This window comes from Parapedobacter sp. (assembly GCF_053550995.1).
The window spans coordinates 1-57,671 of the sequence record NZ_JBMQOC010000124.1 but is presented as its reverse complement, the minus strand read 5'-3'; the positions used below and the strand labels follow the sequence as shown (position 1 = coordinate 57,671).

Below are 57,671 nucleotides of genomic sequence, written 5' to 3'. Positions count from 1 at the left end.
GTTGAAGTCAATCTTATCGCTGATATTACTGCTCAGCGAGAGACCAGCGCTATACCGGGTGGAATTAACGACGCTTGTTTCACTGTTGACCATGCCCGGGCTGTGACTATGGCGGATGCTGCCATGCACATTGAAATTGGAGGGCAGGAAGCGGACAGGGAGGCCATAATGGAAATATGAGGCAATGTCCCAATAGCCGTTGAGGTTTACCGGTCGCGTAAGTTGTGCGCCCCGTTCGAGCATGATGCCGTTGGCCAGTTCGGTTGGTTCATCAGCAATGATGGTGTTGCTAACCACGCGGTTTGATGTCGTTGATGAATGGAGCATGGCAAAGAAACTCCGTTCCGTGTCGGGGTTATAACTGCGGTAACGTAGGCGGAAACGGTTACTGTAGGACTGGTCGAGGTCGGGATTCCCCGTCCGTAAATGCAACGGATTTGAATTGTCGATAACGCCTTGCAAATCACCGATTGAAGGTGCGTTGGTACGCGCATCATAATCGAATTCCAGATTTTTTGATTCGGTGAATTCGTAATCTAGCCTTACGGAAGGTAAAACGCTCCTGAACGTGCGCCGTAAGGCGAATGGCGTTGGGAATTCCTGGTCATTTTTCAATTGTGCATGCTGGAATTCGGTTTCCACCTGTACCCGGAGCTTCTCAAGGGCATATTGGTAGCCGATTTCAGCCTCTTGCCTAAGGTAATGGCTGTTGAACGTGTTGCTGAGCGTCGTATCGATACGTAGACGGCTGCCCATATCGTCTAAGTCGTATGTCAATTGATCGGAATCGTCGCGGCGGTTACTCACTTCATATTCAAGCTCTACCATGCCGTGTTTGCCTACTGGCTCCGTGTAAGCGGTGCTGGCTTCCCAGGAAAACCCTTTCCGCGAGCGGACGATATTCTGCCGGATGATTTCCGCGCGCTCATCGGGATCATAGAATATATTTTCCGCTTCGCGATTGGCGTCATCCTCATTTTTGTGATTGCCCGTTTCCAAACCCAGCCGAAGGCTGCGCCCCGCTTTCGCAAACCGCCTGCTATAATACAGCCGGCTGTTGAAATCAATATCGGAATTATCAGCTTGCCGGCGATTTTCGGTCTGGTTTATCGGGCCGGAATCGGCAAGGGTCTTTCCCGAAAAGAAACTGTGGGTTTCATCCATTTGGGCAGAGAAATCCGGTCGGAACAGGATGCGGTTATTGCTATCGATATTATATTCAAGCCGCATGTTGAAATGATGGTCCATATTGCGACGTGTATTTTCGCTCGTTTCGGTATAGTGTTGGCCGTCATCATCGGGAAGGACATATTCCCGGAACAAGGACGATTCTCCAAAATTCTTGTGGTGGTTGAATAGGTAACTGGCGTTGAGTTCCACTTTTTCGTCCCAGCTATCCGTATAATTCAAACCGATCCTATTGGTGTTGATGATCCCGTTTTGGGGGAGAATCGCACCTTGGTTATTGGGGTCGGCTGAGTAATCGACGGCATTGATGTTATTGGTCAGTCCGGTAACGGTCAGCCGCTGTTGTTCGTTAAATGCATTCACGCTTGCACCCACAATATATCGATCATTATCGCCGTAACCTGCCGATGTTTTGCCAAATAGCCCTTTTCGGCTGTTGGGCTTGGTAATGATGTTGATGGTTTTCAACCGCTCACCGTCGTCGAATCCGCTCAATTCGGCTTTATCACTCATTTTATCGAATACCTGCACATTTTGGATAATCTCTGCGGGCAGGTTTTGCAGGGCCGCTTTAACGTCCGTACCGAAAAATGGCTTGCCGTCTACAAGGATCTGTGCAACCGCTTCGCCCTGGGCTTGGAGGGTGCCGTCTTCGCCGTTCATTCCGGGCATTTTCTCGATGAGGTCTTGGGCCGTTGCATCTTTCATGGTCTGGAAAGCCGCGGCGTTGAATTGCGTGGTGTCGCCAAGCTGTTTGCCCACGGGGGGGCGCATGTTGATGGTTACCTCATCAAGAAGCCGCGCATCTTCCTTCAAATAAAGCGCACCGAGGTTGATGTTTTTAGTCATCGCCACCGATTCGTCGGTCGATGTATAGCCGAGGTACTGTAAGCGGAGCACATAATCGCCGGCTCCCACCTCTTTCAGGTCAAATGACCCGTCTGGGTGGGTCAATGTTTCGTGGACAACGATGGAGTCAGTGGCATTGATGAGTAAAACGGTTACATTTGGAAATGGTGTGTTGTCGCTGGTACTCCGTACGGTGCCTTTAAGGGTGTATTGTTGGGCAAAGATGGGTTGTGAGCAAAGAAATAGCAGCACTGCGTAGAGTAAGTGTTTCATTGAAGAATTCATGTTTTAGTATCTGTTTTTAAGTGCACAAATATCAGACCGTCCGCTGATTTATTGGCCCATGTCACGGGTTCGTTATAGTAGACGGTGGAGATACCCGCCGGTGTCACTAATCTGTCAGTATTTGGTGGCGGGTCGGAGGCACGTTCCCTGTCGTTACGGATAACGAAACCGTCAAGACAGCTTCATCGACGATAAAGAGCGGATTTAAGTAGATGAAACCTACCATGGCAGCGGCTTTCGCAAGGCGATGTGAATGGAGGTTCCATGAAGCCCTTAAAAGACATATTACTCACGAATGAAAAATACTCGTACATTTGTCATATGGAACAGCCAGTCGTTTTACAGCGTATAGATGTCGACCATATCAGGCAAGATTTCCCGATTCTTACCCGTACGGTAAATAATAAACCGTTGGTGTACTTGGATAACGGTGCTACCACGCAAAAGCCAAAGCAAGTCATCGATGCTATCATCGAATATTATACGCAGTTGAATAGCAATGTGCATCGGGGGGTACATCACCTCAGCCAATTGGCTACAGATGCGTTTGAAGTGACCAGAAGGAAACTTAAACCATTCATCGGGGCGGCGCGCGAACATGAGATCATCCTCACCAAAGGTACCACAGAGAGCATCAATTTGGTGGCGGCATGTTATGGTCGGGCATTTGTAGGGCCGGGCGACGAGATCGTCATCTCGGCAATGGAGCACCATTCCAATATTGTGCCCTGGCAGATGTGCTGCGAAGAACGGGGCGCTACGCTGAAGGTCATTCCGATCAATGATGCAGGTGAGTTGGATATGGATGCTTATCGGTCCCTATTGGGCAATCGGACCAAGATGGTTGCCGTTACCTATGTGTCAAATGCACTGGGTACCGTAAATCCGGTGAAGGAAATCATTGATTTGGCCCATGGGGTGGGAGCCCCGGTTTTGCTGGATGCTGCGCAGGCCATCCAACACCTTCCGATAGACGTGCAGGCATTGGACGTGGACTTCCTCGCATTTTCCGGCCATAAAATGTATGGCCCTACCGGCGTAGGTGTACTATACGGGAAGGAAAAATGGCTCGAAGCGATGCCACCTCATCAAGGTGGGGGCGAGATGATCAAAGAAGTAACCTTCGAAAAGACCACCTATAACGAGCTTCCGTTTAAGTATGAAGCAGGAACACCTAATATCGAGGCAGCTATTTGTTTGGCGCCCGCTATTGAGTATATCAATGCGGTCGGATTGGACCAGATTGCGCGGCATGAGCAGGAGTTACTGGAATACGCAACCCTGCGGCTGCTGGAAGTGCCTGGCCTGCGTATGATCGGTACAGCGCGGGAGAAGTCTAGCGTGCTTTCATTTCTATTGGATGGTACCCACCCCTACGACGTGGGTGTTATTTTGGATAAGCTTGGAATTGCCGTGCGCACTGGGCATCACTGTACGCAACCGCTGATGGATCGTTTTGGCATTCCCGGTACCGTTCGTGCATCGATAGCGATGTATAATACGAAGGCCGATATCGACGCCTTGGTAGCCGGCGTTGAACGAGCAGCGGCGATGTTGTTATAAATCGCAAGTCGTTAGTCCTATATCTCGAATCTCATATCTCAAATCTCAAAAAGTGACCATAGACGAAATACAAGATGAGCTGATTGCCGATTTTTCTTTTTTTGATGACTGGATGGCTAAATATGAATACATCATCCAATTGGGTAGGGAGCTTCCACTCATCGACGATCAATTTAAGCAGGATGCGTACCTCATCAAGGGGTGCCAATCAAAGGTATGGCTGCATGCCGATCACCAGGCGGGACAGGTCGTGTTTACGGCAGATAGCGACGCCATTATCACCAAGGGCCTGGTGGCGTTGATGGTGAAAGTGTTGTCGGGTCACACCGCGCGAGAGATTGTGGAAAGCGACCTTTATTTCATTGACCAAATCGGGTTGCAGGAGCACCTTTCGCCCACGCGTGCCAATGGATTGCTATCCATGGTGAAGCAAATGAAATTGTATGCAGCGGCCTTGAATGCTAACGTATGATTACGGTTAAAGATCAAGGATCAAAGAGTTAAGACTAGGCCTTCCTTGATCCTTATCCCATTTATCTTTGTTCAAATCAATCAAACTACTCAAACCATTTCAATACTTCATCTTTGGTAGGCATGGGTATTTCAAGCTTCATTTTCTTGCGCAATCCGCCCAAGTCATTGAATACTTTGTTGGGATTCGCCGATTGAAGTGCTTCGATCGTGGTCAGGCCCATTTTTTGAAGCACGGGAATCCACCCATCGGGTATTCCTTGCGCACGGTAATCCGCGTTGCTTGCTTGCTTAATGACTTTTTCAGGGCGCATCTGGGGAAAGAACAAAACGTCTTGGATACTTTGTTGGTTGGTTATCAGCATGGCCAAGCGGTCTATGCCGATACCGATCCCTGAGGTAGGAGGCATCCCATACTCTAATGCCCGGAGGAAATCATAGTCGATGAACATGGCTTCATCATCGCCACGTTCCATCAACTTGAGCTGTTCTTCAAACCGTGCCCGTTGATCGATGGGGTCATTCAGCTCGGTATAGGCATTGGCGAGCTCTTTGCCGTTGATCATCAATTCGAAACGCTCCACGAGTCCCGCTTTGCTGCGGTGCTTCTTGGTAAGCGGACTCATTTCTACGGGATAGTCGATGATGAAAGTAGGCTGAATATAGTGATGCTCGCACTTTTCACCGAAAATTTCGTCGATGAGCTTTCCTTTACCCATACTGGCGTCGGTTGGGATTCCTAATTGGGTGCATACATCGCGCAGGCCCACTTCATCCATTCCGTTGACGTCGAAACCAGTGTGTTCTTTGATGGCATCATAAATACTTACACGCGGATAAGGCGCAGTGAACGATATTTCTTTGTCGCCCACGGTCAGGGTGGCTGTTCCATTGGTAGCGATGGCGACCTGTTCAAACAGTTGTTCGGTAATTTCCATCATCCACAGGTAATCCTTGTAGGCTACATAAAATTCCAAGACGGTGAACTCGGGGTTGTGGGTGCGGTCCATTCCTTCGTTCCGGAAATTGCGGCTGAATTCATATACCCATTCGTAGCCACCCACGATAAGCCGCTTGAGGTAAAGTTCATTCGCGATACGTAAATACAAAGGGATATCCAACGCATTGTGATGGGTTACGAACGGCCTTGCTGCGGCCCCACCGGGAATGCTTTGCAGTACGGGCGTGTCGACTTCCAACGCTCCTCGCTCGTTGAGGAAGTCGCGGATGGCGGTTTTGATTTTAGACACCTTGACAAACGTCTCACGCACCTGCGGGTTCACCACCAGGTCGACATACCGTTGTCGATACCGGAACTCGGGATCGGTGACGGCATCGAAGGTCTTACCATCGGCAGATTTTACCACCGGCAGGGGTTTCAATGATTTTGCTAACAAGGTCAATTCATTCACATGGATGGAGATTTCACCCGAATTGGTGGTAAAGACAAAACCCTTGATTCCGATATAGTCGCCGATATCGAGTAACTTTTTGAAAACGGTGTTATACAGCGTTTTATCTTCACCCGGACATAGGTCATCGCGTTTCAGGTACGCTTGAACCCGCCCAGAAGCATCCTGCAACTCGATAAACGAAGCATTGCCCATCACGCGTCGGCCCATCATCCTGCCGGCGATGCTTACGTTTTTGTAATTGAGTTTATCACGCTCGTAATTCGTTAAGATGTCTTTGGCTGTGGCATTGATGTCAAAGGCTTCGGCAGGGTAGGGGTTTATCCCCAGTGCTTCCAATTTGGCGAGCGCATCCCGGCGCTGTATTTCCTGTTCAGATAGTACGGTGTTCATCCAATATGAATTATGCGGCAAACTTAGATAAATTGTTTTTATGTGCAAAATAGTAGGAGTCAGTCGTGGTCTTTTGGCTTAAGCATCCAAATAGGAAACAAGGAATAAAAACTGGTAATTGATGTAGCGTTTGTCGAAGGCGTTTCGTTTAGCGGGTAGACAACGTGATATGAGTGTATTATATGGTTAGATTTTCATAAAACGGGCTGCATTCCGACGTAATTGGATGTATATTTGCAATATAAATTCAAAGAACTGATCAATAGAAGTGTAGCCGCGTAGTGAGTTTTAAGATCCGATACTTAAAGGGGGAGCATGCGTTGTCGTTGGAAAGCGCGGTGCGACGCTGTGCCCAAAAGGGAGACGAGCGAAGCAAGGAATATATATATAAGCAGTGCTATGGTTATGTACGGGCCATTACGATGCGATATGTAAAGAACGAATATGACGCTGAGGAGCTGACGAACGAGAGCTTCATGCGGGCATTCGGGAAGATGGTTACGTTTAGCAATAACGATACGGGTGAGCGCTTTGAGAAATCATTCCGTGCCTGGCTGGCTCGGATAGCAGTAAATATATCCATTGATTTTTTACGGGCACAGAAGCAATTCGTCGCGTTAGACCATATCAGTGAGGGGGAGTTTGAGCAACAACGTGTTGAGGTAACGGGAGATTTGCATGTACAGGATATCATGAAACTTCTTCTCCAGCTACCGGAGATACAGCGGACGATATTTAACTTATACGAGGTTGAAGGATATTCGCATGAAGAGGTAGCCACATTGTTGGGGATACCGGAAAGTACATCACGGACTTACCTCACCCGTGCAAAGAAGAAGCTTAGGGAATTGTATTTGGCATCAATAGATATTACGGCGCGATATTAACAATATGGAAGATGAGTGAGCGTGAAGAGCATAACGAATTAATCCACCGGCTAGCGGAACGTCTCCGTAACCACTCCGAACCGTACAGGCAGGGTGCTTGGGAGCGGTTTGCGGCGGCCTATGTTAAGCGTCGGCGGAGACTATGGCCCTATACAAGTGCGGCGGCCGTATTACTAGCTGCAGTTGGATGGTATTGGTCTACACGTTACGTGGGCGAAAGGCCCCGGTCGCTTCAACTTTCAAATCAAGAAGTCGTTACCCAGCCAAGTGATTCTGTTTTGCAGGAGGGACCACTATTGGGACGCGTGCGTGCGGAAGTAACAAAGGATGGTCCGGTAGTGTCGCCAGTGCGTACTGCTGCTACCGAAAGCCATCCTCGCCGTGATGCCGTACAATTGGCTGACCTTCCGGTTGCCGTAAGGAAGGAAGCGGCGGTGAGTGGGTCGGGGGTCGATCATCGTGAGGGCGGTCATACGGAAGCAGATGGGCCAGCGGTCTTGGTCGCCACGACAGTAGATACCGCAACGGTGGCCGAGTCGGAACCACATCGGTTGGCGGCAGCGATTGAGGAGAAAGTTTCAGATGCTCGTGCCGAGCCGAACCGCGGGGCGTTTCCGGAATCGGGTAATGAGATGGAGAAATGGGATTTCGGCCTGATGGTATCACCATCACTCACCAGTGAGGCCGTTAATATCGGTGGCGGTTTTGCAATCGCTTATCGGATTTCTGATAAGTTTTCAATCGGTTCAGGGATATCGGTCGCCCAATTGGGGATTGGTGAAAATCCCGACCGTCCATCGCACCCCGAAGTTGCGTTCGATAGTCCGTCGCCGAACGACTATTTCAACGGGCAGTCCGGTTTGGCCGTTAATTACAAGAAGGAGGTGTCGATAACGAGCAGTGTGGTAACGTTGGATATACCGCTGGATTTGCGGTATGAGGTGGCGCATGGTTTCTACACGTCGGTTGGCGTGTCGTACGTGGCGGTTCTCGACGAGCGACGTACGGGGCATTATATCGATCGCCTTAACAAAAATACGTTCGCCAATGGCCGCCTATCAACGGCGGATCGGTTGGCTTCGACCGAGTTTGTCTATTCTTCCGAAGAAATTGCCGATAAGCCCCTGCAAGGAAACGGCTATGCCGGTTTCATGAATTTTTCCATTGGCAAGAAACTGCCCATTTCGAGTAAACTCTTCCTGTCTGTAGAGCCTTATTTTAAACTTCCCATCGGGCGGCTGTCTAACGAGGAAATGAACTTTACCAACGGCGGGATACGTATCGTGACAGGCTTTTGATCCGCTTTGCAGCCGATGTGTTTCTTCTTGTGTTTTTTGCTTTGTTGACGGGCGCTCGATGTAAATCGTAGTTGCCCTATGTGGCCGTATTATTTACATATCGGTTTCATTTTGTTTAGTTAATCGAATCGCCTATATTTGATTTGGTCGCCTCGGTTAGTGCAATTATACGACCGAGCCGGATGCCTAATTGTCTACCTTTATATTTATTGGATTGGTAAGGCACGCTTTGGAAGGCGGGTCGGTGTTTTAGTATAGGATTCATGCTCCTACAATGATGTAAGGGCCTGGAATTGCAAAAGCAAAAGATGGCGAAGCGCAACGATTTGTTTGTTATCCTTGGGGTTTTTTTGTTGATCATTCAACATGTTTCTACTTCCGCAGCCCAAGCTCAAGGCATTGAATCGACCCATGGGGTGGATACAGCCGTTATCAATGGTCTTTATAAGGACGCGTTTTCGTCTATCGAGGAAAACTTGAAAAAATCGGACGACCTTATTAATAAAGCGTGGAAAATGTCTATTGACATTGGTTATGATAAAGGTATTGCTGACGGATACTATTACACGGGCACGGTGTATATGCGAAAAGGGGTGTGGGACGTTGCTGGGCGGTATTTTGAAAAGGCGGTTTCCCTTTACACACAGGGGCAGTTTCTGGACAATCTCCCCGATTGCCATCTGCGACTGGGACGGATCTACGTGCATGATGGCAGGTATTACATGGGCTTGCAGAATTTCCTTAGCGGCCTACGTGTGGCAACCGATAAAGGCCACGATATCGACCGGATCAAATTGAGCGTGGAGCTGGCCAACTACCATAACACGGTATCGAAAGACTACGGGGAAGCCATCATCGTTCTCGACGATGCAGTGAAATTGGTGAGTGAATCGGGCTACCGGGACGCGCTGGGATCAATCTATCTGCAGTATGGTATCAGTTATTTGGAACAACGGGATTATAACGAGGCATTGCGCTATATTGCGTTGGCCCGGCAGGAGTTTGACCTGGGGGTATCCGCGGAGCCGTTGCTACGTGTGCTGCTGATCGAAGGCGATGTGTACGCTGCCCAGCATGATGAACGACGTTTGGCGACGGTGCTGGATGAAGCTGCTTCGCTTGCTGATACCGTAAGCCACGGGGGATTATCGATTCATTACGAGCTCCTGTATGCCACGGAGCTTTATTTTTTAGCGGATTATGAGGCGGCGTTGGCGATATGTGAAAAATTATTGTCGTCGCTAAACCAAGCAGATAGGCAAGCGGCGCGGCATCGTGTCCAGGCACTTCACGTGAAGTTAATTTACGCTATGGGCGATAGTAGACTTGCGGATAGCTTGTTTGATGCGTATGAATATGAGAAAGATAGCCTCTATACCGCCCATTATATCAGGCAGGGTAGGGAGATGAGTGAAAATTACAAACTGGATAAATTTGAACGGCAGATAAAAGAACAAGAGTTGCTATTGTCCAACACACGCTACCAACGGTACGGATTGATTATTGGTATTGCCGTGTTACTGACGATACTGGTTATCCTTTATTTCCATTTCCGGGAAAAAGATAAACAGGCCCATCGCGTGGCGATAAAGAATACGGAAATATCCGTCCAGAATGAGGTGCTGAAACAGGCCAACAAACAGAATGAGTTGCTCCTACGCGAGATACATCACCGCGTGAAAAACAATCTCCAAATCATCAATAGCCTCCTCAGCCTACAGTCGCGGAAAACGGCCAACCCCGACGTGATTTCGATGATGCGCGAAAGCAGCAGCCGGATCCATTCCATCGCGCTGATTCATAATAAACTATATGAGCAGCAAAGCATCAACCGACTGGATATACAAGATTATATCGAGCAATTGGGAGCACACTTGCTAAGCATTTACAACGATCACCAAAGGGCCGTCCGATTTGAAGTGAGCGCCCATGATGTGTTGTTGGATATTGACACCGCAATCCCTGTTGGGTTGATCTTGACGGAGTTGATAACCAACTCGTTAAAGTATGCGTTTACAGGGAGGAAGCATGGTCTTATCCATGTGGAGATACGATCGGAAGGGCAGTGGGAATATGAACTTCTTTTTAAAGATGATGGAATCGGCATTCCGGAGACAAAGCGTCAAAGGACAAATGAGACGCTGGGGTTCCGATTGATCCATTCTTTAACGAGCCAACTTGCGGGTGTCATCGACTATACGTTTGACGAATGCTCGACGTACCGCATCCGCTTTAAGGGGCAAGCTTGACCATTTAATGATTATATCGATAAATTCATCCTCATTTTATCTCCGATTAACCTAATATTCTTATTTTTAAGGAATTTAAATTTTTATCGTCAATTTCTTTCCATGAAGCGTAGAGATTTTTTCAAGAACACCGCTATTGCCGCTGCCGGTGCAACGGTATTGTCACCTTTTCAGGCTGTTGCAACACGGTTCCGTGAAGGAACGGCGGATGGTTTGTTAACAGCGGGTAGGGCCAAGAACATCATTTTTATGGTTAGCGATGGCATGAGTGTAGGTACATTGAGTATGGCTAATATGCTAAGTGAGCGGCGTGACGGCAAATTGTGTGCCTGGATGTCGTTGTATCGGCAAGGGCTGGTAAACCGGGCGTTGATGGATACGGCTTCTGCGAATAGCCTGGTTACGGACTCATCTGCGGCAAGTTCTTCTTGGGGTGGTGGTGTACGGGTAAATAACGGCTCGCTAAATGTAGCCCCGGATGGAAGTAAACCGGTTCCGATTCTCCAAAAATTTAAAGCCGCAGGCAAAGCCGTGGGGTGTGTGACCACCGTACCCATTACACACGCGACACCTGCTGGCTTCTGCGTGAATAGTGACAGCCGTTCCGACCAACCCGGCATCGCCGAACAGTACCTGAAGTTGGGTTTTGACGTGATGATGGGTGCGGGTACGGAATTTTTCAGTGCTGACAAGCGGAAGGACAAGCAAGATTTGTTTGCGAAGTTTGCAGCCAATGGCTATCAGGTTGCCCAGACACGCGATGAAATGCTGGCCATCGACGCTGCAGCGGTGTCGACACCTGTCTTAGGGGTGTTTCATCAAGATGGTCTACCTTATGCATTGGACCGGGAACACGATACCACGCTTAAGCAAACGACACCTTCCCTGGCGGAGATGGTAGGGACAGCTATTCGGCGGTTAAACAAGGGCAAAAGAGGTTTCGTTTTACAGGTTGAAGGCGGAAAGGTAGACTGGGCGGCTCATGCCAACGATGTGGGTGGCTTGCTTTATGACCAATTGGCATTCGATGAAGCGTTGGCCACCGCACTCGCTTTCGCGGAAGCAGATGGCGATACCCTGGTTATTGTAACAACCGACCACGGGAATGCTAATCCGGGGTTATTCGGTTCCACGAAAAATTTTGAACGGGTGATTGATTTCAAGCATACCAACGATTGGGTATTGCAGGGGATTGACAGGGACTTTACAGCGAATCAGGTCCGCGAACGCATTGAACATGCACAGGGTTACGCCATCAATGCGGATGAAGCCATTCGGTTACTGTCCCATTACGTTACCGACCGGAATGAAGAGGGGTTGTACAATCCATATAAATTGCCATTTGCCGAGTTTGCCGATATCCAACGAAGGTATACTTCGGTAGGGTGGGGCAGCACCGGCCATTCGGGCGACCATGTAGAGGTAGCTGCTTATGGCCCCGGGAGCGACCTGCTCAAGCCGTTCGTACGGAATACCGATATGCATTACCTAATGCTCGAAGCGGCAGGGGTGCCGGCTATATGATTTCGTCGATACGTACCCAATCCATGCCGGCGGCGATGGCGCCTTGGACTCCTGGGTTTCCATCTTCGAAAACGAGGCATTCTTGCGGGGCCACCCCCAGTTGTTTTGCAGCACTTAAGAACGGGTCCGCGTAGGGTTTGCCCCGATCGGTGTCATCGGCACAGACGAGTACCTCGATGTCATTAATCAGGCCAATAACCGTTAATGTACGGGTCACGGTTTTTCGGCTACCGCCGGAAACCACGCCGATATGTACCTTACCGATGTGGTTTTTCAGGTGCCGGACAACAAAGTCCACCGGAAGTGTCTGTTCGATGAAGTCTTCGAAAAAGATGGTCGATTTCATCGTGGCGAACTCATTAGGCGGTACATTTGTTTTGTATCGTCTGTTTATCTCCTGTGCAATCAACGGTGTGGGCCAGCCGGCTAGCTCATCAATGATGGCGGTATCGAGTGCGATGCCAAATTTCGCGGCCGCCTTATGGTATGCCGCGCGATGTGCGTGCATATTGTCTGCAAGCGTGCCATCGCAATCGTATAAGAATGCTTTGTAATTTTTTTTCCGCCCGATTTGGGTAAGCCGGTCCAGTTTTTCGTGTATAGGGGTTGCTGTTGTCATTGCTCGGTCTTCCTCCTCCTTTTTTTCTCCCTGTTAATAAGCGACAGTTCGCGGCCCGTTTGCCCCGCTACCGAAGTATTTTCCTGTGCCCGCCGAAAGAGGTAGGGCATTACGGCTTTTACCGGTCCATAAGGCATGTACTTCGCCACGTGATAACCCGCAGTTGCGAGATTGAAGCTCAGGTTGTCGCTCATACCCAACAGTTGGGCAAAGTGGACATGGGGATGGTCATGCGGGAGTTGCCGACGGTTCATTTCGTCGACCAGTAGTTTGCTGCTGATTTCGTTGTGCGTGCCTGCCATAAACCCTATTCGGTCAATGTGGTCGAGACAAAATTGGATGGCGCGGTTGTAGTCGCGGTCCGTTGCTTCCTTGTTGGGCTGGATAGGGGAAGGGTATCCATTTTCCCGGGCACGTCCGCGTTCAATCTCCATATACGCGCCGCGTACTAGCTTGGCCCCGAGGAAAAATCCGTCGGTCTCCGCTAGGTAATAGTCAGCCTGTAAGGAGGCCAGCTTGTCATGGCGATAAAGCTGGTACGTGTTGTAAACAATAGGGGTTTCACGGTTAAACCGTTGCATCATCTCGCGGGCGAGGTCATCGATGACATCCTGAATCCATGAATGTTCGGCATCGACCAACACTTTGACGCCCTTGTCGTAACACGTTTGGCAAATCCGTTCGAACCGTTGCCGGATACGTTCATATTCCAGCTTTTCGTTGGCACTGAGCGGCTCTTTGGCATTGATTTTCTCAAACAATTCAAAGCGACCAAGCCCGGTGGGTTTGAAAACCGAAAATGATATGTGCGGATTGGTGGTCGCGTAGGCGACAGTATGCAGGATCTCCTTACAGGTCTCATCAAATGCTTTTTCGGTATCTTCACCCTCGACGGAGTAATCGAGGATTGTTTCAACCTGTTGGTCAGCCAATCGATCAATGGCGGGTATACACCCATTGATGGTCTCGCCACCGCAGAAATGGCTGAAAATGGTTGAGCGTATCATGCCTTGAATGGGCAGACCCACGTTCAGTGCGAAATTGGTAATGGGGCGGCCCACTCGCGTCAGGAAATTGCTGCTCAACAGTTTGAATAGCCAGTACGCTTTGTTTAGGTCACCATCGCTTTTACCCCGAAAAGCGATTTCTGTGTTTTCGAACGAAAGTTCGCACAGTTGTTGCGTTTTGTGAGACATTATGTGTGCAAATAATGGTGCGAAAATACATATAGTTGTTGTGCTTTACAAACTTGTTTGGTGGGAGAATGCGCATGGCGCCTTGATATTTATTGTATAGCAAATAATTTTTTTTGTGTACCTTTGCCCATTCAACGCATACAATGAGTGACGCTATTAAACACGAGTGTGGTATCGCACTAGTTCGCCTGCTAAAGCCCCTTTCATATTATCAGGAAAAATACGGTACGGCCTTATATGGTATCAATAAGTTGTACCTTTTGATGGAGAAACAGCACAACCGCGGGCAGGATGGCGCGGGGATTGCCACCATTAAACTCGATGTAAAGCCCGGTAGCCGTTACATTAGCCGTTATCGCTCGATGGCGTCCAATGCCGTGGCCGATATTTTCGAGTATGTACAACGGAAGTTCGCTGCTGTGCAACGTGCATACCCCGATCGATATGTCGATAGTCAATGGTTGAAGGAAAACGTAAGTTTTACCGGTGAGGTGCTGATGGGGCATCTACGATATGGTACCCACGGCAAGAATAGCATCGAAAGCTGCCATCCCTTTTTACGTCAGAATAACTGGATGACGCGGAACCTCGTCCTCGCTGGTAATTTCAATATGACCAACGTGGACGAATTGCTCGAGCAACTGTATGAATTGGGACAACATCCCAAGGAAAAAGCGGATACCGTGACGGTGCTTGAAAAAATCGGCCATTTTCTGGATTCCGAAAACCAAGAGCAATTCGATAAGTTTAAAAAACAAGGGTATAGCAATATTGAGATCAGCAACCTGATTGCAGAACACCTCGATATTGCCCGTATTTTACGAAAGTCTGCAAAAACTTGGGATGGTGGTTACACCATTGCAGGAATCGTAGGACACGGTGACGCCTTCGTGATGCGTGACCCTGCCGGGATTCGGCCCGCGTACTACTATGTCAATGATGAAGTGCTGGTGGTAACTTCTGAAAGGCCGGCCATACAGACCGCTTTCAATGTAAAGTTCGAGGAGATCAACGAGGTGAAACCAGGGTATGCCCTCATCGTTAAAAAAGATGGCTCCATAACGGAAGAGATGTTCCGGGAACCAGTGGAAAAGAAATCCTGCTCATTTGAACGGATTTATTTCTCGCGGGGCAGCGACGCGGCGATTTACCAGGAGCGCAAACACCTCGGCCGGCTGCTCTGCCCTCAAATATTGACGGCGATCAACTTAGACATCAAGAATACCGTATTCTCCTATATCCCAAATACGGCTGAAGTGTCTTTTTATGGCATGGAGGAAGGCATAAACGAATATGTACGCACCTTGCAGAAAGAAACCCTGCTCAATCGCGCTGATAAAATTTCGGATGCCGAATTGGATGAAATGTTGAGTATTTCACCGCGGTTTGAAAAACTCAATATCAAGGATGCGAAGCTCCGTACATTCATTACGCAAGATGCGGATCGGCAAGATATGGTACAGCATGTGTACGATACAACCTATGGCATCGTGAAGGACGGTGAAGACACCATTGTTGCCATGGATGATTCCATTGTACGGGGGACGACGCTTAAGCAGAGTATTTTGACCATCCTCGATCGCTTGAATCCGAAGAAGATCATCATTGTTTCATCGGCACCGCAAATCCGGTACCCCGATTGTTACGGTATCGATATGTCTAGGATGGGTGAATTCGTGGCTTTTGAGGCCGCGGTCTCACTATTGTACAAACGTGGCATAGGACATATTGTTGAGGAGGTGTACCAGCAATGCTTGGCGTCGTTGGAATTGCCGAAGGAAGATGTACAGAATTATGTTAAGGCCATTTATGCGCCATTTACGGATCAAGAAATTTCTGCTGAAATCGCCGGTATTATCCGGGGTACCCATATCAATGCCGAGGTAGAGGTTATTTACCAAACGCTGGAAAACTTGCACATTGCTTGCCCCGATCACAAAGGCGACTGGTATTTTTCGGGTAATTACCCCACTCCTGGTGGGAACCGCGTGGTCAATCGCGCTTACATGAATTGGGTGGAAGGGAAAAACGTGCGGGCTTATTTCAGTGCGTAAGGCCCAATAGGTCTCTCACCTGCCGTTCGTCAGTTTTCATTTGCCGGATCATGTCTTCCATGTTTTCGAACCATTGGTCGTGGCGTACGAAATGGAGGAACTTAACCCGCAAGATTTCGCCATAGATATCTTCATGGAAATCAAGTAGGTGCACTTCGATACTCCTGCTTACACCGTCTACCGTAGGGCGCGTACCGATGTAACCCATGCCATACGTGATACGTTCGGGCAGGTGGGGAACATAAGGGCCCGTCTTGATTTCTATGGGCTCGATAATAGAGGTTTCCACGGCATATATGCCATAGGCTGGGATAAGTTTATGGCTTTCCCGTACCTGTAAATTGGCTGTGGGGTAGCCGATACGGCGACCTAACTGATCGCCACGGATGACCTTACCGGTAAGTTGAAACGGATATCCTAAGTAAATATTTGCCGTATCTATATCGCCTTTGATGAGCGCTTCACGAATTTTCGTCGACGACACAGCCACATCATTGATGTCTTGTTCGGGGATTTGTTCCACGGCATATCCATAGATGTCGGCATACGCTACCAGGTCTTTGAGGGAGCCTTTGCGGTCTTTTCCGAAACGGTGGTCGTAACCGATAATGATTTTTTTTGTGCCTATTTTGCCCACAAGCACCTCACGGATATATTCTTCGGGGGAAAGGTTGGAAAAATCACGTGTAAAGGGCGTGATAATGAGATGGTCTATTCCCGCATCGGCCAACCGCTTTACCTTTTCATCGATATCGCTGATGATCCGTAAGCTGTCATCTTCGGGATGCAGGATAAGGCGGGGATGGGGGAAGAAGGTGAGTAACACCGTTTCGCCCTTGCTCACCCTGGCCGATTCCCTCAGGGTGCTTAAGATCTTCTGATGGCCCACATGTACCCCGTCAAAGGTGCCGATGGTTACCACCGCATTGTCTAGCGGAATGAAGTCCTCAAGGTTTCTGTATATTTTCATTCGAAAATAATTTGCTTGTTATGGCCTCGTGGAACCTGCATTTCCATCACCTTTTGCCTAAGGCGACGGCATGGGAGGTTTCATCTGACGCTGCAAAATTAACGCCCTTTATACGTTTAACCAAATCGGGTAGCTGCCACGCATCAGTTACTTGGAAATCACCGATTTTAGTCCGTCGCAGTTGGCTTAGGTAAGCACCGTTGTTCAATGCCATGCCAAAATCGTGTGCTAATGAACGGATATAAGTGCCCTTGCTGCATACGACACGAAATTCGACGTGTGGCATATCAATGTTTGTGATTTCAAATTCACTGATCTGTACCTTACGCGGTTTCACCGCAACAGTCTCTCCCCGGCGGGCTTTTTCATAAACGCGTTCACCGCCGATTTTTATGGCCGAGTGGGCTGGCGGTACCTGTTCGATTTCACCGAGAAACAATTTGGCGGTGTCGACAATGCGTTCCTCGGTAATTCCTGCCAGATCGAACCGTTGGTCTATTTCCCGCTCCAAATCGTAAGAAGGAGTGGTTGCCCCCAACGTAAGGGTTCCGATATAGGTTTTTTCTTGCGCCTGGAATTCATCGATTCGTTTCGTGAACTTGCCCGTGCAGATTACCAGTAATCCTGTAGCCAACGGGTCCAGTGTCCCTGCATGCCCAACTTTGACCTTGAGCGGCTTGATGGCATTCCGGATTTTGTGCACCACGTCGAAGCTGGTCCACCGCAGTGGCTTGTCTACCAATAGCACTTCGCCCTCGGTAAAATTGAACGGTTGTTTTGGAGTGTGCGTCATTATAAGATTTGTAGGCTTTGCCCACTGAGCAGCATCGCCAAGATAATTCCACCCACGATAATTCGGTACCACCCGAATGCTTTAAAGCCATATTTGGATACGACACCGATGAACGATTTGATAGCAATGATGGCGACGATAAAACCAATGACGTTGCCCAGGATGAGTTGGTTGATTTCTGCACCGCTCAACCCATTCCCCTCGCGGAAGTGGTCGATCAGCTTGAGTACGGTAGCTCCGAACATCATGGGGACAGCCAAGAAGAAGGAGAATTCGGCAGCTGCTTTACGGGTGAGGCTCTGCGTCATGCCACCGACGATGGTGCTGGCCGAACGCGATGTGCCCGGTATGAGCGCCAAGCATTGGAAAAAACCAATCTTCACTGCTTGGGCGTAACTGATTTCGTCTGAATCGTCTATATGGGGTTTGTTGAACCATTTGTCTACAAATAGTAAGACGACGCCACCAACGACAAGCATGATACCTACAACCATTGGGCTTTCCAGTAATCCATCGATGGTATCGCTGAACAGGTAGCCTAAAATCGAGGCGGGAATGGCTGCCACAACCAACTTGTAGTAAAAATCCAACGAGCGGAAAAAGCGACGGTAATACAATACCAACACCGACAGGATGGTGCCCAATTGGACCGCGATCGTAAACAGTTTTACAAACGGGGTAGGGGATACACCCATCAACGCAGTTGCAATAATCATGTGGCCGGTCGATGATACCGGCAGGAATTCCGTGAGGCCCTCAATGATGGCCAACACAATCACTTCAAACAAGGTCATTGACTGTCCCGGTGGTTTTTAGGTTTTATTAAAATGGCTACCACACCCAAAGCAAAACCAATGACAACCACCAGCGGTGCCAATGTGATTTTGGTGAAACTATAGATGTTTTCCGTTCCGGTCATCAGGATAAAGCCAAAAGCGACAACCGCAATGCTAGCCAAAAATAGCTGGTAATTCCGTTTGCCGAATACAAAGGATGCTTTTTGGGGTTGTGTGGATTTTTTAAAAGACGACATACGCTGTGATTATCTGTATAATTCGTTGGATTTCAACCGTAGGTATTTGCTGACAGCAAAATAGGTGCTCAGCCCCGATATAAGGATGCCGAGGGCGGCCACGACCACAAATATGATGATAAATTCAAACCAGTTACGGAGGAATACCAATTCGGGGATTTCCCGTTGCCCGAGATGAAGGGCAAGGAGCAGCAACAGAATGGCTATCAGTGCCCCCAACAGGCCATGCAGGATGCCATATCCTAAAAACGGCCGCCTGATGAAGCCTTTGGTGGCCCCTACCATCTGCATGCTTTTGATCAGGAAACGCTGTGAATAAATCGCTAGGCGAATGGTGTTATTTATCAGGGCCACAGCAATCACCAAGAGCAATGCGGTAAATGCCAGGATGACGATGCCAATAGTGCGGATATTCTTATTGACCATGTCGATCAGTGATTCCTGATAAACCACTTCCTTGACCATTTCTTTGGCCGATACTTTTTTAATGAATGTCTCAATACTGTCCGTATTCGCATATTCGGCCTTTAGATAGACGTCAATGGATGACAATAATGGGTTGTGGCCCAGGAATTCGACAAAATCTTCACCCAATTCCTTTGAGAGGTTTTCTGCCGCCAGTTCTTTACTGATATATTCCGAACGTAAAACGTATTTGTCGGACTCGAGCTCTTTTTGGTAAGCAAGTACATTTCCCTCGCTCACCCCCTCGTTCATAATGATGTTGAGTACGATATTTTCCTTAACGTAGTTGGAAAGGTTTTTTGCATGCACGAGCAATAAACCCAACATACCTGTCATCAACAATACCAATGCGATACTGATTACCGTGGATATGTAAACGGATTTTGTTTTTTTTGAGGATGTACTTACTTCATACGCTTCCATCTTCACTTCTATTTGGAGGCGAAAATACTGATAAGATATGAGATATTGGCCATGGGATTGAGATTTTTTGTATTTTCGCGGTTCTTATTTAAATTCCGAAATCAATGGATTATCATCATCGTGCGATTGAGAAAAAATGGCAGCGGTTCTGGGCGGACAACCACACATTCCGTGTAGATAATACGTCTGAAAAGCCGAAATATTATGTGTTGGACATGTTTCCTTATCCTTCTGGTGCCGGCTTGCATGTAGGCCATCCATTGGGATATATCGCCTCAGATATCTTTGCACGTTATAAGCGGTTGAAGGGATATAACGTATTGCATCCGATGGGGTACGATTCGTTCGGACTTCCTGCAGAACAATATGCCATCCAGACCGGCCAACACCCTGCCGTCACGACGGCGGCCAACATAAAACGCTATCGGGAGCAGCTAGATAACATTGGGTTTTCGTTTGATTGGAGCCGGGAGGTACGCACCAGTGATCCGTCTTATTACCGATGGACCCAGTGGATATTCACCCAACTTTTCAATGCATGGTATAATAAGTTGGCCGATCGAGCCGAGCCGATCGACCGATTGATCGCCCAATTCGAAAAACATGGGTCTGAAGGGGTGAATGCGGTTTGCGATGGAGATGCCCGCTCGTTTGCCGCCGACGAGTGGAAGGCCTACACACCGGAAGAGCGGCAGCGCGAACTGCTGAAATACCGATTGGCTTACCTGCGCGAGAGTACCGTGAATTGGTGCGCGGCATTGGGTACCGTGTTGGCCAACGATGAGGTCGTCAACGGTGTTTCCGAACGGGGTGGCTATCCGGTGGAACAGAAGAAAATGATGCAGTGGAGTATGCGGATTACGGCCTATGCCGATCGTCTGCTGGCGGGATTGGAAACCATCGACTGGCCCGAGCCCTTGGTAGAGATGCAGCGCAACTGGATAGGCAAAAGCGTGGGCGCGAATGTGCGGTTTGCTGTTCCCGCATTAGGTGGAAATCGAGCCATCGAAGTGTTTACCACCCGGGTAGACACTATTTATGGGGTGAATGCATTGGTACTTGCCCCCGAGCATGAATGGGTCGGCCAACTGACCACGGAGGAGTACCGCACTGACGTCAGTAATTATGTCGCACAGACGAAAAAGAAATCTGAGCTTGATCGGATGGCCGACGCCCGTTCGGTATCGGGCGCATTCACAGGTAGCCATGCCGTGCACCCACTTACCGGTGAGGAAGTGCCGATATGGATTGCCGATTATGTATTGGCGGGCTATGGTACCGGGGCCGTGATGGCGGTGCCATCGGGCGATCAGCGTGATTATTTGTTTTCCACCCATTTCGGTTTGCCCATCATTCCGATTTCAGACGCACAGCAGCTGGATGGCCAGGCAGACCCTACGAGGGAGGGCCGGTACATCAATTCGGGCATGATCAATGGCATGACTTACCGCGAGGCCGTGGATGTACTGATTGCGGAACTCGCATCCACTGGTGCGGGTGAGGCTACGGTGACCTATAGGATGCGCGATGCGGTGTTCGGCAGGCAGCGATATTGGGGTGAACCGGTTCCTATTTATTTTAAGGACGGACTTCCGCAACTGATGGGTGTGGATGAATTACCGTTATTATTGCCCGAAGTGGATAAGTACTTACCTACGGAAACAGGTGAGCCGCCTTTGGGCCGTGCAAAAGATTGGAAATACCGCGGCGAGTATGCGTATGAGCTCAGTACAATGCCCGGTTGGGCGGGTTCCAGCTGGTATTGGTACCGCTATATGGATGCGGCAAACGACCAAACGTTTGCATCGAAAGCCGCAGTGGATTATTGGCGGGACGTGGATTTGTACATCGGTGGCTCAGAACATGCCACGGGGCACCTGCTATACAGCCGTTTCTGGAATAAATTTCTCAAAGATATGGGACATGTGCCTGAAGAGGAGCCATTCAAGAAGCTCATCAATCAGGGGATGATCCAGGGACGGAGTAGCTTTGTATACCGTCTGCTCGGTAAAGATGGTAAGGGTACGAATACATTTGTATCCCATGGGCTTAAGGACGGTTACCGAACGATAGCCCTGCATGTCGATGTGAATATCGTAAGCAATGATGTGCTTGATTTGGAGAAATTCAGGCAGTTTCGCCCCGATTTCGCTGACGCTGAGTTTATTCTCGAGGATGGGAAATACGTTTGCGGCCATGAAGTGGAAAAGATGTCGAAATCCAAGTATAACGTGGTAAACCCGGATGACATCATCGAGCAGTACGGGGCAGATACCTTGCGGATGTATGAGATGTTCCTTGGCCCGTTGGAGCAAAGCAAGCCGTGGAATACCAACGGGATCGAAGGCGTTTATAAGTTCCTTCGTAAGTTTTGGAAGCTATTTCATGATACGGATGGCGGATTTGCTGTCAGTGATGGAGAGCCGGATAAGGCTGAATGGAAAGCCCTGCATAAGATCATCAAAAAGGTAGAAGATGATATCGAGCGCTTTTCTTTTAACACATCGGTTTCGTCTTTTATGATTTGCGTGAATGAGCTCACTGATCTGAAATGCAACAAGCGGGCTATCTTGCAGGAGCTATGCGTGGTATTGCACCCGTACGCACCACATATTACCGAAGAGTTATGGGCGTTGCTGGGCCATGCACCGGGTACGCTTTCGTTCGCCCAATATCCGGCTTTCAATCCCGAATACTTGGTCGAGAACGAATTTTCCTATCCCATCTCGGTCAATGGAAAAACGCGGTTGAACTTGACGTTGCCGCTTGATCTTGAACAGGCTGATGTAGAGCGGGCGGTACTTGCCAACGAAGACGTACTGCGTTATTTGGATGGTAAACCGGTAAGGAAAGTGATTTATGTAAGGGGTAGGATTGTGAACGTGGTGGTTTGATGAAGAGAATAACCAAATTTTACACATATGAATAGGACATCCATTATTGCAGGGGCTTTCCTGCTGTTTATTTACAGCGTGCAGGCCCAAACCAAACGCTTAGACCTGCAACAGTCGTTGGGGCAGGAACCCTCGCTGACCAAACCCATCAACACTGTCCAGGGATGGGCAGATAGCCAGCACTATATCGAATACGATGTGCAAACCAAGCAACGCTACCAAGTTGACATTAAAACCGGTGAGCGCAGCCCATATACGCCTCCGCCGACCAGCAATGTGGCCGTTTACATGGAAAATAACGATGTTTTCATCCGCCAGGGCAATGGACCCGCCCGGCAACTGACGCAGTCGCCCGACGTGGAAGAAAAGAACCCCACATTGTCGCCGGATAATCAATACGTTGCTTTCACACGCAACAACGATTTATATGCGGTGAATGTATCCGATGGCCGGGAAATACGGTATACGACAGATGCCACCGACGTAATTTACAACGGGTGGGCATCATGGGTGTATTTCGAAGAAATTTTAGGGCGCGCTTCCCATTACCGCGCCTTTTGGTGGGCCCCGGATAGTAAAACGTTGGCGTTTATGCGGTTTGACGATACGCAAGTGCCGATGTTTCCGATATACGGGTCTACGGGCCAACACGGCTACGTTGAACAAACCCGTTATCCGAAAGCTGGGGATCCGAACCCAGAAGTGAAAGTGGGCTTTGTACCTGTTGAGGGCGGTTCGGTGGTTTGGGCCGATTTCAATGCGGAAGACGACCAGTATTTCGGGCAGCCTTACTGGAGCTTCGATAGCAGCAACCTGATGGTGCAGTGGATGAACCGAGACCAGACAAACCTCAAATTCTACCAAGTGAATCCCGAAACGGGGGCAAAGAAAGCGATTTATGAGGAGCACCAGGAGGCGTGGATCGATCTCAGCCACGAGGAGCGTATTACCTACCTGAAGGATAATAAGCATTACATCTTGAAGAGTGATAAGACGGGATGGGCACATTATTATCTGTATACGCTGGATGGCACGTTGGTGAATCCTCTTACCCAAGGTAAATGGCAAGTTTCTTCCTTGGAACTGGTCGACGAGAAAAAAAAGGTTGTTTATTTTACCGCCCGAAAGGAACACTCAACCACGCAGGACCTTTACCGTGTTGATTATAACGGAAAGAATCTTAAGCGGCTTACCTTTGGCAACTATACTCACCAAGTGAGCGTGTCACCCGACGGGAAGTATTTCGTCACCACGTATTCGAACGTAAGTACGCCGCCCAAGGTGGTGTTGATGGACAATAAAGGAAAGCTGATTAAGGAGATAGCGGATAGCAAGGCTGCCGATTTTGATGATTATATCTACGCCAAAACCGAACTGATTACCATCCCCACGCCGGATGGCTACGCATTGCCCGCTACAATAACATGGCCGACGGACTTTGATGAAACCAAACCACATCCCGTCATTTTCAGTATCTATGGAGGTCCTGATGCGGGTTCCGTCCGGAACACCTGGAAAGGTACGTCCAATCAGCATTGGGCCAATGAAGGCATCATCCAAATCAGCATGGACCACCGGGCATCGGGCCATTTTGGTAAGGAAGGGGTTGCACTGATGCACCGGAAGCTCGGCCATTGGGAAATGGTGGATTATATTACCGCTGCGAAGTGGCTGAAGAGTAAGCCTTGGGTAGCGAAAGATAAGCTCCTTATCACCGGGCATAGCTATGGCGGGTATATGACCTGCTTGGCGATGACCAAAGGTGCAGATTATTTCGATTATGGGATCGCCGGTGCACCGGTAACGAGTTGGGAACTCTACGATACGCATTATACCGAACGGTATATGGATACGCCACAGGATAATCCCGAAGGTTATGAGAATGGCTCGGTGTTGACATACGCCGACCGATATAAAGGTGTATTGCGCATTTTGCATGGCGACATGGACGATAACGTGCATATGCAGAATACTATCCAACTGGTCGATGCCCTTACGGATCGGGATCAACATTTCGAATTGATGATTTACCCCGGTAGCCGGCACGGTTTTTCGCGTGAGAAAGCGGCTTATGACCGGAAAGAACGGTATCGGTTTTATTACCAATATTTGTTGGAAAAACCGGTGCCTGAAGCATTGAGGTAGTACCGGTCAGATCCACCCCTTTTCCACCGCGATCGATACCAGCTCGATTAGGCTGCGCGCTTGGGTTTTTCGGAGAATGTTTTTGCGGTGCGTTGCCACCGTCAGCGGACTGATGAATAAGGCAGCGGAAATCTCGTCGGTAGTTTTGCTTTGGGCCAATAGCTTCAGTATCTCAAGCTCTCTACCGGTCAGCTCAATTTCATCTGTGAAGCGGACCCGGTGGTTGGTATGGAGGAACTTCTTCCGGGCGTGCACGAGTGATAAATTCAGGGTAACCAGCAATTGGTCTTTGTTGAATGGTTTGATTAAATAAGCATAGGGACAGGTCAGTTCGGCCCTTTTTAGTGTGCCGAGGTCGCTATATGCCGTTAAAAAGACAACAGGAGCAGTGTTTTGCACTACGTTTTCGACAAAACTGATGCCGTCTGTTTCATGATTCAGGTTGATGTCGCACAAGACGATGTCGAATGCATATTCCAAGAATAACGTTTGCGCTGTTTCTGGGTCGGTGGCAATTTCGACATCGTATCCGTTGCCTTCAAGGTGAAGTTGGATGCCATTTGCAATGATGATTTCATCTTCCAGGATTAGGACTTTTTTCTTCATACAGCGATTGTTTTTGGGAGGACGCATATAAATACGGCGCCGGACTCGTTTCGGAGTTCAATGGTGCCTTTTAATTCGCGCGCGAGGTTTTTAACAAGGTCGACCCCCTTTTTCTTGCCCTTGTTTGTGTCAGCGGTTTTGAACCCCTTTCCATTGTCACGGTAGGTGAATGTCAAACACTCGCTCTTTTTATGGAGGGAAATATGGATTCGCTTGGTGGCTTCATGACCTTCAAATGCGTGTTTTATCGAGTTGGTGATTAGCTCGTTAATAATCAGTCCGAGATGGGTCAATTTGTTGACGGGGAAGTAAATCGGTTCGACGTCGATATCCAAATGGATGTCGAGCCCGGAGAATATAATGAGGTCTTTCGCCAAGTTTCTGATAAACTGATCGGTACGGATGTTGTTTCCTGCGTCTTTTTGGTTAAGGATGTCGTGGATCTTCGATACTGTGAATACCCTCGACTGCAACAACCTCAACTTATCTTGGATATCCGTATCTTCAATTTCAAAACCTTGGATGTCAATCAAACTAGTAATCAACTGCAGATTGTTTTTTACGCGGTGATTAAGTTCCTGCATCAGGAAACCGATGTTTTCCTTTTGCTGTTGCGTCGTTCTGAGGGAGGCATTGAGGGCGCTATTGGTTTGGCGGAGTTCTTCGGTACGTACATTCACCATGTTGGATAGCCATTGGTTGGTTTTCTCCTGCTGATAGTTTTTGTAAACGAAGGTGCCCGTAATCACCAAGGTGAGTACGAGGCCAGCGGTAATCCGGAACCAAAGGGAAGCATACCATGGTGATTGAATGATAACGGTTATCGTATCAGGAGTGCCCCAGATCAGCTCGTTATTGCTTCCCATCACCGTGAACGTGTAGGTCCCGGGATCGAGGTTGGTGTAGGTGGTCGAGCGGTTTAGGGTAACCGGCCGCCAAGTCTTATCAAACCCCTTGAGCATAAACTGGTAACGGTTCTTCTTAACCCAGAGGTAGTTGAGGCTAACGAAATCAAAGGAGATTACATTCTCGTTGTGCGAGAAGACCAATGTATCGGTATACGGTATGTTTTTATACAGGGACCTGCCGAATAGCTGGACATCTTCGATGAGTGTTTTCCCCACCTGTTGGTTTACGTATACGCTATCGGGGTGAAAAATGTTGAAGCCGTTCATCCCGCCAAAATAGAAGTAGCCCAACGAATCGGTGTATCCGGCCTTGCCGTTGAATTCGTTGTTCTGGAGGCCATCGTCTTCGGTGTAGTTTTTGAATGTTCGATGTTCATGATCCAACACGGCGATGCCAAAATTTGTTGAGACCCAAATATTGCCCTGTTGATCGGATTCCACGCCGTAGATAAAGTCATTGGGCAATCCCGCCTGTTGGGTATACGCCGTGACTTGGCCCGTTTCGGTGTCGATACAATTCAACCCCTTGGCCGTACCCACCCAAATGCGATGATCAGGATCCTCAGTGATGGCAAATACGCGCTCGTTGGACAACGAATCATAATAGTCGGAATGGTTGCCTCGAATGCGGTAAAGGCCTTCGTCACTCCCAATCCAGATCGCTCCCGACGAATCGATAAAACTGGTTCGGGAACGGACAAGTTGATGGCCGTGTATCTTACGGGGAGTGACACCATAGTCATGTACATTGAGCGCATAAATGCCGTTCGACCACGTATGCACCCAGAGGGTATCGGACGAAATAGGGGTTAATTGGATGATGTCTCTGTCGGTAAAAGGGAGGGGGACCGAGTCAAATCGATCCGTTTCGCGATCGTACTTCAGAAGGCCCTGTCCGAAGCCACCTGCCCAAATGGTTTGGTTCGCATCTTTTGTCAATGCATATTCGAGTAAGTCGGTCCGGTATAATTTGTAGTTGCCCTTGCGCAAGTCGTGGCGGACGAATCCGAGATCTGTGGCCATCCACAGATCATCTCCGTCCCGGAGAAAGTGGAAGATACTGATAAAATCCTTCTTGGGTGAGTTGGCAACCGTAATGCGCGAGGGTGTAAATTTATGCTGATGCGGATGATAATAGAAGACCCCCCGACCTGCCGTGCCGAGCCATATCCCGCCCAGTAAGTCTTTTTTCACATGAATGACGGTGGCTTGTAACTCCATTCCGGCATCATTAAAAAAGCGGACTTTCTGCCAAGTTCCATCATGGTGCAAGAAATGGGTTTCGTTAAATCCACCGACAATAAGGGCGCGATCATTCCATCGATGCAGGCTCTTGACCGCACGTCCATCTATTTTCCGACAACGTTCACTTTTTACGTCGTATTCATATAGACCGGCATCCGTTCCGATGAGTATCACGTTGGACGTCAACTTCTGAAAGGTATTGATGAGGGTATTTTTTAATGAGGCTAATTCATCTACCGGTTCAATCAAATGGTTGGCGGCATCAAGCCGATACACACCGCTGGCATTTGTGCCTATCAGATATTGCTCACCGTTTAATTCCGTGACGGAGGTTACGTAATCGTTGTGGGCAGCATTAGGGATGGGTAGTGTGTGGAATGTCAGTTTGCTGCGATCGATTAATACGCAGTTTCCAATCGTTCCTGCAATTAATAAATTCCCGCGGGCGGGATATAATGCGTAGCTGAATTTAACAAAAGGATACTGGGCGATGTTAAGCTGTTCCCGGAATTCGATGAATCGATCTTCCGCCATCAAATAAGCGACAACGGAATGCGTGTTGGTAGCCAACCATAAGGTGTCATTGGCATAGTACATGGCGCGGATGTGGTCGTCGGGCAGTTCGCCTTTCTGTTCGCCCGCTTTATGGACTTGCATGTGGTATCCATTGAATCGGTTCAAACCATTTTCAGTGCCAACCCACAGATAACCATTGTCATCGAAATCCATCGCCAATGCGCCTAGTTGTGATAGTCCTTCTTCTTGCGCGATGTGTACTACCGTGATTGAATCTGCGCGGTCTGTACGTTTGGCAGCCAATACGTGTCCCGAAATCAACGATAGGAACACAGTGAAAACGCCGATTTTATTGAAATGCATTTATGTAGAGATCATATGGATTTCATGATAGGCAAATATATCAAACGAGCATTCGCCGGGAAATACCTAGTAGAGGGTATTTCGTAGCGATAGGGAATCCATTTATTCAAATCAGTTTATCCATCGATAGTTTGTGGCTTATATGAACGTGTGTAAGATATAAAAAATGCCCTATATGTGGCCCTTTCAAATAACTTTGATGAAAATTACCTGACATTCGGTATTTAATCTGTTCCTTAGCAATCGTAATTTTGGTGTCGTTGAATGGGAAGTATTATTTTAGCTCACTGATGCGCAAAAGGCTATTTCGTTGTTTCCTCCTATTGATAGGCTTTGCTGGTTGGGCATGGGGTGTGCACGCAGAGGAGGTCAAGCCTGTGCTTGTCGATTCTTCAGATACTTATATGCTTAATGGATATGTTGCCTACTACGAAGATGCGACATTGAAGATGACGCCCGAGGAGGTGTTGGCATTTAAGGATGAGGGGTTATTTACGAGGGTCAATGGTGATGAGTACGTGAGCCTGGGTTATACGGATTCGTATTATTGGGTAGTTATCGAACTTGAAAATACGTTGCCCGATTACGTTGATCTATTTCTTTCCATACCGATTCCAAGCATCAACCGGATCGACTTGTATCGATACGGCACTAGCGATAGCATCCCCACGCTGGTGAGTCAGACGGGTGACCGGCTACCCTTTGCGCAACGTCCATGGCCCGTTCGGGATTTCCTATTTCCAATCCGCCTTGCAGGCTACGAGCATTCGACGTTGTTATTCAAGGTGGATAAACGGGGGCAGAATTTCTCCATCAAAGCCAAGCTGGGTAAGCGGGAAGTGATTTTGCAACAAGATATCCCCATTTACGGGGCATTTGGGTTTTATACAGGCATATTCGCGTTTGCATTGCTCTTCAACGTGCTGATGTACCTTTCCGTTGCCGATCGGATTCATTTATATTACGCGCTGTATATCCTCTGTTCGGTTATTTTGGTGCTTGATGAGGTGGGGCTTGCCAAAGAATGGTTGTTTACCGATGTTGGCCGGTTGCACGATTATGTGAAGTCGTCCACGGGTATGTTGGGTTGCGGTCTTTTGATCCAGGTGATGCAGTTGTTTACCAATCAAACATCGGCAAACAGTAAGCTGTATCGCTGGGCTAATTACTATAAATACCTTGTGTATGTGTTGGGGTTCTCGCCTTTTTTCGCGTTGATGTTCCCTGTCAACATCGGGGTAGAAAAAGCGATTTTCTATATCGCCAATATCAGCGTTATCTTGTCGCTACCGTTCATCGCGGTCTGTGTAGTTGAACGCATAAAGCGGGGCTTTATTCTAGGCTATTACTACCTGCTGGCCATTTTGCCGCTGATTATCGGAGCCAGCAATTACATTTTACAAATCATGGGTTTGGTCGGCGAACAGTTGCTCAAGCCCAACGGGATTACAGTGGGCTTTGCTGCGGAGGTGGTGATTCTATCTTTTGCGCTCACCCAGCGTTACAATTTTCTGAAGCGTGAAAAGGCACAGCTGAAAAAGGAGAATGACCGTATCAGGATGCAGTCCGTCCGGCAGGTTTTCCAAGCCCAGGAAGATGAACGTGACCGGTTGGCCAAGGACCTGCATGACGATTTGGGGGGTACACTTTCTGTTATCCGGCTCAAAGTAACAGATTTCCAGACGAAGCTGGATCGTTTGCAGCCGGACGAAAGGGAAGCGTACGGCGAAACCATTGAATTGATTACACGGGCGTGCGACGACCTCCGCGAGATATCGCATAGCCTCAAACCCAAGTTTTTCTTGGAGAATGGCCTTATCGGCACCATACAGGAACGGCTTACGATCCTAAACCGGGTCAGTATCATCAACTTTGAGTTTGTTTACCAATACACGCGCCGTTTAGATCCTGAGATTGAACTATCCATCTATCGCATAGTGAACGAGCTGATCAACAACGTTGTGAAACACTCCTGCGCCACGCAGGCAACCGTTCAGCTGGTGGAAACTGTTGATGAACTTGTCATTACGGTAGAAGATAACGGTATTGGATTCGACGGGCACGATATTTCGGAAGGTATCGGTTTAAATAATGTATATTCACGTATACAATACCTTGGCGGCCGATGTACGATCGATTCTAATAAGAACGGCACAACGATTGCCCTGGAAATACCTTTGTAACAGCATGGAAACCAACAGGATTGAACCATCGAAGATCAACTTGCTATTGGTGGACGACCATCAACTTTTCATTGATGGACTTCGTTCTATTTTGGATAAGCATGCACATTTATCCGTCATGCACACGGCAAATGATGGGAGGGAGGCACTTAAGTTCCTTCAATATCGGAAACCTGATGTCGTCGTCATGGACTTGAATATGCCGCGGATCGATGGGCAACAGGCTGCCACCAAAGCGTTATCTATGTATCCCCATTTGAAAATACTGATTGTCTCCATGTACTATACGGCGTCTCTACAATCGTCCTTGCAGGCGATGGGCGTTTCTGGCTTCATCCCGAAAGACTCTGATGCCACCGTGCTTATCCAGGCTATTGAAAAAATCCACCATGGAGGTCAATATTTTGTAATAAGTTCTTCTGCTGCGGACGATGATAATGACGGCCCGAAAAGCATCCGACAGAAATATAACCTTACGAAAAGGGAAGTGGAGATCATACAGCTGGTGAGACAGAATAAATCGACGCAAGAGATTGCCGACCGGCTTTTCCTGAGTCCATTTACGGTTGAAACGCATCGGAGGAATATCTGCGCCAAACTGGATATAAAAGGAAACAACGGTTTGCTGCTTTTTGCCCAGCAACACCCCGATATTTGAAAAATATCCGTTTGCGTTAAATTTTATTTTGCAGCTTGCAAGTGAATGCTATTTTATCTATGTTTGCAGTCCGCAAAAAGGGGGTTTAGCTCAGCTGGCTAGAGCGCTTGCATGGCATGCAAGAGGTCACCGGTTCGAATCCGGTATCCTCCACGGAATGTCCCGACGTTGTCGGGATTTTTTTTAGGGGTTTATAGCCACATTGCCGGATGTCGATGATCCAATTTCTGAAAGCCAGTACATTTGCCGTAAACGAGGTGATTTCCCGATCTTGGGACTTGCTGAAGAGCCATTATTTTTCTATCGCGGGGCTTTGCTTCTTATTGTTTCTGACTTCCAACACCTCGGGTATATTGGCCTTTTATTTCAGTGAAGTGAATACGTTCTTGAGCGTCTTCATGGCCTTGCTTTTTGTTGTCTTGTATTTTGGAACACAGCTCACCCTTTTTAAGTATATTCTTGCGTTGGCAGATAAAAAAGAAAGGATAAACCTTATCGATACGATACCCAGCGCGAAGGAATTGCGTTATTTCTTTTGGGGGATGTTGACCATTGCGCTGTTTGCGTTGCTGTTTTACCTTGTTATTTCGGTTTTGGCGTTTCCATTGGTTTATACAGGTATCGATGTTTCGTTGATGGTAAGCATTGCACGTATGGTGGCGGCAATTGTTGTGTTTGCATTTTTGTTACGAGTGGCCTTTTACCCGTTTTTCATTATTGAACAACAAGCGCAACCCTTCCGGGCATTACGTCTCAGTTTCGCACTTACGAGAGGAAATGTCACCAGATTGTTGTTGATATTGGCATTTTTTGCCATTTTGCACCTTTTATATGTGTATTTCAATTACGCAGGTTATCCGATGGTGTCGACCGTGCTGAGTTTGGTTAATTCCTTTTTGGTAGGACCATTGTCCAGCGTGGTTGTTTCAATGGCTTATCGTAGCATGATGGCCGACTATCGCGGTGGGGATGACCCGGAAGTGATGAAGCACATTCTGTGAGTTAGCAGATGAGGGTTTGTGAGGTCCGATTCAATAGGGTGATGTAATAAGATTATTTTGGTAAAAAAACAAATAGCCATACTTGGCGCTACAGGCAGCATCGGCACGCAAGTGCTGGACGTGGTAAGGGCGTATACGGATCGGTTTGATGTAGCTGTGCTTACGGCGGCAACAAATTCCCAGCTCCTGGTTGCACAGGCCCTGGAATTTCGTCCCGGCAGGGTGGTTATTGCCGATGAAAGGAAATACCAAGAAGTAAAAAAGGCACTATCGCATACGCCCATACAAGTGCTCGCGGGCATTCCGGCGTTAGAAGATGTGGTGCGGGGTGATGGCGTTGATCTGGTGGTTAGCGCCTTGGTGGGATCTGTTGGGCTCCGTCCTACGGTAGCTGCGATCAAGGCGGGAAAAGATATCGCATTAGCCAATAAGGAAACGCTAGTCGTTGCGGGCCAATTGGTGATGGATCTCGTGCAGAAGTATGGTGTAAGGTTGTTGCCCGTAGATTCTGAACATTCGGCTATTTTCCAATGCATTGCTGGTGAGCAGCACAATCCGATCGAGAAAATCTACCTCACCGCCTCTGGGGGGCCCTTCCGGGGGAAAAGTTCGGAATATTTGGCAACGGTAGGTGCTGATGCAGCCCTTCGACACCCCAATTGGGTGATGGGTGCTAAGATTACGATCGATTCTGCCTCGTTGATGAACAAGGGATTGGAGGTTATCGAGGCAAAATGGCTGTTCGGTCTCCAAACGCGACAAATTGACGTGATTGTCCATCCGCAGTCCATTGTGCATTCGTTGGTGCAATTTACCGATGGAAGTCTCAAAGCACAATTGGGATTGCCCGATATGAAGTTGCCCATCCAGTACGCACTTACGCACCCCGAAAGGGTAGCCAATACGCTTAAGCGATTCAATTTCATGGATTTCCCCGAGCTGACTTTTGAAAAGCCCGACATGGATACGTTCCGCAACCTGGCGTTGGCTTACCGTGCATTGGAAACAGGGGGGACGATGCCCTGTATACTGAATGCCTCAAACGAAGTGGTCGTGGCCGCATTTTTGAGAGGCGAGGTGGGGTTCCTCCAGATGAGTGATGTTATCGAAGCGACGATGGGGCAGGTAACGCCCATCGCAGTACCGACCATGGATGACTACCTGGAAACCGACAGGCGTAGCCGTGAGGTGGCTACGGATTTGATAGCGAAGTTTAAGAAAATATATTATATAGCAAAATAAATTAAATGGGTGTATTGGTGATGATTGGACAAGTATTGTTAGGCTTGTCTATATTGATTGTGTTGCATGAATTCGGCCATTTTTTGGCGGCGCGTGCTTTTGGGATCAAGGTAGAGAAATTCTACCTGTTTTTTGACGCATGGGGCGTCAAATTGTTCAAGTTCAATTTCAAAGGCTGCGAGTATGGCATGGGCTGGTTGCCGTTGGGTGGCTATGTCAAAATTGCAGGGATGATCGACGAGTCAATGGATACCGAGCAGCTTAAAGGTGATCCCCAACCATGGGAATTCCGTTCGAAGCCGGCTTGGCAGCGTCTCATCGTGATGATGGGGGGCATTATCGTCAACATTATTTTGGGTATATTTATTTTTTGGATGTTAACATTCAAGTATGGCGAAACCTATGTAGATAATACCCAATTGGCAAATGGTATTGCACCGGGTGTCATCGGCAAACAGATCGGCTTGCAGGCAGGCGACCGCATTACGGAAGTAGACGGTGAGCCGATCCTGAGATTCAAAGACCTCCTCGGCTCGAAAGTGCTCATGGGCAATACGACATTGACCGTGGCCCGTGGTGGGGAAACATTATCCATTGCGGTGCCGGGAGATATACTGAATGACGTTGCCGATTATGATCGAAATGAGTTTGTGGGACTCCGGTCGCGTACCATGGCCGTTGATTCAGTGATCGCAGGAAGTGTGGCCGAGCGGGCGGGTATCCAGCCGGGTGACAGCATCCTGAGCATTAACGGCGCTGCTACGCCGTTTTGGGATCAAGTGAAGGAAATTATAGGAAGCAGTTCCGGTAAGGATGTATCGTTGGTCTTACTCCGTGGCGGTGACACCACCACGGTGCAGGCAGCGGTACCCGAAGAAGGTACATTGGGGTTTTTCATCAATGAGGATACTGATTTCCCATATGTAACGACAACTTATGGCTTTTTGGAATCATTGCCGATTGGGGCTTCCAAAGCTTGGGGTACGTTGATCGACAATGCGAAGGGGTTGGGTAAAATCGCGACGGGTGAGCTGCGCGCGGATAAAGCCATATCGGGACCTGTCCGCATCGCGACCATGTTTGGATCAGAGGTGGATTGGGTAAAGTTCTGGACATTGGTAGGACTCTTGTCCATGGCGTTGGCATTGATGAACTTTTTGCCAATCCCGGCATTGGATGGCGGCCATGTCGTCTTTTTGCTCATTGAAATGATACAAGGTAAGCCATTGAGCGACAAGTTTTTGGAAAAGGCCCAAATAGCCGGTTTTTTTATCTTACTGGCCCTTATGGTTTTTGTTTTTGGTAATGATATCCTGAAGATTGTAAATAAATAACGTTATTGCCGATTGGTAACGAATAGCAAATCAACAAGTAAATAATATGGAAAGACGTCATTTTATTAAAAAAGCGGGGGCCGCGGTTGCCCTGGCGGGCGTGGGAAGCAGTATGCTGGCCGCATGTGCCCCGCCGACATCAACGACATCAAATCAAGAAGACAATCAATCATCGAACACAAACGACGAAACTAACGGAACAATGGAAAACAAAGAAGTGATTGCACATTACGTGCTTTTTTGGCTCAACGACGGGCTTTCTGAACAAGAAATAAATGACTTTGCGGGCTTTTTTGAGGAGTTGAAGGCTATCCCAACCATTAAATCGCTCCACTATGGCCGTGCAGCTAGCACACATGACCGTGATGTGGTAGACAATAGCTTTACGTATAACCTTCTGGTGTACTTTGATACGATGGAAGACATCAATACCTATGAGACGCACCCTATCCATCTCGCGGCCATCGAAAAATACTCGAAGTTTTGGAACAAGGTTGCCGTACATGACTCTTGGTTGAAATAAAGCCACCGAGGGGCAGACGAAGGGTGCGGGCTTGGATAATAACATAGCTTTTGGCAATATGGATGGAAAGTATCGTAAGGACATCTACCCGGGCTTGGAAGTTGCCATAATTTTGAAAAAGGACCAACGAACCGGTCGGCTTACGGAAGGTGTGGTGAAGGACATCCTTACATCGGCCCCCTTTCATTCGCGTGGCATTAAGGTGCGGTTGGAAGATGGTCAGATTGGTCGGGTTGCGGAGTTGTTAGGTTAGCATTGCTTTCCGCTTTCATTTTTGATTTTGACATTTTTCGGGCAATCTTTTCCTACAGAAAGCGTTATACTATTGTGTTGACTAGTATGGCGGGTTCTGCTGTGGGAGCCACATGCGAGTTAAACGGTGTCCGTAACAAATGGCCAATTTTGCCAAAACCGACAAAAGCTGCTGGATTTAAAAGTGAAAGTTGCTTTTGGACAAATATTTTTTCTTTATTTTTGGAGCAAACGCAATTTAATTATGTCTGATACCCATATTAAACAAAGCGAACATCCTGCCCGCGCCAAGCTTAGTTACGACGATTTCAAATCTATTGTTATCGACGACTACCGCATTGCCGTGGAGAGTAGGGCCGTTAGTTTGTTGGGGCGGAAAGAGGTTTTGACCGGGAAGGCGAAGTTCGGCGTTTTCGGAGATGGCAAAGAGTTGGCGCAAATTGCGATGGCGAAAGTATTCCAGCTCGGTGATTGGCGTTCCGGTTATTACCGCGACCAGACCTTTATGTTTGCAACCGGTATTGTTTCTGTCTATCAGTTTTTTTCTCAGCTTTACGCGCATCCAGATGTCGAAGCGGATCCATCATCGGCCGGGCGGCAGATGAATAGCCATTTTGCTACACGGATGCTTACACCCGAGGGACAGTGGGTGGACCAAACGTTGATGAAGAATGCTGCGGCGGATATTTCGACTACTGGCGGGCAGATGCCTCGTTTGCTTGGATTTGGATTGGCCTCCAAGATGTATCGGAACAATCCCGATTTGGCGGGAATGACTACCTTTTCAAATAACGGCAATGAAGTCGCTTTTGGTACGGTGGGGAATGCATCTACCTCTGAAGGGGTGTTTTTTGAGGCCGTGAATACGGCGGGGGTAAGGCAGATCCCAGTGGTGATTTCGATATGGGACGATGGCTACGGCATTTCGGTATCTAACGAGGTGCAGACGACCAAGGCCGATATCTCTGAGGTGCTTAAAGGATTCCAACGGGATGAAAAGGGCGATGGGCTTGAAATTTTCAAGGTAAATGGTTGGGATTATCCCGGGCTCTGCGAAACGTATGAACAAGCTGCGAAAATCAGCCGCGAACAGCATATCCCTGTACTAATACATGTTACGGAAATGACCCAACCGCAGGGCCATTCTTCTTCAGGTTCGCATGAACGGTATAAGTCGGCCGAGCGATTGGCCTGGGAGGAAGAATACGATTGTATCGCGAAGATGCGGGCATGGATGGTCAGATCGGGCATTGCGGAGGAAGACGAACTGGTTGCCATTGAACGAAGCCTGAAAGACCGGGTTAGGGCCGAACAAAGGCGAGCGTGGGCTGATTACAACAAGACACTGAAGAAGGAGGTCGATGAGGCGATTGGGCTATTGTCTACGATCTCCCATGAAACGACCCAACTTCTGCTCAATGAATTGAAGTCAACCGCCGAGCCATCGCTCAAAGAAGTGTATGGTACGGTACGGCGGGCAATCCGGTTATTACGTAACACCCAAAGCACGGAGAAGTCAGCCCTATTGGCTTGGTATGGCGAGAAGAAAGAGGTCAACCGGGGCCGTTATAATTCTTATCTTTTCTCGGAAACCGCCGAGGCACCGCAGCATGTTCCAGTTGTGGCTACAACATATGGTCCGAACAGCAAGCCCGTGGATGGCCGGGAAGTACTCAACGCCTGTTTTGACGCCAACTTTGCGCGAGACGTGCGCATCGTTGCATTTGGCGAAGACGTCGGTAAAATCGGGGACGTAAACCAAGGTTTTGCGGGGCTGCAGGCTAAGTATGGTGAACACCGTATCTTCGATACCGGTATCCGTGAAGCGGCGATTATTGGTCAAGGAATGGGGTTGGCCATGCGGGGCTTACGGCCCATTGCTGAAATCCAATACCTCGATTATTTAGTGTATGGCCTTACCGTTTTGACGGACGACATAGCGAGCCTCAGTTACCGAACGAAAGGCGGGCAGAAGGCACCGCTTATTATTCGTACACGGGGGCATCGATTGGAAGGGATATGGCACTCGGGGTCGCCGATGAGCATGATATTGGGTTCTCTGCGGGGCATACACGTATGCGTGCCGCGGAATATGACCCAGGCCGCTGGCATGTACAATACGCTACTTCGGTCTGACGAACCCGCCTTGGTTATCGAATGCCTGAATGGTTACCGCATCAAGGAGCGTATGCCTACGAATGTAGGTGAATTTACGGTGCCGTTGGGCAAAGCCGAAATCGTCAGACCAGGGGAGGACGTAACGGTGGTCTCTTACGGTTCTACGCTGCGCGTGGTCCAAGAGGCATCCGCCGAGCTGGTGAAACTGGGGATTTCCATTGAAATCGTCGATCCACAGACGTTACAGCCATTTGATGAGGAGCATCTTTGTGCCCAGTCGTTGAGCAAAACCAATAAACTATTGGTGGTAGATGAAGATGTGCCCGGTGGCGCGTCGGCATTTATTCTGCAACAGGTGCTGGAAGAACAAAATGGATATTATCACCTCGACGCGCAGCCCCGAACATTATCGGCCAAGGCCCACCGCCCACCCTACGGATCGGATGGCGATTATTTCTCCAAGCCTTCGGCAGACGACGTTATCGAAACCGTGTATGCGATCATGCACGAATCGAATCCGCAGCAATACCCGGCACTGTTTGACTGAGATTTTGCCATTTCCATTTGGCTACGCAAATTGTGCCGCCGCTCCGATTAATGATGCGTGTTCACCCAATTGGCTTATCCGGATATCGAAACGCTCGAATGCAGTTGGATTGAATGCCCGGAAAATATCCCACGCTTTAGCAATGTTGCCACCTATAATAAGCCTATCGGAAGCCTCTCTTTCACTAAAAAATTGGATGAAATGGAGTAGATGGTCGCTATATTCCGCTAAGATGTCATGTATACAGGAATGGCTATCTCTTAAAGCTAACAACCCCCGCAGACCGGAAACCTCGATGCCGTGTTTGGCTGCTTCTCGCACAAACCAGCGTGTCACCAAGTATTCCTCCCTATTGCTATCGAGATAGGGAGCTTTCCACAGATCGGCGTCAACGGCATTGTTCCCCCGTTCCCACACCGCGCTACCCAATCCGGTGCCCAAGGTGAGGCCAAGTACCTTGGGGTAGCCGTTATGTCCGCCAGCAAACACTTCGCCCTGTAGGAATGCCGCAGCGTCGTTGATAAAACGAATATCAACACCGTTTACCCCGATTCGCTCCGCAAGCTCCATCCGGATGTCCATTCCGTACAAGTTGTCATATTTATCCTGGCCCTGCATGCGCGAAATGCCGTTTTCATAATCAAATGGCCCAGGTATGGCGATCCCAACCAAAGGTCTTGCTAGCACCGGACCATTCCCTAGAACGCCGACCAACGGGCCTGACCAGGCGGATAAAATCGATTTAGCAACAGCGTGTGAGTTAACGGAATGTCTAATGGTGGATTCAGCAATCACTTGCCAATCGTGGGTATTTACCACGGCGGCGGTAATATGGGTACCCCCAATATCTGCGGCGACTACGAAGGGGCTATTTTGGGTCATGAATTCGGTTTTTGAGTAAATGGTCGGCCAAGACGAGTGCAGCCATCGCTTCTACGATGATGACCGCCCGCGGTACCACACAGGGGTCGTGTCTGCCTTTGCCGGTGATTTCACTGGTTTCTCCCGACTGGTCAACCGTTTGTTGTGGGCGCATGATGGTAGCCACGGGCTTAAACGCTACGCGGAAGGTGATATCCATGCCGTTGGAAATCCCCCCTTGGATACCGCCCGAGAAATTCGTCAGCGTTTTCAGCCCTTTGGCATTATGCGCTGGGTTAACGAAGATGTCGTTGTGCTCCGATCCTTGCATCTCCGAACCGGCGAACCCCGATCCGTATTCGAAACCATGGACAGCATTGATACTGAGCATGGCTTTTGCCAGGTCGGCGTGCAGTTTATCGAAAACAGGTTCGCCTAGCCCCACCGGCACCTGTTGGATGACCACGCTGATGCGCCCGCCCACCGTATCGCCGGCTTTGCGTATGCCGTCTATGAAATCGATCATCTCATTGGCCGTAGCCGGGTCGGCGCAACGAGCGATATTACTTTCTCGGATACGGATGAGTTCATTAATAGGTAGCGGTTCCAGATTCGGCGCTTCGATTTTGCCGACTCCTGAGACGTGTGCAAAAATCTGGACCCCCGCCTGTGCGAGGAGACTCTTTGCCACCGCGCCCGCCGCTACCCGCGCGGCTGTCTCCCGTGCGGATGAACGACCGCCGCCGCGGTAGTCTCGGATACCATATTTTATTTGGTAAGTATAGTCGGCATGCGATGGACGGTATTTATCCTTGATATGCGAGTAGTCCTTAGACCGCTGGTCCTCATTTGGAATGAGCATGGCTAAGGGGGTGCCCGTGGTTTTGCCCTCAAACACGCCCGAGAGTATCTGGGCCGTATCACTCTCTTTGCGTTGCGTGGTGATTTTAGACTGTCCCGGACGACGCTTATCCAATTCGGACTGGATGAATGATTCGTCGATGGTGATATTAGCCGGGCAGCCGTCAATGATCACGCCGATTGCTTTGCCGTGCGACTCGCCGAAAGTGGTTATACGAAATACATCTCCAAATGAGTTCCCTGCCATACTGATTGTTGATTTACGATTGCCGATTTACGATTTGGCATATGCCGAATTCCATCAATCGCTTTTGGGGGCTAAGATATAACAAATCCCTGTTGTTTCAAATGTTTCCAGAAATCGGGATATGATTTTTCCACCACATCCGGTTCATTAATCTGCACCCCATCGAATAACAATGCCAGTGGAGCAAAGGCCATGGCCATACGGTGGTCCTCATAGGTGTCGATGGCCAGGTTGCCTGGCCGGAACAATCCTTCGGTACGGAGGTGGCATGCCGCGCCATCTTCCACCAATTGTACCCCGATTTTACCAAGTTCAGCCTGTAATGCAGCTATCCGATCGGTTTCTTTGATCCGGAGCGTATGCAAGCCGGTAAATGAAAGGTTGCGCCGTTGTGCGGCAGCACAAACGATAACGGTTTGCGCCAGGTCGGGGCAGGCCGTGAAATCGAGCTCTTTTATAGGTTCAGCATTACTTGTTGAAGCTTTCTGGATGCGTAGTCCCCCGTTTTCGAATGTAGACAGTACACCGAAATGAGCCATGATGGATGCAATAGCCGCATCCCCCTGGAGGCTGTTTTTCTTCAAATTGGGAAGAAACAGGTCGGCTTTCTCTGCCAGTGCCACCATGGCATACCAATAGGATGCCGCGCTCCAATCGGGTTCAACGACCAGTCGGCAATGTTCGGCGCGTTGTGGTGCGACAGATATGGTATCACCCATCCATCGGTGCGAGATTCCCGCTTCTGCCAGCATGTCAAGTGTCATGGTGAGATAGGGACGGGAGGTGAGCTCACCTTCAATCTGCAGTTCCAATCCGTTAGGTAGCGCACTGCCGATAAGTAATAATGCCGACAAATACTGGCTGCTCACATTACCTTTTATACGTACCGAGGTGGCCCGTTGCGTCAATCCACCTTGGATGGTGAGCGGAGGAAAGCCCGGCTGCTCCGCATATTGGATGCTAGCGCCTAATGTTTTCAGTGCTTCCACCAACATGCCGATGGGCCGTTGCTTCATCCGCTCACTTCCCGTGAGGTGGTAACGGCCTTCCACAATCGTTAAATAGGCCGTTAGAAACCGCATAGCTGTGCCGGCGGGTCCAATATCGATCCGTGTTTCGGAACCGGGGGCCGCAGTGGCTACATTTGCGAGCGCCCGCTGCAACGTTACGGTATCGGCAGCCTCCGAGAGGTTTTCGATGGTGACCTTACCGTCGCTGAGCGCTTCGATGATCAACGCCCGGTTACTCTCGCTTTTGGAACCCGTTAATGGCACCGTGCCGCTGAGCGATCGGGTAGTGTGGGAAAGCGTGATTGCCCGATTCGCCATTATGCCTCCGCTGCAGGTGTGGTGTTCATGATTTCATTCTGCTTGCGGATGGATTCGTTGTGGATAAGCTCCAACAGCTTTACGGTAAAGTCCTTGTCCAGTTTAAGGGCTTGTGCTACGTTGCTGCGTTTGTGGATGATTTCATCCCATCGGCTTACCTGGAGGATGGTCACATTGTTGTCGCGCTTATACTCACCGATTTTCTCAACGATTTTCATCCGATCACTCAGGATTTTGATGATTTGGTCGTCAAGCTTGTCGATTTCTTTCCGGAATCCGGCCAATTTGTCTTCGAATACCGGATCGTTAGACTCGGCATGGCGAGCGACGAGGTTGGTAATGATTTCGGCAAGTGCCTGTGGGGTCACCTGTTGTTTCGCATCGGTCCATGCCACGGACGGATCGATATGCGATTCGATGATGAGTCCCTGCATATCCATGTCCAATGCTTTTTGTGCAATATAAGGGATCAATTCGCGATTGCCGCAGATATGGCTGGGGTCGTTGATTACCGGAAGGTCGGGTACCATGGTCTTCAATTGGATGGCCAGGTCCCACATGGGTTCGTTGCGGAAGGCCGTTTTCTCGTAAGAGGAGAAGCCACGGTGTATGGCGCCCAGCTTTTTGATACCCGCGCGGTTTATGCGTTCAAGGGCACCAAGCCACAGCGACAGGTCGGGATTGACCGGGTTTTTGACTAATACCGGTACATCGACGCCTTTGAGGGCATCGGCGATTTCTTGCACGGTGAAGGGATTGGCGGTGGAACGGGCACCGACCCAAAGGATATCGACGCCGGCAGCGAGTGCTTCCTCTACGTGCTTGGCAGTTGCGACCTCCGTGGTGATGGGAAGGCCGGTTTCCTCCTTCGCTTTGCGCAGCCATTGGAGGCCGATGCTTCCGATGCCCTCGAATTCGCCGGGGCGCGTGCGTGGTTTCCAGATACCTGCACGAAGTACATTCACTTTGCCGGTATTGGCCAGCAAGTGGGCGGTGGCTAACACTTGTTCTTCCGTTTCCGCACTACATGGACCAGCGATGACCAATGGAAGGTCGCCGGTATCGATCCATGAATTTAAGGGTACAATGTCTAATGTCTGCTTCATCGTTTTTTTGTTTTTTTATTCTTTGATTCTTGTTTTTTGCTCTTTGGGTTATACTTTCCGATCAAACCTTATCATTCTTTACATACTCGCCCATGATGTTAAAGTTGTTGGTGTGTTTCAACACCCGGCGTATGGCGGCTTCGTAGTCTGCTTGGTCCCGCCATTCCACATCCACGTAAAAATCATACTCGTTGCGTTTGCCCAGCACAGGCATAGACTGTATCCGGCTTAGGTTGATGTTTCGTTCGGCAAAACATTGCAGTACGTTAGAAAGCGACCCTACGCCATTGCCGGTCTGGAAAGAGAGTGATGCTTTATTGACACCTGTTTTTTCGGTCGCTTTTCTGGCAAGGATCAGAAAACGGGTGTAGTTTTTCTTATTGGTTTCTATACGGCGTTCCAGGATATCCAAGCCATATAGCTTTGCCGACAGCTGGTTGGCAATGGCTGCCGTATCCCTTAATTGCAGTTCGCTTACTTTCTTGGCGCTACCGGCCGTATCTTCACCTTCGGTAACTTTGAACTGCGGGTTTTCTTCGAGGTAATCACTGCACTGCTGTAGGGCAATGGGGTGTGACTCGACAAACCTGATATCTTGTATGGTGGTGCCTGGCGTAACCAGCAGATGTAGTTTGACGTGTAAATACACTTCACCGATGATAGGAAAACGGTAGTCGCGCAATAAACTATGGTTAGGTAGCAAGCCACCGGCTATGGAGTTTTCTATAGCCATAACCACATGGTCTACGTCACCTTGCTTAAGCAATTCGCAGGTTTTTTTAAACGACTCACATTCAACCGTTTCGATGTCGTCACCGAAATATTTGTAAGCCGCTTCTTCGTGGAAACAACCTCTAATACCTTGTATGGCTACTTTTATGCTCATGTTCTATTTATCGTGGACAAAAAAAGTCCCGGCTTTTTTGCCGGGACTTTTCTTACATTTATAGCTTGTTTCGTTATGAATGCATATCAATCCCGGCTTTCACTGCTAAAGTAAAAGAAACCAAAAAACCAGTATGCATTGTTCCGTGTTAACATGTTCTTTGTTTGACGTGCCAAATGTACATTTTTTTTCATTACTGTCAATGAAAAAATAAAAAATGTTGTGCCGAGGCTGCTTTGTAACCCAAGTACGCGTAAATTGAAGCATGCCGACAAGCTATTTAGCCCATCGGTTACTGTTTGTCGAGAAACCGGGACGAATACGTATATACGTATTCGTAGATATCCATTAACTCTTTCTTGCCGAACATGCTGAATCTCAACATACCGGGTGGTTCCAAGAATAGGTCGCACTTTTGTGCACTCTCTGCCACGGACCGCCCAATGGCAAGATGGGTTATCCGGTCAAGTATCTTAGCCGGCGTGGGTTTTTCCGGCATGGTTTGATCCGGTGCGTTTACGTGTACGCCAATGAGGGTCTTGCATTGCCCAATTAGCGGCGTAACGGGCAGGTTATCGAGAATGCCGCCGTCATAGTAAACGGACTCATCGCGTTTTACGGAAGGAAACAGCAATGGTATGCTTGAAGAAGCCAGCAGCGCATCATCCAGTTTGCCCGAATGGAAGTGCTCGGTCTGTCCCGACAGAAAGTTAGTGGCCGATACGTGGAGCGGGATCTTCAGCGACTCAAACGTGTTTTGGGGAATGTATTTCTGGATAAGCCGCGAAAGGAAATGGTTGTCCACGAAGCCCGAAGTACGCAGGCGGAAACTCAATGCTGGGAACAGGTTGTTTTCCTTCACAATGCGCAACATCTCTTCGATCGTATAGCCGGAAGCGTAAAAAGCTCCGACAATGGCTCCCATGCTGCATCCGGAAATAATCGAAGGCTTGTAGCCATGTTCCTCAAGAGCCTTGATAGCGCCGAGATGACCAATACCCCGTAATCCCCCACCCGAAAGTACAAGACCCACCTTGTGCGACCGCCCCCATCGTTTCTTGAAATTGAAGACCATTTCGCAACGTTACGAATTTTAGGCGATTGTAGGGGTATATTTTGACAACGCGCATGTAGATACTGTACATTTTCGCTAATTTTGCTTCTATGCTTAGAAAATACCACGCCCTCATAACGATATTCCTGGGTGGTCTCGTCATCATTGCCTGTCAGTCGCCCACAAAACAAAAAGGCATTCCTGTCATCGGCTTTGTCGAAGCTTTTGAAGACGCTACCATTTCCCAATCGCGTTTAGGCTTTATGGATGCATTGGCCGATAGTGGGTATAGCGAAGCTGATGGCACGGTAGCCATCATCCATCGAAATGCACAAGGCGACGCGGCCACGCTTAACCAGATCATCAGCTATTTCAATAGCAAGGAGGTGAACCTCATCGGTACCAGTACTACGTTGGCGACTATTGCGGCCGTGCAACGTGGCAACGATATACCCATATTCCAGACCGTTACCGCCATGCCGGATATTTTGGGGTTGTTGGCGGCCGACGGTGCAGCCCCCGATAACCTGTTCGGTACGGGCGAGAACCTGAATTATATCGATACGTCCTTTACCCTTATCGCGGAAACGGTGAAGCCGAAGGGGGAGCAGCTAACCGTTGGCATGATTTATAACCAATCTGAGCCGCAGTCGCTGGAAGCGTATGAACGGATTGCGGCGTTAGCAGATAGTATGAAAGTGCAATTGGTGGCATTACCGCTCAATTCGTCAGCCGAAGCCCAACTGGTTGTCCGGTCATTATTGGGCAAAAATATCGATGCCTTTTTTGCCAATCCGGACAATACCGTGTTCGCGGCGTTTGAAACCATTCTGAAAAACTGCAATGATCATGCGGTACCCGTATTTACCAGCGAATCAGGCTTGGTAGCGAGGGGTGCCGTGGCCGCGTTTGGGGCCGATATTTATCAATGGGGGTATCAAAGTGGTGCGCAGGCTGCCCGATATCTTGCCAGCGGATCGACCGATGGTCTGCAAGTGGAGATGCTCCATGTGCGGAAACGTGTATACAACGCCGAAGCGGCTGAGCGCTTCGGCTATGCATTCCCGGATACATTTGAGAAGATCAAATAAAGCGATTGATCATCCCTGGGCCCCTTACTTGCCACCCAGGGCGGCCCTTATTTTGGGCGCGATTTCGTTACCGTAGATTTCAATGGATTTCATCAGGTCTTTATGGGCCGGCGCACCTATATCCATATGTGCCGCAAACCGTGTCAATCCAAATAACTCCTGCATGTACAAGATTTTATCCACCATCGCATCGGGCTCGCCGATGAACAGGGCTCCGTGTTTGGATTTACCGAAGTCGAATTGGCTGCGTTGGTAGGGTGGCCAGCCACGGGATCTGCCTACTCGGTCCATCTGTGCAGCATATAAGGGGTAGTAATTGCTGCTCAGTTTTTGATCGTCGTCTCCAAATAAGGCATGGGAGTGGATGCCGACGCGGAATTTGGAAAGATCATGGCCATGCTCGATATAGGTTTTCCTATAGAGCTCGAAGAGTGGCTTAAACTGTGCCGGCGATCCACCGATGATGGCAATCATCAACGGTAAACCCAATTTGCCCGCCCTGACGACCGACTGCGGGGTCCCGCCCACTGCTATCCATATGGATAGGTCGTTGTTGGTTGCCCTGGGCAGCACCTCTTGGTCATCAAGCGCGGCCCTGAATTTGCCACTCCATGTAACCCGTTCATTATTATTGATAGCAAGGAGCAAGTCTAACTTTTCAGTAAATAACGCCTCATAATCTTGCAGGTTGTACCCGAACAAAGGGAACGATTCGATGAAGCTACCCCTGCCAGCCATCAGTTCCGCGCGCCCCCCAGACAATAGATCGACCATCGCGAAATTCTGGTAGAGTTTCACGGGGTCGGAAGAACTGATTACCGATACGGCACTGCCCAGCTTGATGCGTTTCGTTACCGATGCTGCAGCGGCCAATATGATTTGGGGGCTGGGTACCGCGTAATCGGGACGATGGTGCTCGCCGATACCGAAATAGTCCAGCCCTACCTCATCCATCAACTTGATTTCCTCGATGATTTCCTGAAGCCGCCGCTGTGTTGACAGAAACTTACCTGTCGTCGGGTCCACCGGCAGATCCCCAAACATACTGATACCTAATTCCATAATTATCCTCCGTTTGCTACAAAAGTAGGGAAGATGTTTCGTTGGAAGCATTGTCCTAGGTTAAGAAATGTGCAGTAAGCAACGTTTATAAAAAATGTTAGCTTTGCGAAGCGATTGGTAATTTGCGAATTGTCTTGATATTTTTAGAATTTGATGCAGATTTGTAGGGTGAGCACTAGTCCGTTTGCCATTTTCTTGTATTTTACGATTTTAATTTGTGCCTTCACGGGTTGTCGTCGGGGGAGGGATCAGCCGTTGAGTCCCGCAGCTTCCTTGAAAGCCATGGAAGTCGAGGCGGGTTTCAAGGTGGAGTTGGTGGCGGCCGAACCGCTTGTGGCTGCACCTGTGGCGATGACATTTGATGAAAAGGGTAGGATTTGGGTGGTGGAGATGGATGGTTATATGCCCGATACGTTGGGCCATGGCGAAAACGCTCCTGTGGGCCGTATCGTTATCCTCGCAGACGAAGACGGTGATGGCATGATGGACAACAGGGATGTTTTCCTCGATTCGCTGGTGATGCCGCGGGCGATATGCCTTGTCGATAGTGGCCTGCTCGTTGCGGTGCCCCCCAGGCTGTGGTTTTATGAGATCAGCGGCGATCGGGCTGTTGGCCGTACGTTGGTAGACAGTGCCTATGCCGAGGGTGGCAATGTGGAGCATCAGCCCAATGGCCTTTTACGGGGCTTGGATAATTGGATTTATAGCGCGAAATACGACTGGCGATACCGCCAGTTTCCCGATGGTGATTGGCGGAAGGAGAAAACCCATTTCCGTGGGCAGTGGGGGATTAGTCAAGACGATTGGGGCAGGCTGTATTACAACGATAACTCGAGCAATCTGTCGGGCGATTACTTTCCGCCTGGCCTGGGTTCGGGCAATCCGAACCAACGCAAAGTTTCGGGATATCGTGAAACCATTGTGTCGGATACCCGGGTCTATCCATTGCACCCCACCACCGGTGTAAATCGGGGATATATGGACGGGATCCTGGATAGCACGGGGCGGTTGGTGAATTTTACCGCCGCTTGCGGCCCGTTGGTTTACCGGGGTGGGTTATTCCCCGGTATCAACGCATTCGTCGCGGAGCCCGCTGCCAATCTGATTAAACGGAACATATTGGTTGAAAAAGGCTATCGGATATCAGGAGAGCAAGCCTATCAGGGGCGGGAATTCTTGGCGAGCAATGACGAGCGATTCCGTCCCGTGAACCTTTATGATGGGCCCGATGGAGCGTTGTATGTGGTCGATATGTACCGCGGCATTATCCAGCATAGTACGTACCTTACCCCTTACCTGAAGAAGGAAATTGAAACACGCGGCTTGTCCCTTCCTCTCGGTATGGGAAGAATTTATCGGATTTTGCCTAAGGACGTCGAAACAAATTGGACGACGATGCCGCGGGATGTGGATTCATTGGTTGCGTTGTTGGGGCATGCCAATGGATGGGTAAGGGACAAGGCCCAGCATGTACTGGTCGATAGGCGGGCTACGGACGTAGTTGGCAAACTGCGCAAAATCTTGCATAGCGGGCATAATCCTTTACAGGTTGCACATGCGCTGTGGACGCTGGAGGGACTTCTGCAACTGACCTTGGCCGATATCCAAACCGTGTTGGAACGCCCGCAATGGCAACTACGCGCACAAGCCATTGCGGCAACGGTATCGTTGGCCCCGACTGTTCCCCAAAATGGGTTGGCCGAATTGATAACCGCTCACGTTTCCAACCGCGATACGTTATTGATGCCATACGCGGCCCTGGCCCTGGCTGCATTTACGGATTTCGAGGGCCCAACGAGCAAACGTTGGGCCATAGAACATCCAGGCGACAAGTACTTGGCCGATGCCCTGATCAGTGGTCTCGGCGGAAGGGAGCGATTGTTCCTAACGGAAATGGTAAACCGATTGCCCGATACGGCCTCCATGTTGTATCGCCGCCTTTCAACCGTGGTGAACGAGCTGATGGCTGTCGAAACACAGGGAAATCAGCGGCTGCTGGCCAAGCGATATCCACAAGGCATGGCACTATTTCAGAATACCTGCCAACCATGCCACGGCGAAGATGGGCGGGGCGTTTCGCCGATAGCCCCGCCGCTAGCCGGGTCGGAATGGGTGAAAGGGAACAAACAGCGGCTGATGTCCCTGGTGTTATACGGTCTCACCGGTCCCGTAGTTGTGGCCGGGCATACTTACGAAGCACCCGAGGTAAGCGGAGAGATGCCGGGGCTTGCCCATAACTCGACTGTCGACGACGCTGAACTTGCGCAGTTATTGAGTTATATCCGGAATGCTTGGGGCAACGCCGCAGGTGATGAGGTGCTGCCAGAAGAATTGGGAGTCATTCGGGCGAGGTTCGGTAAACGTACTGAGCCGTTTACGCAAGGCGAGTTGCATCAATTGTTTGGAAAAGATTAACTATTATTGTCAATCATGTCTACGTTAGCCAAAATTAAAGCACATCGACTCATTGCGATCGTCAGGGGGCTTGCACCCGAAGATGTACTGCCTGTGGCAGAGGCACTCTATGTCGGGGGGATACGCTTGCTAGAGGTGACGATGAACTCTGCGGAACCGCTGGCGGCGATTCGTTCGGTAAACAACGCACTGGGCGGGCGGATGGTTATTGGTGCCGGTACGGTACTCGATGCCCGTATGGCGGAAGCCGCCGTATCGGCGGGCGCCCGGTTTGTGTTGTCACCTGTCGTGGCGATCGAGGTTGTCGAGGCGGTTAAAGCATTGGGCGCGGTTGCCATACCGGGAGCGTACACCGCGACCGAAATCTTTACTGCCTATAAATACGGTGCGGACATTGTTAAAGTGTTCCCGGCTACGTCACCGGCGTACATCAAAGACCTTGCTGGCCCATTGCCACAGATACCGCTGCTGCCCACCGGTGGGATTACGCCCGAAAATGTCAGTGATTATCGTCGGGCGGGCGCCGTTGGCTTTGGCGTGGGTAGTGCATTGGTGGATACGAAGCAGCCCATAACCCCGCAATACCTGCAGCAGATCACTGAAAAAGCCCGGCGGTTCGTAGCGGCGCTTGCTGATTAATTAATTTTATCGGTTTAGCATTGGTCGTTTCCGAAAGTTTGGTTAAATTTGGCTGGCATACCAGTATAAATCGACGATGCAGCGCTTTCTTTCACTGAAATGGTTTATAGGTACCGCAATCATCTTGGTTGCGTTGGTACTCTCTGGGTATTTTTACACTGCCCGTAAGTCCCACGGGTTGGGCAGTTCGGCGCTGCCGGCTGTGGTCGATTATAATTTCCACATCCGTCCTATCCTTTCCGACAAGTGTTTTGCATGCCATGGCCCGGATAAGAATGCACGGGAGGCCGACCTAAGGCTCGATACGGAAGAGGGGGCTTATAAGGCGTTGGTGGAAACGGCGGGTATGCATGCCATTGTGCCCGGCCACCCCGACCGGAGTGAGGCCTACCGGCGTATTACAAGCGAAGATGAAACCATGCGCATGCCGCCGGTGTCTTCCAACCTGGCCTTAAGCGGCCGCGAGGTGAGGCTTATCGAACGGTGGATTGAACAGGGCGCGGTATACAAACCCCACTGGGCATTCATCCCGCCGGAGAAGGCGGCCATACCCGACGCGGGCGACAGCGGTTGGCCGGCAAATGAAATAGACCATTTCGTACTGGCCCGCATGGAGGAAATCGGATTCAAGCCCAATGCGGAGGCTGAAAGGCATCACTTACTGCGACGGGTGAGTTTTGACCTCACCGGTTTGCCGCCTACCGAGGAACAGCTACAGCGATTCCTGAGCGATAAATCGGCGAATGCCTACGAAAAGATGGTTGACGAGTTGATGGCGATGCCCGCTTACGGCGAGCGCATGGCGATGCATTGGCTCGATGTGGCGCGCTATGCGGATTCATATGGTTACCAAGATGATGACATCCGTACGCAATGGCCGTGGCGTGATTGGGTCATCCATGCATTCAACGAGAACATGCCTTATGATCGGTTTGTGACTTGGCAGCTGGCTGGCGATATGTTGCCGGAGGCAACGAAAGAGCAGATATTGGCATCGGCATTCAATAGAAATCATAAAATCACCGAGGAGGGCGGGGTTATCGAGGAGGAATACCGCGTGGCGTATGCTATTGATAAGACCAACACGTTCAGCAAGGGCATCCTTGGGATTACCATGGAATGTGCCCAATGCCATGATCACAAATATGATCCGTTCTCGCAAAAGAACTATTTCCAATTGTATGCGTTTTTCAACAACTCCTTGGAGAAAGGCTTGGAAGGATTGGTGAATTCGGGTCCATCGAAAACCCCGCGTCTTACCATCACGCAGCACGATGTGGAAAGCATCCTGCGATTCATCAACAAAGGGGATGATACTTCGGCGGTATCGGTATCCGTCATGGGCGAGCGCGACGAGGTACGGCCCACATTTATCTTGGACCGCGGGCTTTATGATTCGCCCACTGAACGGGTGTATCCCGGCACACCGGAGGCAATCTTGCCCTTTGATAGCACAGCATATGAACCTAGCCGGCTTGGATTGGCCGAATGGGCATTCAGCAAGGAAAATCCGCTGACTGCACGCGTATTCGTAAACCAATTGTGGGCAATGGTCTTCGGGCGCGGCTTGGTTGCTACGGTAGCCGACTTCGGCAACCAAGGTGAATTGCCCAGCCACCCCGAATTATTGGATTGGCTTGCCACTGATTTCCGCGACAATGGCTGGGACGTGAAACGCTTGATGAAGCAGTTGGTCATTAGTGCTACCTACCGTCAATCCTCGCGCGTAACCGAGCGGCAACTAAACGAAGATCCGGAAAACATATACCTTACCCGTTCAAAACGATTGCGTCTGCCTGCCGAATCGATACGCGATCTGGCATTGGCAAGTAGTGGCTTGTTGAATACCGAGATCGGCGGCCCCAGCATAAAGCCCTACCAACCGGACGGCCTATGGGAGGTCACCAGTTCGGGGCGTGGCGCGTTGGCCAACTATGTGCAGGACCATGGCGACGACTTATACCGCCGCGGCATGTATGTGTTCATCAAATTGACCGTGCCGCCGCCCAACATGCTCATTTTCGATGCCAGTAACCGTGATATGTGCGAAGTAACGCGGCAACGCACCAATACCCCGCTCCAAGCGCTGGTGATGTTAAACGATCCGGTTATCCTTGAAGCGTCGCGTGTGCTTTCGGGAAGGCTGATGAAGCTGAAGCCCGGGGCGAAACCAGGTGCTTATATCGGGCAGGCATTCCGCCGCATACTTAGCCGCGATCCCAGCGAGAAGGAGTTGTCATTGATGGAAGATTATTACACGAGCGAGTTGGAACGGTATAATAACGCGCCGGATGCGGCGCAGGCGTTTTTGGCCGTGGGAGAGGCGCCGCAAGATAAAGCCGTACCCGTAGCGGAGCATGCCGCGTTAATGGCCGCTGTCCATGCCTTATATAATTTGGAAGAGGCGATTACGCGCACTTGATGTGTCTACGTAACGATTTGGAGATTTGAAGGCCTATCGGTAGCTGAAAAAAGCATGAAGAAAGATAATATGATTGCGAAGGAAGTGGAGCAAGCCAGTTTATTCCAGAACCGGCGGCAGTTTCTCGCGCGTTTAAGTGTGGGCATCGGAAGTGCTGCACTGGGGTCGTTGCTGATACCGGACCTTTTTTCGGGTAGTAGCACGGGTGGTGACCGCGCAGCGTCGATGCTTCCCCATTTTGCACCCAAGGCGAAGCGGGTGATTTACCTCTTCCAAAGCGGTGGCGTTTCCCAATTGGAGTCGTTCGATCCGAAGCCGAAGCTAAGGGAGATGATGGGCCAAGATCTTCCCGAATCGGTGCGTGGCGACCAGCGGCTTACGGGTATGACCGCAGGCCAGGCGACATTTCCGTTGGTGGGCTCCTATTATGACTTTGCGCAATACGGCAAAAGCGGCGCATGGGTAAGCAGCGTGTTCCCACACATGGGCAACGTAGTAGATGACCTGTGCATCATCCGGTCGTTACATACCGATGCCATTAACCACGACCCGGCCATCACTTTTTTCCAGACGGGTGCACAACAGGGCAACCGGCCTAGCATGGGTGCTTGGTTAAGCTACGGGTTGGGGAGTGAAAACCAGAACCTGCCTGCGTTTTGTGTGCTGGTATCTAAGGGGCGGGGCAATGGGCAGGGTGTCTATGCAAAGTTATGGACCAATGGATTCCTGGACTCCGTGCATCAAGGGGTACAGTTCATGGGTGGCCCCGATCCGGTACTTTACCTGAGTGATCCCGCAGGGACCGATCGCATGAGCCGTAGGGCGCTCTTTGATAAGTTGGCAGAACTGAATAGCATCCAATTCGATGCATTCGGCGACCCCGAGATTACGGCAAAAGTGCAACAATATGAAATGGCTTACCGGATGCAGACCTCCGTGCCTGAGGTGACCGACCTTTCGAACGAGCCGGACCATATCATCAAACTGTATGGACCCGATTGTCTGGTGCCCGGCACGTATGCCGCAAACTGCCTATTGGCACGTAAGCTTTCCGAGAACGGCGTTCGTTTTGTGCAACTTTACCATCAGGGGTGGGATCAGCATGGTGGCTTGCCCAGCGAGATGGCCATGCAAGCTAAAGATGTGGACCAGGCGTCGGCAGCGCTGATCACGGATTTGAAGCAACGGGGTCTGCTTGATGAGACCTTGGTTATCTGGGGCGGTGAATTCGGACGGACCAACTATTGCCAGGGTACATTGACCCACAATAACTATGGCCGGGACCATCATCCACGTTGTTTTAGCGTGTGGATGGCAGGTGGCGGAATTAAACCGGGCATCGTTTATGGTGAAACGGACGAGTTTGGATATAATATTGTCAAGGATCCGGTGCATGTGCACGATTTCCATGCCACCATCCTCCATCAGTTGGGATTGGACCACGAGAAACTCACCTATCGGCATTTAGGCCGAAGATACCGGCTTACGGACGTGGCAGGAACAGTGGTTAAGGATATACTGGTATAAGGATAGGAGATGAAGATTGTCCATTCCCTGCTGCTGAATCTGCTGGTTGGCCTCATTGTATTTATCGTGTTTTTCCTGGTCTTTGAACAAGCCATCGTTGTTCCGCCAGTATTGCAGGTATTGGGGCGCGCCCATCCGTTATTGTTGCATTTTCCCATCGTCTTGTTGGTGCTTTCATGGCTGTTGGCCTGTTTCGGCAACTGGTTCGCATTGCCGCCACAGACCGTCGGGCGGCTGGTATATGGCCTGCTTTTTGTCAGCGCTTGGACCGCAGCCATTACCGTGGTTGCCGGGTTGGTGCTTGCACAGGAAGGCGGGTATGAAGGGGGAGGTTTCCAATGGCATAAATGGATGGGGGTAGCCTTATGTTTCTTGGCGACCCTGTTGTTAATGTATCACCGCCGTGCGATTGGGGCCATGGGCCGATATCACATTTCATTTCAGGTGGGATTGAGTGTCTCGTTGGTGGTGTTGATCGTTGCCGGCCATTTTGGGGCCGCGTTGACCCACGGCGACGATTACCTTTTTGAGCCAGTACGCCGCAATCAACGAACGTTGGATGTCGAAACCGCAGTTGTGTTCCCCGATGTGGTTTACCCCATTTTGAAAGCGAAGTGCTTGAATTGCCACAGCAGTAGCAAAGCGAAAGGTGGACTTGTGTTGGCCGATACAGCTTCTTTGATGAAGGGGGGCGATAGCGGCCCGGCGGTGGTAAGAGGTTCGGTTACGGAAAGCCTTATCATTGAGCGGCTTCTGCTCGACCTCGACCATGAGCATCGGATGCCTCCCAAGGGAAAACCGCAGTTGACACCCGAAGAACTGGCATTGCTTCAAGCGTGGGTGGCTTCAGGAGCCAAATTCAATACACCATTGGCGGCGTTGCCCGCCGACGACACCATCCGCCGGCTGGCGACCATCCTTTATCCCGTAACGGAAGAGGTGTATGATTTCCCGGCTGCCGATGCCGATCTCATCAAGTCGTTAAACACCCCTTATCGTTTGGTCCGGCCGCTTGCCCAGTCATCGCCTGCCTTATCGGTAAGTTTTTTTGGTAAAACATTCTATTCAGCACAGTCCCTTCAGGCACTGGAGCAGATCGAGCAACAGGTTGTTTCGCTGACGCTTACTGGCATGCCCTTGGTTGCCGGCGACCGTGATGTGTTGGCGCACTTTAATAATTTGCGCGAATTGTCGTTAAATAATACGCCGGTGGATGACACGTGGAGCGATATGTTATCCGGCCTGCCGAAATTGCGTACGCTTAGTTTGAGTAGCACCGCGCTAACGGAAGCAGGCTTAGCTACCTTGCTGGCTGCGCCAGCCTTACGTACGATATATGTGTGGAATACAGCCATCGACACCACAGTGGTGGAAAGGCTTCAACAGCAATACCAGCATGTCCATATTGAACTGGGATATGTGGATGATGGGGAAACGGTGTTGCCGTTGAATGACCCGATCATCACGCCCCCGACAAAATTTTTCCGCGACAGCCTCCGGGTCACCTTGAGCCATCCGATACCGGGTGTGGTGTTGCACTATACCACCGATGGGAGCGAGCCTGACAGCCTTATAGCGCCAATTTATAAAGAGCCGTTTCCCATATCGGAAGTCACTTCCGTTCGTGTGAAAGGTTACAAATCGGGATGGATAGCCAGCAGGGAAGTCGCCCGGACGTTCCAACGCGCGGGTAGCGTTCCAAGCTCGGTGGCCTTATTAACACCGCCGAATCCCCAGTACAGTGCCAGGCGTGCCCATACGTTGTATGACCTTGAAAGCGGAGGGAATAACCATGCCGACGGGAAATGGCTGGGATTTCATGGCGAACCCATGATGGCCGTTTTATCATTTGATACCGCCACTGATATCCATACGGTCGGTATCAGCGTCAAGGAGAACTATGGTAGCCATATCTATCCGCCGCAACAGGTGGGCCTATGGGGAGGAGCGGATTCGGCAGACGCCCGATTACTCACCGAAATCCGTCTGGACCTGCCGGCTGCTGCTTCACCGACGCGCTTAGTGGAAATCCCGGTAACAGCAACCGATATCCGTTATTTGCGTGTGGAGGTGAAGCCTTATACGCCCATCCCCGAAGGCTATCCGGCGGCAGGCAACCCCGCTTGGATTTTCATCGATGAAATCATTGTCCGGTAAAATACAGCCGGCCAAGCCAAAAACCAAGTACATCGTTTGAATAGCCTCAAAACCCAACTTTTTTGGTGCCTTTCGAACCGACCCGTTAAAGTTTTACGAGGCCGGGCTCGTTTTGGGAAGGGCTTTCGCTACCTTTGTTTCTGACTGGAGAAGACCTGTAATTCGCAAGATGTTTTGACAAGTTGTGGCTGATATGCCGCTTGTGGGTGATTAACCAGATCAAGTAACAATGAACCGGCTTTTTGTCCGATTTCATAAGGTTGTTCTTTGAGTGAAGCAAGAGGGGGGCGTTCGAGGTATTGTATCACGGGGTTGGCGCCATAGCCAATCAGTTCGACGGAATCGGCTTTCGCCGCGAAATCCCGCCGCAGGCATTTCAGCGCATCGAGCATCACTTGGTCCTTGAAAGCGAGGATCGCGGTGGGCGGTTTGTCGAGCTGCATTAAACGTCGCGTCGCGTGAACGTTGCTGGCTTGTGTAAAGTCACTTTCTTGCACGAGCGATTTATCAAAAGGGATGTTATGTTGGATCAAACCATCCCGATAGCCCAAAAAGCGGTCGCGGCTGGTGGTCCAGTAAGAAGAAGCATTAATGCAGCCAATTCGTCGGTGCCCCCGCGATACGAAGTATGCGATGGCATCGATAGCGCCCGTATAGACGTCACTGCAAACGCAATGGTGCTCTTCGTTGATAGGCTTGCGCATGAAATATACAATTGGTGTGCCTGAGTTGACGAATTCATTGATATGGGTGGTGTCTACGGTCTCGCGTGATATTGCGATAATCAGCCCATCCACACGGTTGCTTTGCATGGTAATGAGGAGTTCCTTCTCTCGCCGGAGACTCTCGTGGCTTTGGCCGATAAGCACATTATAGCCATGGTCGTATGCAAATTTTTCGAACCCTTCTACCGCAGCCACATAGAAGTGGTCAAGCATGCTCGGTATGAGGATGCCCAATGTGAATGATTTCTGCTGCTTGAAACGGATCGCGCTTTGGTTTGGAACGAAGTGCAATTGCTTTGCTAGCTTTTTGACACGCTCTTTGGTGGTTACACCGATATTGGGATGATCCCGTAGCGCCTTGGACACGGTCGATGGCGAGAGCTTCAATGCCGATGCGATGTCTTTTAATGTAGCGCGCTTGTGGTCCATCAGGCAAATATAGTTAAAAAGCCGGAGTAAGCGGATACGGGAACAACATGGAATGAACGTATGATTTACTATAATTTAAATTAATGGAAACAAGAAGAACATTTATCCAGAAGGGTCTTTTAGGGGTGTCGGCGGCTACGGTGATGGGCCCATCTGCCGTACAGGCATTTTCCTCCAGTGGAGCTACCGGCGCGGTTGCCGCAGATCGGTTTGCGTTGGGAATTGCCGGTTACAGTTTTGTACATTTTGATATCGATGCGTCATTGGCGATGATGAAGCGAATGGACGTACATTTTCTGTGTATCAAAGATTTTCATCTTCCGCTTGACAGTACGGATGCCGAAATAGCGGCCTTTCACGAAAAATTGGCGGCATCTGGTGTAACGGGTTATGCCGTAGGGCCACTGTATATGACCAAAACCAAAGCCGAGATTGACAACGCCTTTGCGTATGCCAAACGTGTCGGGGTGAAATTGATGGTCGGCATTCCAAAAAAGGAAGATTTGGCGTATATTTCTGAAAAAACGGCCGAGTACGATATCCGGTACGCCATACATAACCACGGCCCCGAAGATAAACTGTATCCCAATGCCACGAGCGTTTTTGAGCTGGTGAAGGATTTGGACCCCCGAATGGGATTATGTTTCGATATGG

The 57,671-nt window shown here is 49.7% G+C and carries 43 protein-coding genes and 1 tRNA gene (1 of these 44 running past the window's edge); 25 read left to right on the top strand and 19 right to left on the bottom strand.

The genetic code is table 11. The features are described 5' to 3' along the window. Window positions 1-2,310, bottom strand: partial view of an outer membrane beta-barrel protein gene (locus ACO1NT_RS17095; protein ID WP_449049954.1) — the 5' portion only. It extends 423 nt beyond the left edge of the window; 2,310 of the gene's 2,733 nt are visible here — the first part of the coding sequence; the start codon lies at window positions 2,308-2,310; the stop codon falls past the left edge of the window. A 333-nt stretch (window positions 2,311-2,643) separates the two neighbouring features. Between ACO1NT_RS17095 and ACO1NT_RS17090 the strand changes: the two genes are divergently transcribed. Next, the gene (locus ACO1NT_RS17090; RefSeq protein ID WP_449049953.1) at window positions 2,644-3,885 is read left to right on the top strand and encodes a SufS family cysteine desulfurase; all 1,242 of its coding nucleotides are present in this window, start codon (window positions 2,644-2,646) and stop codon (window positions 3,883-3,885) included. Window positions 3,886-3,937: 52 nt separating this feature from the next. After that, window positions 3,938-4,357, top strand: coding sequence for a SufE family protein (locus tag ACO1NT_RS17085; protein WP_449049952.1), 420 nt, complete (start codon window positions 3,938-3,940; stop codon window positions 4,355-4,357). Between the two features lie 85 nt (window positions 4,358-4,442). Here the strand turns inward: ACO1NT_RS17085 and lysS are convergent, their stop codons facing one another. Beyond that, on the bottom strand, window positions 4,443-6,161 hold the full coding sequence (lysS, locus tag ACO1NT_RS17080; protein WP_449049951.1) for a lysine--tRNA ligase: 1,719 nt from the start codon (window positions 6,159-6,161) through the stop codon (window positions 4,443-4,445). Window positions 6,162-6,442: 281 nt separating this feature from the next. Between lysS and ACO1NT_RS17075 the strand changes: the two genes are divergently transcribed. From ACO1NT_RS17075 to ACO1NT_RS17060, 4 genes are all read left to right on the top strand, one after another. Continuing rightward, a complete protein-coding gene (locus tag ACO1NT_RS17075) occupies window positions 6,443-7,048 on the top strand; it encodes an RNA polymerase sigma factor (RefSeq protein WP_449049950.1) in 606 nt (201 codons plus the stop codon). An 11-nt stretch (window positions 7,049-7,059) separates the two neighbouring features. Then, window positions 7,060-8,346: a hypothetical protein gene (locus ACO1NT_RS17070; RefSeq protein WP_449049949.1), complete on the top strand. Its 1,287-nt coding sequence runs from the start codon at window positions 7,060-7,062 to the stop codon at window positions 8,344-8,346. A gap of 308 nt (window positions 8,347-8,654) precedes the next feature. Then, entirely contained in the window at window positions 8,655-10,595 is a 1,941-nt protein-coding gene (locus tag ACO1NT_RS17065; RefSeq protein ID WP_449049948.1) for a sensor histidine kinase, read from the top strand. A 102-nt stretch (window positions 10,596-10,697) separates the two neighbouring features. Further along, complete coding sequence (locus ACO1NT_RS17060) at window positions 10,698-12,119, top strand: alkaline phosphatase (protein WP_449049947.1); 1,422 nt, start codon at window positions 10,698-10,700, stop codon at window positions 12,117-12,119. Here the strand turns inward: ACO1NT_RS17060 and ACO1NT_RS17055 are convergent. Both ACO1NT_RS17055 and ACO1NT_RS17050 read right to left on the bottom strand, forming a co-directional pair. After that, window positions 12,112-12,738, bottom strand: a complete 627-nt coding sequence (locus ACO1NT_RS17055) for an HAD family hydrolase (RefSeq protein ID WP_449049946.1) — start codon at window positions 12,736-12,738, stop codon at window positions 12,112-12,114. The two genes, ACO1NT_RS17060 and ACO1NT_RS17055, sit on opposite strands and share 8 nt — an antisense overlap. Then, a complete protein-coding gene (locus ACO1NT_RS17050; RefSeq protein ID WP_449049945.1) occupies window positions 12,735-13,934 on the bottom strand; it encodes a proline dehydrogenase family protein in 1,200 nt (399 codons plus the stop codon). Before ACO1NT_RS17050 ends, ACO1NT_RS17055 begins: the two co-directional genes overlap by 4 nt. 143 nt (window positions 13,935-14,077) lie before the next feature. Between ACO1NT_RS17050 and ACO1NT_RS17045 the strand changes: the two genes are divergently transcribed. Then, window positions 14,078-15,988: an amidophosphoribosyltransferase gene (locus ACO1NT_RS17045; RefSeq protein ID WP_449049944.1), complete on the top strand. Its 1,911-nt coding sequence runs from the start codon at window positions 14,078-14,080 to the stop codon at window positions 15,986-15,988. On the opposite strand, the gene ACO1NT_RS17040 is transcribed toward ACO1NT_RS17045, so the two are convergent. Genes ACO1NT_RS17040 through ACO1NT_RS17020 form a run of 5 tightly spaced genes read right to left on the bottom strand, consistent with a single transcriptional unit; the run spans window position 15,978 to window position 19,672 of the window. Further along, window positions 15,978-16,958, bottom strand: a complete 981-nt coding sequence (locus tag ACO1NT_RS17040; protein ID WP_449049943.1) for a bifunctional riboflavin kinase/FAD synthetase — start codon at window positions 16,956-16,958, stop codon at window positions 15,978-15,980. The genes ACO1NT_RS17045 and ACO1NT_RS17040 overlap by 11 nt on opposite strands. 46 nt (window positions 16,959-17,004) lie before the next feature. Beyond that, window positions 17,005-17,751: a tRNA pseudouridine(55) synthase TruB gene (gene truB, locus ACO1NT_RS17035; RefSeq protein ID WP_449049942.1), complete on the bottom strand. Its 747-nt coding sequence runs from the start codon at window positions 17,749-17,751 to the stop codon at window positions 17,005-17,007. Continuing rightward, entirely contained in the window at window positions 17,751-18,545 is a 795-nt protein-coding gene (locus ACO1NT_RS17030) for an undecaprenyl-diphosphate phosphatase (protein WP_449049941.1), read from the bottom strand. Before ACO1NT_RS17030 ends, truB begins: the two co-directional genes overlap by 1 nt. Then, window positions 18,542-18,784, bottom strand: a complete 243-nt coding sequence (locus ACO1NT_RS17025; RefSeq protein ID WP_449049940.1) for a DUF3098 domain-containing protein — start codon at window positions 18,782-18,784, stop codon at window positions 18,542-18,544. Before ACO1NT_RS17025 ends, ACO1NT_RS17030 begins: the two co-directional genes overlap by 4 nt. A gap of 9 nt (window positions 18,785-18,793) precedes the next feature. Beyond that, window positions 18,794-19,672: a cell division protein FtsX gene (locus ACO1NT_RS17020; protein ID WP_449049939.1), complete on the bottom strand. Its 879-nt coding sequence runs from the start codon at window positions 19,670-19,672 to the stop codon at window positions 18,794-18,796. A 104-nt stretch (window positions 19,673-19,776) separates the two neighbouring features. Here ACO1NT_RS17020 and leuS point away from each other — a divergent pair, with 104 nt between their 5' ends. After that, window positions 19,777-22,566 carry a leucine--tRNA ligase gene (gene leuS, locus ACO1NT_RS17015; RefSeq protein WP_449049938.1) on the top strand — a complete coding sequence of 930 codons (2,790 nt, stop codon included), beginning with the start codon at window positions 19,777-19,779 and terminating at the stop codon, window positions 22,564-22,566. A gap of 27 nt (window positions 22,567-22,593) precedes the next feature. Then, complete coding sequence (locus tag ACO1NT_RS17010) at window positions 22,594-24,711, top strand: DPP IV N-terminal domain-containing protein (RefSeq protein WP_449049937.1); 2,118 nt, start codon at window positions 22,594-22,596, stop codon at window positions 24,709-24,711. A 6-nt stretch (window positions 24,712-24,717) separates the two neighbouring features. On the opposite strand, the gene ACO1NT_RS17005 is transcribed toward ACO1NT_RS17010, so the two are convergent. Together ACO1NT_RS17005 and ACO1NT_RS17000 are read right to left on the bottom strand one after the other, a co-directional pair. Next, window positions 24,718-25,317: a response regulator transcription factor gene (locus tag ACO1NT_RS17005; RefSeq protein WP_449049936.1), complete on the bottom strand. Its 600-nt coding sequence runs from the start codon at window positions 25,315-25,317 to the stop codon at window positions 24,718-24,720. Next, complete coding sequence (locus ACO1NT_RS17000; RefSeq protein ID WP_449049935.1) at window positions 25,314-28,349, bottom strand: sensor histidine kinase; 3,036 nt, start codon at window positions 28,347-28,349, stop codon at window positions 25,314-25,316. The genes ACO1NT_RS17005 and ACO1NT_RS17000 overlap by 4 nt, the downstream gene beginning before the upstream one ends. 290 nt (window positions 28,350-28,639) lie before the next feature. On the opposite strand from ACO1NT_RS17000, the gene ACO1NT_RS16995 reads away from it, so the two are divergent. The 9 genes from ACO1NT_RS16995 (at window position 28,640) to ACO1NT_RS16955 (ending at window position 38,207) form a co-directional block, all read left to right on the top strand. After that, window positions 28,640-30,532, top strand: coding sequence for a sensor histidine kinase (locus ACO1NT_RS16995; protein WP_449049934.1), 1,893 nt, complete (start codon window positions 28,640-28,642; stop codon window positions 30,530-30,532). A 4-nt stretch (window positions 30,533-30,536) separates the two neighbouring features. Continuing rightward, the gene (locus tag ACO1NT_RS16990; RefSeq protein WP_449049933.1) at window positions 30,537-31,190 is read left to right on the top strand and encodes a response regulator transcription factor; all 654 of its coding nucleotides are present in this window, start codon (window positions 30,537-30,539) and stop codon (window positions 31,188-31,190) included. 79 nt (window positions 31,191-31,269) lie between these two features. Beyond that, window positions 31,270-31,343, top strand: a tRNA-Ala gene (locus ACO1NT_RS16985). 56 nt (window positions 31,344-31,399) lie between these two features. Further along, window positions 31,400-32,191: a beta-carotene 15,15'-monooxygenase gene (locus tag ACO1NT_RS16980; protein WP_449049932.1), complete on the top strand. Its 792-nt coding sequence runs from the start codon at window positions 31,400-31,402 to the stop codon at window positions 32,189-32,191. 57 nt (window positions 32,192-32,248) lie between these two features. Next, complete coding sequence (locus ACO1NT_RS16975; protein ID WP_449049931.1) at window positions 32,249-33,433, top strand: 1-deoxy-D-xylulose-5-phosphate reductoisomerase; 1,185 nt, start codon at window positions 32,249-32,251, stop codon at window positions 33,431-33,433. Window positions 33,434-33,438: 5 nt separating this feature from the next. Further along, window positions 33,439-34,767 carry an RIP metalloprotease RseP gene (rseP, locus tag ACO1NT_RS16970; protein ID WP_449049930.1) on the top strand — a complete coding sequence of 443 codons (1,329 nt, stop codon included), beginning with the start codon at window positions 33,439-33,441 and terminating at the stop codon, window positions 34,765-34,767. A gap of 46 nt (window positions 34,768-34,813) precedes the next feature. After that, window positions 34,814-35,290, top strand: a complete 477-nt coding sequence (locus tag ACO1NT_RS16965; RefSeq protein WP_449049929.1) for a Dabb family protein — start codon at window positions 34,814-34,816, stop codon at window positions 35,288-35,290. Between the two features lie 58 nt (window positions 35,291-35,348). Further along, complete coding sequence (locus ACO1NT_RS16960; protein WP_449049928.1) at window positions 35,349-35,543, top strand: YwbE family protein; 195 nt, start codon at window positions 35,349-35,351, stop codon at window positions 35,541-35,543. 243 nt (window positions 35,544-35,786) lie between these two features. After that, window positions 35,787-38,207, top strand: coding sequence for an alpha-ketoacid dehydrogenase subunit alpha/beta (locus ACO1NT_RS16955; protein WP_449049927.1), 2,421 nt, complete (start codon window positions 35,787-35,789; stop codon window positions 38,205-38,207). Between the two features lie 21 nt (window positions 38,208-38,228). On the opposite strand, the gene ACO1NT_RS16950 is transcribed toward ACO1NT_RS16955, so the two are convergent. From ACO1NT_RS16950 to ACO1NT_RS16925, 6 genes are all read right to left on the bottom strand, one after another. After that, window positions 38,229-39,089, bottom strand: a complete 861-nt coding sequence (locus ACO1NT_RS16950; RefSeq protein ID WP_449049926.1) for an ROK family protein — start codon at window positions 39,087-39,089, stop codon at window positions 38,229-38,231. Continuing rightward, window positions 39,076-40,176, bottom strand: coding sequence for a chorismate synthase (gene aroC / locus ACO1NT_RS16945; protein ID WP_449049925.1), 1,101 nt, complete (start codon window positions 40,174-40,176; stop codon window positions 39,076-39,078). Before aroC ends, ACO1NT_RS16950 begins: the two co-directional genes overlap by 14 nt. A gap of 71 nt (window positions 40,177-40,247) precedes the next feature. Continuing rightward, entirely contained in the window at window positions 40,248-41,504 is a 1,257-nt protein-coding gene (gene aroA / locus ACO1NT_RS16940) for a 3-phosphoshikimate 1-carboxyvinyltransferase (RefSeq protein ID WP_449049924.1), read from the bottom strand. Beyond that, on the bottom strand, window positions 41,504-42,610 hold the full coding sequence (locus ACO1NT_RS16935) for a chorismate mutase (RefSeq protein WP_449049923.1): 1,107 nt from the start codon (window positions 42,608-42,610) through the stop codon (window positions 41,504-41,506). Before ACO1NT_RS16935 ends, aroA begins: the two co-directional genes overlap by 1 nt. A gap of 61 nt (window positions 42,611-42,671) precedes the next feature. Next, window positions 42,672-43,496: a prephenate dehydratase gene (locus tag ACO1NT_RS16930; protein WP_449049922.1), complete on the bottom strand. Its 825-nt coding sequence runs from the start codon at window positions 43,494-43,496 to the stop codon at window positions 42,672-42,674. A 292-nt stretch (window positions 43,497-43,788) separates the two neighbouring features. Next, a complete protein-coding gene (locus ACO1NT_RS16925) occupies window positions 43,789-44,571 on the bottom strand; it encodes a patatin-like phospholipase family protein (RefSeq protein WP_449049921.1) in 783 nt (260 codons plus the stop codon). An 89-nt stretch (window positions 44,572-44,660) separates the two neighbouring features. Between ACO1NT_RS16925 and ACO1NT_RS16920 the strand changes: the two genes are divergently transcribed. Further along, window positions 44,661-45,641 (top strand): ABC transporter substrate-binding protein, encoded by a 981-nt coding sequence (locus ACO1NT_RS16920; protein ID WP_449049920.1) that lies wholly within the window; start codon window positions 44,661-44,663, stop codon window positions 45,639-45,641. 24 nt (window positions 45,642-45,665) lie between these two features. On the opposite strand, the gene ACO1NT_RS16915 is transcribed toward ACO1NT_RS16920, so the two are convergent. Further along, the gene (locus ACO1NT_RS16915; protein ID WP_449049919.1) at window positions 45,666-46,703 is read right to left on the bottom strand and encodes an LLM class flavin-dependent oxidoreductase; all 1,038 of its coding nucleotides are present in this window, start codon (window positions 46,701-46,703) and stop codon (window positions 45,666-45,668) included. Window positions 46,704-46,856: 153 nt separating this feature from the next. Between ACO1NT_RS16915 and ACO1NT_RS16910 the strand changes: the two genes are divergently transcribed. From ACO1NT_RS16910 to ACO1NT_RS16890, 5 genes are all read left to right on the top strand, one after another. Beyond that, the gene (locus ACO1NT_RS16910) at window positions 46,857-49,118 is read left to right on the top strand and encodes a DUF7133 domain-containing protein (RefSeq protein ID WP_449049918.1); all 2,262 of its coding nucleotides are present in this window, start codon (window positions 46,857-46,859) and stop codon (window positions 49,116-49,118) included. 15 nt (window positions 49,119-49,133) lie between these two features. Continuing rightward, window positions 49,134-49,757: a bifunctional 4-hydroxy-2-oxoglutarate aldolase/2-dehydro-3-deoxy-phosphogluconate aldolase gene (locus ACO1NT_RS16905; protein WP_449049917.1), complete on the top strand. Its 624-nt coding sequence runs from the start codon at window positions 49,134-49,136 to the stop codon at window positions 49,755-49,757. Between the two features lie 76 nt (window positions 49,758-49,833). Then, the gene (locus ACO1NT_RS16900) at window positions 49,834-52,179 is read left to right on the top strand and encodes a PSD1 and planctomycete cytochrome C domain-containing protein (protein WP_449049916.1); all 2,346 of its coding nucleotides are present in this window, start codon (window positions 49,834-49,836) and stop codon (window positions 52,177-52,179) included. Between the two features lie 54 nt (window positions 52,180-52,233). Further along, entirely contained in the window at window positions 52,234-53,706 is a 1,473-nt protein-coding gene (locus tag ACO1NT_RS16895) for a DUF1501 domain-containing protein (protein ID WP_449049915.1), read from the top strand. A 9-nt stretch (window positions 53,707-53,715) separates the two neighbouring features. Continuing rightward, on the top strand, window positions 53,716-55,863 hold the full coding sequence (locus ACO1NT_RS16890; protein WP_449049914.1) for a c-type cytochrome domain-containing protein: 2,148 nt from the start codon (window positions 53,716-53,718) through the stop codon (window positions 55,861-55,863). Window positions 55,864-55,991: 128 nt separating this feature from the next. Here the strand turns inward: ACO1NT_RS16890 and ACO1NT_RS16885 are convergent, their stop codons facing one another. Further along, window positions 55,992-57,017, bottom strand: a complete 1,026-nt coding sequence (locus ACO1NT_RS16885; RefSeq protein WP_449049913.1) for a LacI family DNA-binding transcriptional regulator — start codon at window positions 57,015-57,017, stop codon at window positions 55,992-55,994. 83 nt (window positions 57,018-57,100) lie between these two features. Here ACO1NT_RS16885 and ACO1NT_RS16880 point away from each other — a divergent pair. Beyond that, window positions 57,101-57,671, top strand: a 571-nt coding sequence (locus ACO1NT_RS16880) for a sugar phosphate isomerase/epimerase family protein (RefSeq protein WP_449049912.1), incomplete at its 3' end; no start/stop codon positions are given.

What these genes read in the sequence shown, in the direction of transcription:
- ACO1NT_RS16980 (WP_449049932.1), top strand. Translation starts at nt 31,400, where the DNA reads ATGTCGATGATCCAATTTCTGAAAGCCAGTACATTTGCCGTAAACGAG.
- ACO1NT_RS17055 (WP_449049946.1), bottom strand. Translation starts at nt 12,738, where the DNA reads ATGACAACAGCAACCCCTATACACGAAAAACTGGACCGGCTTACCCAA.
- ACO1NT_RS16990 (WP_449049933.1), top strand. Translation starts at nt 30,537, where the DNA reads ATGGAAACCAACAGGATTGAACCATCGAAGATCAACTTGCTATTGGTG.
- ACO1NT_RS17090 (WP_449049953.1), top strand. Translation starts at nt 2,644, where the DNA reads ATGGAACAGCCAGTCGTTTTACAGCGTATAGATGTCGACCATATCAGG.
- ACO1NT_RS17025 (WP_449049940.1), bottom strand. Translation starts at nt 18,784, where the DNA reads ATGTCGTCTTTTAAAAAATCCACACAACCCCAAAAAGCATCCTTTGTA.
- ACO1NT_RS16950 (WP_449049926.1), bottom strand. Translation starts at nt 39,089, where the DNA reads ATGACCCAAAATAGCCCCTTCGTAGTCGCCGCAGATATTGGGGGTACC.
- ACO1NT_RS16965 (WP_449049929.1), top strand. Translation starts at nt 34,814, where the DNA reads ATGGAAAGACGTCATTTTATTAAAAAAGCGGGGGCCGCGGTTGCCCTG.
- lysS (WP_449049951.1), bottom strand. Translation starts at nt 6,161, where the DNA reads ATGAACACCGTACTATCTGAACAGGAAATACAGCGCCGGGATGCGCTC.
- ACO1NT_RS16920 (WP_449049920.1), top strand. Translation starts at nt 44,661, where the DNA reads ATGCTTAGAAAATACCACGCCCTCATAACGATATTCCTGGGTGGTCTC.
- ACO1NT_RS16885 (WP_449049913.1), bottom strand. Translation starts at nt 57,017, where the DNA reads ATGGACCACAAGCGCGCTACATTAAAAGACATCGCATCGGCATTGAAG.
- ACO1NT_RS16935 (WP_449049923.1), bottom strand. Translation starts at nt 42,610, where the DNA reads ATGAAGCAGACATTAGACATTGTACCCTTAAATTCATGGATCGATACC.
- ACO1NT_RS17005 (WP_449049936.1), bottom strand. Translation starts at nt 25,317, where the DNA reads ATGAAGAAAAAAGTCCTAATCCTGGAAGATGAAATCATCATTGCAAAT.
- ACO1NT_RS17020 (WP_449049939.1), bottom strand. Translation starts at nt 19,672, where the DNA reads ATGGAAGCGTATGAAGTAAGTACATCCTCAAAAAAAACAAAATCCGTT.
- ACO1NT_RS16890 (WP_449049914.1), top strand. Translation starts at nt 53,716, where the DNA reads ATGAAGATTGTCCATTCCCTGCTGCTGAATCTGCTGGTTGGCCTCATT.
- ACO1NT_RS16930 (WP_449049922.1), bottom strand. Translation starts at nt 43,496, where the DNA reads ATGAGCATAAAAGTAGCCATACAAGGTATTAGAGGTTGTTTCCACGAA.
- ACO1NT_RS17040 (WP_449049943.1), bottom strand. Translation starts at nt 16,958, where the DNA reads ATGAAAATATACAGAAACCTTGAGGACTTCATTCCGCTAGACAATGCG.
- ACO1NT_RS17030 (WP_449049941.1), bottom strand. Translation starts at nt 18,545, where the DNA reads ATGACCTTGTTTGAAGTGATTGTGTTGGCCATCATTGAGGGCCTCACG.
- ACO1NT_RS16995 (WP_449049934.1), top strand. Translation starts at nt 28,640, where the DNA reads ATGCGCAAAAGGCTATTTCGTTGTTTCCTCCTATTGATAGGCTTTGCT.
- truB (WP_449049942.1), bottom strand. Translation starts at nt 17,751, where the DNA reads ATGACGCACACTCCAAAACAACCGTTCAATTTTACCGAGGGCGAAGTG.
- ACO1NT_RS17060 (WP_449049947.1), top strand. Translation starts at nt 10,698, where the DNA reads ATGAAGCGTAGAGATTTTTTCAAGAACACCGCTATTGCCGCTGCCGGT.
- ACO1NT_RS16895 (WP_449049915.1), top strand. Translation starts at nt 52,234, where the DNA reads ATGAAGAAAGATAATATGATTGCGAAGGAAGTGGAGCAAGCCAGTTTA.
- ACO1NT_RS16960 (WP_449049928.1), top strand. Translation starts at nt 35,349, where the DNA reads ATGGATGGAAAGTATCGTAAGGACATCTACCCGGGCTTGGAAGTTGCC.
- aroC (WP_449049925.1), bottom strand. Translation starts at nt 40,176, where the DNA reads ATGGCAGGGAACTCATTTGGAGATGTATTTCGTATAACCACTTTCGGC.
- ACO1NT_RS17070 (WP_449049949.1), top strand. Translation starts at nt 7,060, where the DNA reads ATGAGTGAGCGTGAAGAGCATAACGAATTAATCCACCGGCTAGCGGAA.
- ACO1NT_RS17045 (WP_449049944.1), top strand. Translation starts at nt 14,078, where the DNA reads ATGAGTGACGCTATTAAACACGAGTGTGGTATCGCACTAGTTCGCCTG.
- ACO1NT_RS17065 (WP_449049948.1), top strand. Translation starts at nt 8,655, where the DNA reads ATGGCGAAGCGCAACGATTTGTTTGTTATCCTTGGGGTTTTTTTGTTG.
- ACO1NT_RS16925 (WP_449049921.1), bottom strand. Translation starts at nt 44,571, where the DNA reads ATGGTCTTCAATTTCAAGAAACGATGGGGGCGGTCGCACAAGGTGGGT.
- rseP (WP_449049930.1), top strand. Translation starts at nt 33,439, where the DNA reads ATGGGTGTATTGGTGATGATTGGACAAGTATTGTTAGGCTTGTCTATA.
- ACO1NT_RS16910 (WP_449049918.1), top strand. Translation starts at nt 46,857, where the DNA reads ATGCAGATTTGTAGGGTGAGCACTAGTCCGTTTGCCATTTTCTTGTAT.
- ACO1NT_RS16900 (WP_449049916.1), top strand. Translation starts at nt 49,834, where the DNA reads ATGCAGCGCTTTCTTTCACTGAAATGGTTTATAGGTACCGCAATCATC.
- ACO1NT_RS17000 (WP_449049935.1), bottom strand. Translation starts at nt 28,349, where the DNA reads ATGCATTTCAATAAAATCGGCGTTTTCACTGTGTTCCTATCGTTGATT.
- ACO1NT_RS16955 (WP_449049927.1), top strand. Translation starts at nt 35,787, where the DNA reads ATGTCTGATACCCATATTAAACAAAGCGAACATCCTGCCCGCGCCAAG.
- leuS (WP_449049938.1), top strand. Translation starts at nt 19,777, where the DNA reads ATGGATTATCATCATCGTGCGATTGAGAAAAAATGGCAGCGGTTCTGG.
- ACO1NT_RS16905 (WP_449049917.1), top strand. Translation starts at nt 49,134, where the DNA reads ATGTCTACGTTAGCCAAAATTAAAGCACATCGACTCATTGCGATCGTC.
- aroA (WP_449049924.1), bottom strand. Translation starts at nt 41,504, where the DNA reads ATGGCGAATCGGGCAATCACGCTTTCCCACACTACCCGATCGCTCAGC.
- ACO1NT_RS17050 (WP_449049945.1), bottom strand. Translation starts at nt 13,934, where the DNA reads ATGTCTCACAAAACGCAACAACTGTGCGAACTTTCGTTCGAAAACACA.
- ACO1NT_RS17010 (WP_449049937.1), top strand. Translation starts at nt 22,594, where the DNA reads ATGAATAGGACATCCATTATTGCAGGGGCTTTCCTGCTGTTTATTTAC.
- ACO1NT_RS16915 (WP_449049919.1), bottom strand. Translation starts at nt 46,703, where the DNA reads ATGGAATTAGGTATCAGTATGTTTGGGGATCTGCCGGTGGACCCGACG.